Raw genomic sequence first — 45,969 nt, forward strand, 5'->3', positions numbered from 1 at the left:
GTCGCGTTTGTTGATCGCGGTGTCCTGGATTTCGCGGTTGTCGAGGACGATCTTGCCGCCCGACGCGGTCTCCAGCCCTAGCAGCACCTTGGCGAACGTCGACTTGCCGCAGCCGCTCTCGCCGACGATGGCGAGCGTCTCGCTCTCGCGCGCCTCGAAGCCGATGTCCTCGTTCGCCTTCACCACCTTCGTCTCGCCCGAGCCGAAGAGGGCGTTGGCGGCCGTCTCGTAGTACTTGCGCAAGGACTCGATCCGCAGCACCGGCTCGCCCGGCCGCGTCTTGCCCTTGGCGGTGATACCCTGCGGTTCGGCCGCCCAGTCGATCTCGTCGAACCTGATGCACCGGCTCTCGTGCCGCTCGTCGCCCTCCACCGGCAGCATCGGGATGTCGCGGGCGTCGCAGCGGCCCTTGACGAAGTAGTCGCAGCGCGGCCCGAAATTGCAGCCCGGCGGGCGCTCGTGGGGCAGGGGGAAGTTGCCGGGGATCGCGACCAGAGGTTTCGCGGTCTTGTCCGCGCCGGGCAGCGGGATCGAGCGGAACAGGGCCTGCGTGTAGGGGTGGCGCATCCGGTCGAACACGTCCTCGATGGAGCCCCGCTCCACCGCCTCGCCGGAATACATCACGCAGATCCGGTCGCAGGTCTCGAGCACCAGCCCGAGGTTGTGGCTGATGAACAGCATCGAGGTGCCGTACTTCTTGCCGAGATCCTTCACCAGATCGACCACCGCCGCCTCGACGGTCACGTCGAGCGCCGTCGTCGGCTCGTCGAGGATCAGGAGCGCGGGCTTGGACATCAGCGCCATCGCGATGACGATCCGCTGCTGCTGGCCGCCGGACAGCTGGTGCGGGTAGGAGCGCAGGATGCGTTCGGGGTCGGGCAGGCGGACGTCGGACACGACCTCCAGCGCGCGGGCCCACGCCTCCGTCTCGCTGACCCCCTCGTGGATCATCGGCACCTCGACCAGCTGCCTGCCGATCCGCATCGCGGGGTTCAGCGAGGCCATCGGCTCCTGATAGATCATCGCGATCTGGCTGCCGCGGATCTGGCGCAGTTCGGCCTGGCTCATCTGCCCGAGGTCGCGGCCCTTGAAGCGGATCGAGCCGCCGACGATCCGCCCGTTGGTGCCGAGGTCCTGCATCACGCCGAGCGCGACCGTGGACTTGCCGCACCCGCTCTCGCCGACGAGGCCGAGCGCCTCGCCGGGGAAGACCTTGGCCGAGAAGTCCATGACGGCCGGGATCTCCCGCAGGCGGGTGAAGAAGCTGATCGAGAGCTTGTCGATCTCGAGGATCGGCCGGGTCGCGTCATCCATGGGTCGGTCCTGGCTGCGGCTGCGGGACCGGGGGTTTCACACCCCCGGACCCCCGTGGAGGTATTTGAAGCAAGATAGGGGACAGGGGGTCAGTCCTTGAGGCTTTCCTCGCGCAGGCCGTCGGCGAGGAGGTTCAGGCCGAGGACGAGGGAGAGGAGGGCGAGCGCGGGGACGATCGCGGCGTGCGGGTAGATGGAGAGGAAGCGGCGGCCGTCGTTGATCGTGGTGCCCCAGTCCGGGCTCTCGGGCGGCAGGCCAAGGCCGAAGAAGCCGAGCGTGCCGAGGAGGATCGTGGTGTAGCCGATGCGCAGGCAGAAATCGACGATGAGGGGGCCGCGCGCGTTCGGCAGCATCTCCCACAGCATGATGTACCAGGGCCGCTCGCCCCGCGTCTGCGCCGCCGCCACGTAGTCGCGCGTGGCAAGGTCCAGCGCGAGGCCGCGGCCGATGCGGAAGACGGTGGGCGAGTTCACGAAGACGACGGAGACGAAGACGATGAGGATGCCGCCGGGGATGTTGAAGAGGTCGACGTCCGGATGGAGGAAGTTCACCGGCGTGCCGGGCTGGCTGACGAGCGAGAGGTAGAGCCAGCCGGTGACGGCAAGCGTGACGGCGAGGATCGGCCAGCGCTTGCGGCGGTCCGTGCGGTAGCGGGAATCGAGGAGGACGGCGAGGAAGAGGATCGGAAAGACGAAGAGGACCATCGCCATGAAAGAGGGGATGCCGGTCTGCACGATCTCGGGCGTGACCAGCAGGTAGAACAGCAGGATCACCGGAAAGGCGAGGACGAGGTTGGCGAGGAACGACAGGATCTGGTCGAGGCGGCCGCCGAAATAGGCCGCCGGCAGGCCGAGCGTGATCCCCACCATGAAGGCGAAGAGCGTGGCCAGCGGCGCGATCAGCACCACGATGGCCGACCCCGCGACCATCCGGCTGAAGACGTCGCGGGCGAGATTGTCGCCGCCGAGCAGGTAGTGCGGCCAGGCGCCCTCGGGCGCCATCGCGACCGGCTCTCCGGGCAGGACGTTCTTCATACCGGACAGCTGCGACAGCGGGTCGTGGGTCGCGATCCAGCCGAAGGCGGTGAAGTAGAGCGCGGTGAAGACCCAGAACAGGACGAGGCCGAAGCCGATCATGCCGATGGTGGAGTCGAAGAGCCGGCCGAACAGGCCGAGCCGGCGGCGGAAGTGGATGGAGAGCGCGAAGACGAGGGCGAGCGAGATCCAGACCGGCGCGAAGCGGCGCGCCACCGCGCCGACGATGCCGGCGGACCCGTAGGGCATGAGCGCGCCCGCCACGATGTAGGCCAGCAGCACGGCGAGGAGCGCGAGCAGGGCGAAGCGGCCGGCCGTGTCGGCGAGGCCCCGCAGGCCCGTCGTCGCGACGAGCGTTCCGTCCGGACGGGGCCGCATCTGCGGCGCGGGCAGGAGCGAGGCGAGGACCTGGCCCGCCACGGCGAGGAGGAGCAGCGCCACCGAGACCCACAGGAGCGGGTTGAGCACGGTGCCGAGCGATCCGGTCCAGGTGAGCGCGTCCATGGAGCTTCCCTCAGCTGATGCGGATGCGGGGGTTGAGGTAGACGTAGCCGATGTCCGAGATCAGCTGCGTCACCAAGACGACGAAGACGGACACGACCGACACGCCGAGCAGCAGCTCGATGTCGTTGTTGCCGGCGGCCTGCACCAGCGTCCAGCCGAAGCCCTTGTAGTTGAACAGGGTCTCCACGATGACGACGCCGTTCAGCAGCCACGGGAACTGCAGCATGATGACCGTGAAGGGCGCGATCAGGGCGTTCCTCAGCGCGTGCCGCAGGACGATGTCGCGGAAGCGCACGCCCTTGAGCCGGGCGGTGCGGATGTACTGGGCCGTCATGACCTCGGCCATCGACGCGCGGGTCATCCGGGCGATGTAGCCCATGCCGTAGAGCGCGATCGTCATCACCGGCAGGGTGAAGTTGACGAAGGTGATGTCCTCCATCGCCGAGGTGGCCGAGCCGTTGAACCAGCGCAGGCCGACGGCGGTCGAGGCGAAGACGGCGATGAAGACGACGCCCGAGACGTATTCCGGCGTCGCCGTCGTGGTGATCGCGAAGGTCGAGAGCGAGCGGTCGAGGCGCGAGCCCTCGCGCATGCCCGCCAGAACGCCGAGGAGGAGGGCGCCGGGCACCATCACCGCCATCACCCAGAACATGAGCTTGCCCGTCAGGGCGAGCGAGCGGGCGATGATCTCGCTCACCGGGGCGCGGAAGACGGTGGAATAGCCCCAGTCTCCCTGCAGGATGCCGCAGAAGCGGTCGGCCTCCTCCAGCGACTGGTCCTGCGCCACGCAGCGACCCGTGGGCGTTCCGTCCGCCGCCTCGCCGGTCCAGCCGGGCAGCACGCCGAGCCACTCGCCGTAGCGGACGAGGACCGGCTGGGCGTAGCCGTTGCGGGCCAGCCAGCTCTCGACCTCGGCGTCCGAGATCCGCACGCCGATCTCGGACTTGGCCACCTTCTCGAGGTTGGGGCCGAGGTTCGTCAGGAAGAACACGACGAAGGTCAGGCACAAGGCCGTCAGCAGCATCGTCAGGATGCGGCCGGCGATGAATCGCAGCATTCCCGTGCCCCTGTTGCCGGCCGTCCGGCCCCGGTGTTCCCGTCGTTCGGCGCCCCGCCGGACCGCGACGACGCGGCCCGGCGGGGCTCAGGCGATCAGGCCTGGATCGCCCACTTGTAGTGGTGGTGCTCGAAGGTGGGATGCATCTCGGCGCCCATCACCTCCGCCCGGTAGTGACGGTAGAGCGAGCGCCAGTAGGGCTGGATCACCACGCCGTCCGCGCGCAGCATCTCCTCCATCCGCGCCATCACCTCGCGCCGGGCGTCGGCGTCGGCGATGGAGCCGGCCTCGGCCAGCGCCGCGTCGAAGTCGGGGTTGCTGTAGGCGGTCTCGTTCCAGGCCACGCCGGACTTGTAGGCGAGGTTCATGATCTGCACGCCGAGCGGGCGCATGTTCCACTCGGTCGCCGAGAACGGGTAGGTCAGCCAGTCGTTCCAGAAGGTGGAGCCAGGCAGCACTGTGCGGGTGATGTTCACCCCCGCGTCGCGCAGTTGGGCCGCCACAGCGTCGCAGCTGGTCGCCTGCCAGGCATCGTCGATCGAGATCAGCTCGAACTCGGTCTCGGCGTGGCCGGCCGAGGTCAGCAGCTCCAGCGCCGCTTCGGGATCGTACTCCGCCGGGCCGATGTCCGCGTATTCGGGGTGGATCGGGCAGACGTGGTGGTTCTCGGCGACGACCCCGCGGTCATTGTAGCCGAGCTCGAGGACGATGTCGTTCGAGACCGCCATCTGCAGCGCGCGGCGCACGTCGACGTTGTCGTAGGGCGCGTTCGCCTGGTTGAAGCGGACGGTGATCGTAGAGGCGGTCACCACCTCGGACTCGGTCCAGCCGAGGGCGTTGAAGATCTCGATGAAGTCGCCGACCGACTGGTAGGTGATGTCGATCTCGCCGGATTCCACGGCCGAGACGACGGCGGCGGGATCGGTGCCGTAGTCGATGTACTCGATCCGGTCGAGGTACGGGCCGCCGAACACCTCGGTCCCCCACCATTGGTGGTCGGGGTTCTTCACCAGCGTGACGCGCACGCCGATCTCGACCTCCTCGGGGATGTAGGGGCCGGTGCCGACCGGATTTTCGGAGGGGTCGCCCCCGGAATAGGACGGGTGCACCAGCGCCGCCGGGTAGTCGGCGGTGTTGACGATGATCGCGATGTCCGGCGCGCTGAGGTTCAGGACGATCGTGTGGTCGTCGACCGTCTCGATCGCCCCTTCGCGCAGCTGGTTGGTATCGGGATCGACCAGCGCGGCCATGCGGCCCGCCATCGAGTTGCCCTCGACCGTGCCGTCGCACCAGCGGGTAATGTTGTAAACGACGTCCTCGGCCGTGAAGGGGTCGCCGTTGTTCCAGGTGACGCCCTGCCGGACGTTCAGGGTGAACTGCGTCGCGTCCTCGTTCGCCTCCCAGCTTTCCAGCAGCATCGGGGTGAGGGAGCCGTCGCGCTCGTACTGGACGAGGTATTCCAGCCAGCCGCGATAGACGTTGGCGATCTGGCTCCAGTCGGCGACGCGGGGATCCTTGAGCGCCCGGGTCTCCATCTCCATCCGGAGGGTGCCGCCCATCGGCTTGTCCTCCTGGGCGCGTGCCGGGGTCGGTACGCCGATCAGGCCGTAGGCCATCGGCGCGGCGAGGCCGAGGGCGGTGGCGCGGGTGAGGAACTCGCGCCGGCTGAGGCGGCCGGACTTCTCCTCTTCGGCGTACATGAGCGCGGCGGGATGCACGTCGGCGCGCACCTTGTCCTGATAGGTCATCGAATACTCCCTGTCGTCTTGTTCGGATTGCGTGCGGTCCTGCGCCCGGACCGTTGCCCGTCGGCGGTCAGGTCCCGTCATGGCGGCGTCGTCTGCGCGACGTCCGTGAACCCTTTTCGTCTCCCTCTCCGGGCACATTCCGCAATTTTTGGGCCGCGAGGTCAAACGAAAGGTTGATAACGGCCCTCTGGTTCAAGAGCGCCGGCCCGCATCCTCGCGGCGGAAACCTGTCGGCGTCTGGCCCGTGGCCTTCTGGAACGAGCGGGTGAAATAGGCGGCCGAGCCGTAGCCGAGGTCGGCGGCGATCTTCTGGACCGGCGTGCGGGTCTCGCGCAGCAGCGTGCGCGCCTCGAACAGGATCCGGTCGTTGAGCAGCGCGTGGGCCGAGCGGCCGCAGGTCTGCCGGCAGGCGCGGCTGAGATGGGTGGGCGTCACGCCGAGGGATCGGGCGAGGCCGGCGATGGCCGGCTGGCGGCGGAAGTCGCGCTCGATCAGGTCGGAATAGGCCGCGACGAGGCGGGCGGCCGCGCTCTGCTCGCGGGCGTCGGTGGCGGTCTCGGGATGTTCCTCCAGCTGGCGCTGGTAGAACACCGCGAGGAGGCCGAGGTGGTAGTGCGCGGCGCGGGCCGCGCCCGGACGGGGCGAGCGCAGCTCGCGCTCCATCTGGTCGATGATCTGCGCCGCTTCCTTCTGGGTGGCGACGTCGCGCAGGCGCAGGTGCACCGCCTCCTCCGGCCATTCGCGCGCCATGGCGTCGGGGATCGTCACCATAACCCCGTGCGACGTCGGCCCCAGCTCGTAGCCGTACATCGTGCGGGCCGGGATGAAGATCATGTTGTTGGGGCCGTAGCCGCGGGTGAGGCCGTTCACGGTGATCCGGCCCTGTCCCTTGTGGAACAGCATCAGCCGCGGGGTGGCGTGGGCGCGCATCGCCTCGGTCCGCCAGCGGCCCTGGGACGCGTTCATCGAGAGCGGCTGGAGGCCCAGCCGGTCGGTGGTGTGCATGTCTGTCCCCCCGGACGGCTGCGTCTCGTTCGATAAGTGCAAGTGTCGCGGGGCATCTGCCCGTGTGACAATGGCCAAAATCGGGACGAAACGCGAAAAGCTGGGGATCAGGCTGTGGATAAGTCGACGCGGCGCCAGTCGCCCATGCGGGCGCGGAACCACGTCCGCTGCCGCTTGGCATAGCGGCGGGTCTGGATCAGCGCGGACTCGCGGGCGTCCTCGAGGGTCGTCTCGCCGCCCAGGAAAGCGATCAGCTCGCGCGCGCCGATGGCTTTCGACGACAGGAGTGCAGGGTCCCATCGCGGCCGCATCGCCCGCGCCTCGTCCAGCGCGCCGCCGGACAGCATCGCGTCGAACCGGCGGACGAGCCGCGGCTCCAGCCAGTCCTTTGGCGCGCCGAGTACCAGCCGCTCGGCCGCCTCCGGTGGCAGCAGCGGCGGCGGCGTCTCGGCCTGCCACTCGGCAAGACCGCGGCCGGTGGCGCGGCGCACCTCCCACGCCCGCTGCACGCGGGCGCGATTGGCCAGGTCGATCCCGCCCGCGGTGCGGGCATCGAGACCGGCGACGAGGGCGGGCAGGGGCAGGGCGTCCGCCTCGGCCCGGACCTCCGCGGGGACGGGCGGGATCTCGGCAAGGCCCTCGGTCAGAGCCGAGAGGTAGAGGCCGGTGCCGCCGACCACGATGGGCCGGCTGCCGCCGTCCAGAAGAGGGCGCACTTCGCGCAGCCAGTGGCCGACGGAGTAGGGCGCGTCATGGGGCAGGTGGCCGTACAGCGCATGGGGCGCGCGTGCGCGGTCCGCCGCGGAGGGCTGGGCCGTCAGCACCTCCCATCCGGCGAAGACCTGCAGCGCGTCGGCGTTCACCACCGTGCCGCCGGCCCGTTCGGCGATCCTGAGCGCAAGCGCCGACTTGCCGCTCGCCGTCGGCCCGGCGATCAGCACCGGCCGCCCCTCCGGCAGCCCGTCGATCCAGCGGTCGATTTCCGCCGCTTCCATGCGCCCCCCGCATTGAACCCCCCGGCCTTTTCCGACATTTTCCGCGCCGGGCAAACAGGGGGACGCGATGAACGACGCACAGACGAGGTTCCGGCGGGTCCTGCTGAAGATCTCGGGCGAGGCGCTGATGGGCGACCAGGGCTACGGCCTGCATCCGCCCACCGTCCAGCGCATCGCCCGCGAGGTGAAGAGCGTGCACGACCTCGGCGTCGAGATCTGCATGGTGATCGGCGGCGGCAACATCTTTCGCGGGCTGGCCGGCAGCGCGCAGGGGATGGAGCGCACGACGGCCGATTACATGGGGATGCTGGCGACGGTGATGAACGCGCTCGCCATGCAATCCTCGCTGGAGGACCTGGGCGTCTACACCCGCGTCATCAGCGCGATCCCGATGGATCAGGTGTGCGAGCCCTACATCCGCCGCCGCGCCGTCCGGCACCTCGAGAAGAAGCGGGTCTGCATCTTCGCCGCCGGCACCGGCAACCCGTACTTCACCACCGACACCGCCGCGACGCTGCGCGCCAACGAGATGAGCTGCGAGGCGATCTTCAAGGGCACCAAGGTCGACGGCGTCTACGACAAGGATCCCAAGAAGTTCCCGGACGCCCGGCGCTACGATCGGGTCACCTACAACGAGGTTTTGACGAAGAACCTCGGCGTGATGGACGCCAGCGCCATCGCGCTCGCCCGCGACAACGACCTGCCGATCATCGTCTTCTCGCTGGACGAGCCGGGCGGGTTCAAGGGAATCCTCGCGGGCGAAGGCACTTTCACCACCGTCCACGGATAGGGCACCGGCCGCCGATTTTTGACCAACTGGTCGAAATCCGCCGATCCGAACCTGCTGACCTCGGGTCAACAGGACCTGACGTCGCGTGCGCGTTACGCAAGCCATGTTCCAGAACAAGGCGACGCGAGACAGGCAGCAGGGAGATCACACCATGCCGGCGACCGATCTGATCATCTCGGAATACATCGAGGGATCCGGCCTCAACAAGGCCATCGAAATCTTCAACGGGACCGGCGCGACGATCGACCTGTCGCTCTACACCCTCGAGCTCTATTCGAACGGCAGTTCCTCGGTCAGCCAGTCGGTGCAGCTGGAGGGCACGCTCGCCGACGGCGAAGTCCACGTCCTGGCCCATTCCGGCGCCTCGGCCGAGATCCTCGCCCAAGCGGATCAGATCAGCGGGTCCGTCATAAACTTCAACGGCGACGATGCGGTCGTGCTCCGGCGGGGCACTACGGTGATCGACGCGTTCGGTCAGGTCGGCGTCGATCCCGGCTCTGAGTGGCCGGACGGCAACTCGGCAAACCAGACGCTCATCCGCAGCGAGATCGTGGCGTCGGGCGACAGCGACCCCTCCGATCCGTTCGACACCTCGGCCGAGTGGATCGTCCTGCCGCAGGACGACATCTCGGATCTCGGCCGTCACACGTTCACCGGCGGCAGCGGACCGGCGCCGGAGCCGCAGATCGTCATCACCGAGATCCTGCAGAATCCCAGCGCCGTGTCCGACGACAACGGCGAGTGGTTCGAGATCCACAACGCCGGCAGCGCCTCGGTGAACCTCTCGGGCTGGACCATCTCGGACAACGGCAGCGATTCCCACGTGATCGCCGGCGATCTCGTCGTGGCGCCCGGCGCGTACGCCGTGCTCGGCCGCAACGGCGATACCGCGACCAATGGCGGCGTCGCCGTGGACTACGTCTACGGTTCGATCGCGCTCGCAAATTCCGATGACGAGATCGTGCTGACCGACGCCGAGGGGATCGAACGCGACCGGGTCGAGTACGACGGCGGTCCGGCCTTCCCCGACCCGGCAGGCGCCTCGATGGCGCTGGACGATCCCGCGCTCGACAATTCCGACGCCGCGAACTGGTCGGTTTCGACCGCGATGTTCGGAGACGGCGACAAGGGCACGCCCGGCGCCGCCAACGTGACGCCGCCGCCGCCGGTGGAGCCGGTGCTGGCGATGATCCACGAGGTCCAGGGCGACGTCGGAACCGGCGACGGCGCGGTGACCGGGATCGACGACGTCAGCCCCCTGTTCGGTGAGCGGGTGACGGTGACGGCCATCGTGACCGCCGACTTCCAGCACGGGCTGCTGGGCTCGATGGGCGATTTCGACGGCTTCTACCTGCAGGAAGAGGACAGCGACGCGGACGACTCGGTCGCGACATCCGAGGGCATCTTCGTCTACGACGGCACCTCGACGAGCCGGGTCGACGTGGCGGTGGGCGATCAGGTCCGCGTGACCGGCACCGTGGGCGAGAACTTCGGCCAGACGCAGATCAGCGACGTCGTGGTCGAGGTGCTTTCCAGCGGCAACGCGCTGCCGACCTCGGTCGCCGTCGAGTTTCCGGTCGCGAACGTCATGATCGACGACGGCGGGAATTATGTCGCGAACCTCGAAGCTTACGAGGGGATGCTCATCGACGTGCCGCAGTCGATGGTGGTGACCGAGCTGTTCGACCTCGACCGCTACGGCAACTACGTCGTCGCCGACCAGCGCTACGAGCAGTTCACGCAGAACAACGCCCCCTCCGTCGAGGGCTACGACGCGCATCTCCGGGACGTCGCGAGGGGCTCTCTCTGGATCGACGACGGGCAGTCCGTGCAGAATCCCGAGACGTTGCGGGTCGTCGACGGGAACGACTACGCCCTCAGCTCGGACGACACGTTCCGGATGGGCGACACGCAGACCGCGCTGACCGGCGTGCTGGGCTACCAGTTCGACGAGTTCCGCATCCAGGTGCCCACGGGCGAGTACGGCGACGCCAACCCCCGCCCCGAGACGCCCGAAGAGCTGGGCGGCAACTTCCGCGCCGCCAGCATCAACGTGCTGAACTTCTTCACCACGCTCGACGTCTTTCCCGACACGCCGGATGACGACGTCGGTCCCGACGGACAGCAGCAGGAACCGCGGGGTGCCGACACCAACCCGCAGAACGCCGTCGAGGGCGTCGGTCCGACGGACGAGTACGACCGCCAGCTGGCCAAGCTCGCCTCCGCCATCCACGAGATGGACGTCGACGTGATGGGTCTTCTGGAGATCGAGAACGACTTCCTCGACGGAGGCGTCGCGCCGGGCGATCAGTCGGCGCAGGGCGACCGCGGGATCGCGGCCGCGGCCCTCGTCGAGGCGCTCAACGACCTGGCCGGGGCCGAGGTGTACGCCTTCGCCGATCCGGGGCAGGAGTTCGTCGGCACCGATGCCATCGCCACCGCGCTGCTCTTTCGCACCGACCGGGTGGTGCCGGTGGGCGACATGGCGATCCTCGACAGCGCCGCCTTCCTCGACCCGCTGAACACCGGGCAGGACCGCAACCGCGCCGCCATCACCCAGACCTTCGAGGACATCGAGACCGGGCAGATGCTGAACGTGTCGGTCAATCACCTCAAGTCCAAGGGCTCCGACGCGGGCGGCGAGGGCGACGCCGACATCAGCGACGGGGCGGGGGCGTCCAACGCGACCCGGACCGCCGCGGCCGAGGCCCTGACCGAGTGGCTCGCCTCCGACCCGACGGGGCAGGGCGCCGAGCGCACGCTCGTCCTCGGCGACTTCAACGCCTACGCCCGGGAGCAGCCGATCGAGGTGATCGAGGATGCGGGCTACGCGAACCTTGGCCTGCTGGACGATCCGGACGCCTATTCCTACGTCTTCGACGGCCAGACGGGCACGCTCGACTACGCGTTCGCGAACGATGCGCTGGCCGACGATTTCGTCGGCGCCACCGAGTGGCACATCAACGCGGACGAGGCCGACGCCCTCGACTACAACCTCGAATTCGGGCGCGATCCGGACCTCTACGACGGCGGTTCGTCGTCGCGCTACTCGGACCACGACCCGATCCTCGTCGCCTTCGATCTGGAGTCGGTGTTCAACATGATCGCCGGCACCGGAGGCCGCGACAGGCTGTACGGGACCGGAGACCGCGACCGGATCGAGGGCCGCGGCGGCAACGACATCATCCTCGGACTGGGCGGCGCCGACAGGATCGGCGGCGGCCGAGGCAACGACGACATCTTCGGCGGGTCCGGCAACGACGTCATCGCCGATGGCATCGGCAACGACCTCGTGTTCGGCGGTTTCGGGGACGACACCATCGTCGCCTCGGGCGGGCGCAACGACAAGGTCTCGGGCGGGTTCGGGGACGACACGTTCGTGTTCTCGGCGGCGCTGGCGGAGGACGGCCAGAAGGACCGGCTGACGATCCTGGACTACGGGCTCGGCGACGACGTCATCGACCTCGGCGGGGCCGAGATCGGGCGGGTCCGTGAAAGCCGGCTGAAGGTCGAGCTGACGCTGGAAGGGGACGGCGACAGGATCGTCGTGTGGGGGGTCGACGACCTCTCCGACATCACCTTCGCCGGCGATCCGCTCCTCGTGTGAGGCATCGGCGCGCGGGCGGCCGCACTGCACGCGCCCGCATCCTGCACACCCGCTGCACGCGGCCCGGCCTATACAGCCGGGCCGGTCGGCGATATAGGGATGCGACCCCCGGCCGGGCCTCTGGCCGGCAAGAGACACGACCGAACGGGCAGACATGGCAGACGACTTCGAGCTGGACACCGACGACCTCACGCGCCGGATGGACGGCGCCATCGCGAACCTCAGGACCGAACTGGCGTCCCTGCGGACCGGCCGCGCCTCGGCCTCGATGCTCGAGCCGATCCAGGTGGAGGCCTACGGCAGCATGACGCCGATCAACCAGGTCGGCACCGTGAACGTCCCCGAGCCGCGGATGGTCACGATCAACGTCTGGGACAAGGGCCTCGTCGGCAAGGTCGAGAAGGCCATCCGCGAGAGCGGGCTCGGCATCAACCCGCAGCTCAACGGCACCATCATCATGCTGCCGATCCCCGAGTTGAACGAGGAGCGGCGCCGCGATCTGACCAAAGTCGCCGGCGATTATGCGGAACGGGCCCGGGTCGCGATCCGCAACCTGCGCCGCGACGGCATGGACCAGATCAAGAAGGCGAAGTCCGACGGCTCCGTCAGCGAGGACGACCAGAAATTCTGGGAATCCGAGGTGCAGGAGCTGACCGACAGCTACATCAAGAAGGTGGATGCGCAGCTGGAGACCAAGCAGGCGGAGATCATGCAGGTCTGAGGACGCGCCGGGGCGGCCGCCGCGTACAGGGCGGCCCGAGCAGGAACGAGTGAGGAGGCCTCATGGCCCGGGACGAACGGATCGAGACACGCCACGGGCCCGAGCACGTGGCGATCATCATGGACGGCAACGGCCGCTGGGCGCAGCGCCGCGGCCGGCCCCGACTGTTCGGCCACCAGGCCGGCGCCAAGCGCGTCCGCGACATCGTCGAGGCCTGCCCCGATCTCGGCGTCAAGTACCTGACGATCTTCGCCTTCTCGACCGAGAACTGGAAGCGCACCCAGGCCGAGGTGGCGGGCCTGATGAGCCTCTTCCGCCGCTACATCGAGCGCGAGGCGCGGGCCCTGTTCGACTCCGGCGTCCGCGTCCGCTTCATCGGCGACCGGCTCAAGCTGGAGCCGAAACTCGTCACGTTGATGGACGAGCTGGAGCTGCTGACCTCCGGCAACGACCTCGTCCACCTGACCATCGCGATCAACTACGGCGGCCGCGACGAGGTGACCCGCGCCGCCCAGCGCCTCGCCTACGAGATCGAACAGGGGCGCCTGACCCCCAAGGACGTCGACGCCGAGACGCTGGCCCGCTTCCTCGACACCCGCGTGCTGCCCGATCCGGACCTCGTCATCCGGACCAGCGGCGAGGCGCGGATCAGCAACTTCCTGCTTTGGCAGTCGGCCTACGCCGAGTACGAGTTCATCGACACGCTGTGGCCCGACTTCACCCGGGACGAGTTTGCCCGCGTCCTGGCGGGGTTCGCCGCGCGCGACCGCCGCTTCGGGGCGGTGAAGGCCTGATCCGGTGACGGCCGCGCCCGACCCGGGCCGCTGGTCCGACCTGTCTCCCCGCCTGATCTCGGGCGCGATCCTCGGTGCCGTCGGCCTCGCCGCCATCGTCATGGGCGGCGCCTGGTTCCAGATGCTCGCCGTGTTCGCCGCGGCGGTCATGGTCTGGGAACTGTGGATGATGATCGAGCCGGGGCGCCCGACCTCCGGCATGCTGATGGCCGCGCTCGTCGCGTCGGTCATGTCGGGGATGATGACGTTCGACGATCCCTCGGCGCTGCTGTTCTTCCTCGTCGCGCCGGTGATCGGCACCATCGCGATCCGGCGAGAGCGGCTGACCTTCTTCGTCTTCGCCCTCGGCATCCAGATCGCGGGTTGGGGCCTCGTAATGTTCCGCGACGGCTTCGGCTTCACCTGGCTGGTCTGGATGGTCCTCATCATCATGGTGACCGACGTGTTCGGATACTTCGCCGGTCGCACCTTCGGCGGGCCGAAATTCTGGCCGCGGGTCAGCCCCAAGAAGACGTGGTCCGGCACCGTCGCCGGCTGGGTCGCGGCGGCGATCGTGGGGGCGCTGTTCGACTGGTACTACGTCCGCACCGGGCCGGCGATCATCCCGCTGTCGGTGCTGCTGTCGTTTTCGGGCCAGATGGGCGATATCGCCGAGAGCGCACTGAAGCGACGCATGGGCGTCAAGGACAGCTCCACGCTGATCCCGGGCCACGGCGGCCTGTTCGACCGGTTCGACGCGCTGCTCGGCGCATCGCTGTTCCTCCTCTTCGTGACTGCGCTGATCGACGTGCCCGGGGTGTCGTTCTGATGCGGGTGACGGTTCTCGGCGCGACCGGATCGGTCGGGCAGAGCACGCTGGACCTGATCGGACGCGAGCCCGGGCGTTTCGAGGTCGTGGCCCTGACCGGCGGGCGGAACGTGGAGCGGCTGGCGGCGGACGCCCGGCGGCTGCGGGCGCAGGTGGCGGTGACCTGCCACGACGGCCTGCTGGGCGAGCTGCGGGACGCGCTGGCCGGGTCGGGCGTCGAGGCGCGGGCCGGGGCGGCGGCGTTGGCCGAGGCGGCGGAGGAGCCCGCGGATCGGGTGGTCAGCGCCATCGTCGGCAGCGCGGGTCTCGTGCCGGGCCTCGCGGCGCTGCGGCAGGGGACCACGGTCGCGCTCGCCAACAAGGAGACGCTGGTCTGCGCCGGGCCGCTCGTCATGGCCGAGGCGAAGGTGCACGGCGCGACGATCCTGCCGGTGGACAGCGAACATTCGGCGGTGTTCCAGGCGCTGACGGGCGAGGACCCGGCGGCGGTGGAGCGGGTCGTCATTACCGCCTCGGGCGGCGCCTTCCGCGACTGGCCGCTGGAGCGGCTGGCCCGTGCGACGCCGGAGGAGGCGGCCACGCACCCGAACTGGGACATGGGCCAGCGGATCACCATCGATTCCGCCTCGATGTTCAACAAGGCCCTCGAACTCATCGAGACGAAGGAGTTCTTCGGCATCGCGCCCGAGCGGATCGAGGCCGTGATCCATCCCGAGAGCCTGGTTCACGCGCTCGTGGGCTTCCGCGACGGGGCGCTGATGGCGCATCTTGGCGCCCCCGACATGCGCCACGCGATCGGCTACGCGCTGAACTGGCCGGACCGGCGCGACCTGCCTGTCGCGCGGCTCGACCTCGCGAAGGTCGGGCAGCTGACCTTCGCCGCGCCCGATCCTGCGCGCTGGCCGGCGCTCGGGCTGGCGCGCGAGGTGATGGCGATGGGCGGCGCGGCCGGGGCGGCCTTCAACGCGGCCAAGGAGGCGGCGCTCGACCTGTTCCTCGCGCGGCGCGTGCGCTTCACCGACATGGCCTCCATCGTCGCCGAGGTGCTGACCACGATGTCATCGCGGGACGGGCTGCAAAATGCCGCTCTGTCCCTAGATACGGTTCTTGAAACGGACGCGCTGGCCAGGGCCCGCGCCAACGAGGCCGCGGCGGCCCTGGCCGCCGGCTGAAACGACCTAGGAGCGACGCCCGACCGTGGACCTGATCCAGTTCCTGCCGTCCTTCGGCAACCTCGCCTTCACGCTCATCGCGTTCATCGTCGCGATCTCGATCATCGTCGCGGTGCACGAATACGGGCACTACATCGTCGGCCGCTGGTCGGGAATCGACGCCGAGGTGTTCAGCCTCGGCTTCGGGCCGGTGCTGTTCAGCCGGGTGGACCGGCGCGGGACCCGCTGGCAGTTCGCCGCGCTGCCGTTCGGCGGCTACGTGAAGTTCCTCGGCGACGCCAACCCGGCGAGCGTCGGCGGGGCGCGGGGCGGGGCGCGGAACACGATGCTGGGGGCGCCGCTCTGGGCGCGGGCGGCCACCGTCGCGGCAGGACCGGTCTTCAACTTCCTGTTCTCGTTCCTGATCTTCGCCGCGCTGCTGATGAGCGCGGGCCGCCCCACGGTGCCGATGACGGTCGCCGAGATCCGCGCGCTGCCGGAGCGGTACGAGGTCGGCCTGCAGCCGGGGGACGAGATCCTCGCCGTCGGCGGGGTGGAGCTGGAGGACGGCCTCCTGCCCGAGGATCTGCCCCATAGCGAGGTGCTGGACTACCGCGTGCGCCGCGACGGAGCGGAGACGGTTGTCGAGGCGCCCTATCCGGTCCTGCCGATCCTCGCCTCGATCACCCCCAATTCGGCCGCGATGGATGCAGGCCTCCGCTCCGGGGACATCGTCACCGCGATCGACGGCCGCGAGATCTGGTCGTTCCAGCAGATCTACGACGCCGTCGTCGCCTCGGAGGGGCGCACGCTCGACCTCGCGATCTGGCGGGACGGCGAAACGTTCGACGTTTCGGTCGCGCCGCGGCGGGCGGACCTGCCGCTGCCAGAAGGGGGCTTCGAGACGCGCTGGCTCCTCGGCGCGACCTCGGACCTGTTCTTCACCCCCGCGACTGAAAGCCCAAGCCTCCTGCAGGCGCTGTGGGGCGGGGTGGCGCAGGTGTGGTTCATCATCACCTCGTCGCTGTCCGGCCTGTGGCACGTGGTGACGGGCGCGATCTCGACCTGCAACCTCAGCGGCCCTGTCGGCATCGCCGAAACCTCCGGCGCGATGGCGAGCCAGGGAACCGTCAGCTTCCTGTGGTTCCTCGCCGTCATCTCCACCGCCGTCGGATTCCTGAACCTCTTTCCGATCCCGGTTCTCGATGGCGGGCACCTGATGTTCCACCTGTGGGAGGGGATCACGGGGCGGATGCCGTCGGACGGTGCGCTGCGGGTGCTGATGGCGGCGGGCCTCGCCGTGGTGCTGACGCTGATGGTGTTCGCACTGGCGAACGACCTGTTCCTGTGTCCCTGAGGCCCTGGATCCGGCAAGGGCAGCGCGCCCAAGAATCGCCAGAATTTCCGGACATGCTAGCGGCCATTCCGACCACCTGACCGCGGATCCGGCAATGCAGACGCTCGCAGAGAACAGCAAAGGCCTGACGCTCCTGATGCGTCTGAACTGGGATCGTTTCGTGGCGCTCGCGGTGCTGTTCGGATCGCTCGCCTTCTCGGCCTGGGTCGGCGGCTGAAAGCGCCCGCCGTCCGGGCGGCGTCGCCGGACCGGTCCGGCGCTTTGACAAGGCCCCCCAATCCCGGTACTCGAAAAGCAACGGGGTTGTCTTGGACGGGCAGTGAAAATGGCACAGGACGACGGGCGGGGCCGCGGCCTCGCGCAGCGGGTGGCGCGAAGCGCCATCGTGGTCGCCGCGACGATCTGGGCGGGGGCCGCCGCGGCGCAGTCCTACAGCTTTTCCAGCGTCCGGATCGAGGGCAACCAGCTGATCGAGGACGGCACGATTCTGACCTACCTCGGCATCGGCCGGGGCGAGGCGGTGTCGGGCGGACAGATCAACGCCGCCGCGCAGCGCCTGCGCGAGACCGGCCTCTTCGCCGAGGTCGACGTGATCCCGCAGGGCGGCACGCTCGTCGTGCAGGTGGCCGAATACCCCACGATCGCGCGCATCAACTTCGAAGGGAACGCCCGGCTCGGGGACGAGCAGCTGGCCGCCGCCATTTCGTCGATCGAGCGGCGGGTCTACAGCCCCACCCGCGCCGAGGCCGACGCCGCCGCGATCACCGAGGCCTATGCCGTGCAGGGCCGCATCAACGCGACCGTCCGTCCGGTCATCATCCCGCGCGACGGCAACCAGGTCGACCTGGTCTTCGAGATCTTCGAGGGCGCGGTCTCCGAGATCGAACGGGTCAGCTTCGTCGGCAACCGGGCCTTCTCGGACGGGCGCCTGCGCGGCGTGCTCGAGACCAAGCAGGCGGGCCTGCTGCGGGCGCTGATCCAGCGCGACACGTTCGACCCCCAGCGGCTCGACTTCGATCAGCAGGTGCTGACCGACTTCTACCGCAGCCGCGGCTACGCCGACATGGAGGTGCAGAGCGTCGACGTCCAGCTGACGCGCGAGCGCGACGCCTACCTCATCACCTTCAACGTGAACGAGGGCCAGCAGTACCGGATCGGCAGGGTCGACGTGGCGACCGAGGTGCCCGAGGCGAACATCGCCGACTACGCCGCCGAGCTGCGGCCGCAGGAGGGCGCCGTCTACTCGCCCGACATCGTCGACAACAACGTGGAGCGGCTGGAGCGGCTGGCGGTCCGGCAGGGCATCGATTTCGTGCGCGTCGATCCGCGGATCACCCGCAACCCGGCGAGCGGCACGCTCGACATCACCTACACGCTGGTCCGGGGCGAGCGGATCTTCGTCGAGCGGATCGACATCGAGGGCAACAACACCACGCTCGACCGCGTCATCCGGGCGCAGTTCCGCACGGTTGAGGGCGACCCCCTGAACCCGCGGGCGATCCGCGAGAGCGCGAACCGGATCCGGGCCCTCGGCTACTTCGCCGACGTGCAGGTGGACACCCGACCGGGGTCGTCCGAGGACCAGGTCGTGGTGGACGTCGACGTCGAGGAGCGGCCGACCGGCAGCCTGTCCTTCGGGGCGAACTACAACAGCGACAACGGCGTCTCCCTCGTCGCCAGCTTTTCCGAGCGAAACTTCCTCGGCCGCGGCCAGAGCCTGGACTTCCGGCTGAACGCCGGCCGCCGCAGCCAGGTCTTCAGCTTCGGCTTCGGCGAGCCGAACTTCCTCGGCCGCGACCTGAACTTCGGCTTCGACCTGGCGTACCGGCGGACCGACAACGACAGCGCGCTCTACGACACCGACAGCTTCCGCATCGCGCCGTCGCTGCAGTTCCCGATCAGCGAGCGCGGCTCGCTGCAGGTCTTCTACGCGACCGAGTACACGGACATCACCGACGTCTCCGAAGAGGCGTCGCCGCTGATCCAGGCCGAGGCCGCGGAAGGCGGGATCTGGACCCAGGCGCTCGGCTATTCCTACTCGTGGGACAGCCGCCGCGACGGGCTGGACGAGAGCACGCGGTTCCTGCTGCGCTTCGGCCAGGAATTCGGCGTCGGCGACGTGCAGTACATCCGCACCACCGCGCTCGCCACCGCCGAGACGCGGGTCTTCCGCGAGGACGTGGTCCTGCGGGCGACGATCGAGGGCGGTCTTCTGGACTACAACGACGGCGCGAGCCGGGTGACCGACCGCTACTTCCTCGGCAGCCGGTACCTGCGCGGCTTCGACACGCGCGGGATCGGCCCGCGCGACGCGAACACGCTCGACGCGCTCGGCGGCAACAAGTACGCCGTCGCCCGTCTCGAGGCAGAGTTCCCGCTGGGCCTGCCCGAGGAATACGGCATCTCGGGCGGCGTCTTCGTCGATTACGGCTCGGTCTGGGACGTGGGCGACCTGCGCGGCCTGGACGAGGGCGACGTGCTCTACAACGACTTCACGCCGCGTGCGGTGGTCGGGGCGTCGCTGTTCTGGACCACGCCGCTCGGCCCGCTGCGCTTCAACTTCACGGAGGCGCTGCAGTCGGAAGAGTTCGACGAGACCCGGAACTTCGACATCACCATCGCGACGCAGTTCTGATGCGGCGGGCCGTCCGGTCCGCCCTCGCCCTCGCCGCGCTGTTGGCGGGGGCGCCCGGCCTGCCGGCGCGGGCGCAGGACCAGACGACGATGAGCGTGACGGACAGCCTGCCGCTGCAGGGCCCGGTGCGCAGCCCCGTGCTGACGATCGACCTCGAGCGGCTCTATGCCGGCAGCGACTTCGGCGAGCGGGTGGCGGCGGACATCCGCGCGGCCACCGAAGCGCTCGCCGCCGAGAACCGGCAGATCGAGGCCGAGCTGACCGCCGAGGAGCAGTCGCTCACCGACCGCCGGCCCACGATGGAGCCCGAGGCGTTCCGCGCCGAGGCCGAGGCCTTCGCCGAGCGGGTCCAGACGATCCGCCGCGAGCAGGATGCCAAGGAACGGGCCTTGCAGGACCGGCTGGTGGCCGGGCGCGACGCGTTCTTCGCCGCGGCGACGCCCGTGCTCGGGCGGATGATGCTGGACGCCGGGGCCGCGGTGATCCTCGACCGGCGGAACGTGTTCCTCGGCGTGGGGCTGGTGGACATCACCGACAGCGCGATCCAGCGCATCGACGCCGAGGTGGGCGATGGCGCCTCGGAGGCGCCTGCGCCGGACACCGGGTCCGATCCTGCGCCCGGACCCGCCGCACCTGCGGAGCAGGACAGCGCACCGCCGGACGGCGCCGAGGCAGCCGACGACTGACCGCCCTGCGCTTGCCCGCCGGGGGGCGAGTTGCTATGCCGCCGCGACACCGCGAAAGGACCGCCGCCATGAGCTCTGACGCCCCGACGCCGACCGTGGCGGACATCCAGGCGATCCAGCACATCCTGCCGCACCGCTACCCGTTCCTTCTGGTCGACCGGGTGGAGGACATCGACGGCACCGCCTCGGCCGTCGGGATCAAGAACGTCACGATGAACGAGCCGCACTTCCAGGGGCATTTCCCCGGCGCGCCGATCATGCCGGGCGTCACCATCGTCGAGGCGATGGCGCAGACTGCGGGAGTGATGATCGGCACCTCGCTCGGCCTCGGCGGCGGCAATCTGCTGATCTACTTCATGGCGATCGACGCATGCAAGTTCCGCCGCAAGGTGATCCCGGGCGACCAGCTGCGGATGGAGATCACGACCGTGCGCGGGCGCGCCGGGGGCAAGGTCTGGCGGTTCAGGGGCGTGGCGACGGTGGGCGGTGAGCTCGCCGCCGAGGCGGAGTTCACCGCGATGCTGGACGCCAGCGCCAAATGAGCCGCGAGGGGGTCCACCCCGAGGCGCTCGTCCACCCGTCCGCGGTCGTCGAGGAGGGCGCGCGGGTCGGCGCAGGCACCCGCGTCGGCGCCTTTGCCTATGTCGGCCCGCACGTCGAACTCGCCGAAGGGGTCGAGCTGCGGCCCCACGCCTACGTTGTCGGCCGGACGCGCCTCGGCGAGGGCGCGATGGTGTTCCCGTTCGCCGTCGTGGGCGAGGTGCCGCAGGACCTGAAATATGCCGGCGAGCCGACGCGGCTGACGATCGGCCCGCGCACGATCATCCGCGAGCACGCTCAGGTCCACATCGGCACCGAGGGCGGCGGCGGGCTGACCGAGATCGGCGCCGACTGCCTCATCATGGGCGGCGTCCACGTCGCGCACGACTGCCGGATCGGAAACCGGGTCATCCTCGTGAACAACGCCGGCCTCGCCGGGCATGTGCAGGTTGGCGACGGCGCCATCGTCGGCGGCCTGGCCGGCGTGCATCAGTGGGTGCGCATCGGGCAGGGCGCTATGGTCGGCGGCCTCGCCAAGGTGACGCGGGACGTCATTCCCTACGGCCTCGTCGACGGGCCCGGCGCGACGCTGCACGGGCTGAACCTCGTCGGGCTCAAGCGGCGGGGCCTGTCGCGGGACGAGATCGGCGCGATGCGCAGCGCCTACGACGTGCTGAAGGACGGCGAGGGCAGTTTCGCCGACCGCGCCGCGCGCCTTCCATCGGGCGAGAGCGTCCTGGTGGACGAGCTGCGCGCCTTCGTCTCGGCCGCGAGCGACCGCCACTTCCTGACGCCCCGCGAATGATCGCGCTCGTGGCCGGCGAGGGCGCCCTGCCGGCCGAACTCGCCCGGCGGCTGGCCGAGCGCGGCACGCCCCCGGTGATCTGCGAACTGGCGGGCCACGCGCCCGACGTGCCACCGGGCCTGCCGCGGGTGCGCTTCCGGGTGGAGCGGATGGGCGGCACGATCCGGCGCCTGCGCGAGATGGGCGTCGACCGGATGTGCCTCGCCGGTGCGGTGCGGCGGCCGAAGGTGAACCCGCTTCGCCTCGACCGTGCGACCCTGCCGCTGCTGCCGCGGGTGATGCGGGCGATCCGGCAGGGCGACGACGGCGCGCTGCGCGAGGTGATCGCGATCCTCGAGGAGCGGGGCATCGCCGTGGTGGGCGCGCACGAGATCCTGCCCGACCTGCTGCCCCCGCCCGGGGTCCCGACGCGCGCCGCGCCGGGCGCGGAGGCCGGGGCGGCGGCCTTGGCCGGCGAGGCGGCGGTGGCCGAGATGGGCGCGCGGGACCAGGGCCAGGCCTGCGTCGTCGCGGGTGGCCGGGTGGTGGCGCGCGAAGGGCCGGACGGCACGGACGCGATGCTGCGCACGCTGGGCCCCGAGGCGGCGGGCGGCCTCCTCTTCAAGGCGCCGAAGCCCCGGCAGGAGCGGCGGGCGGACCTGCCGGTGATCGGCCCCGGGACCGCCGAGGCGGCGGCGCTGGCGGGACTGTCGGGCGTGGTGATCGAGGCGGAGGGCGTGATGGTGCTGGACCTCGGGACGACGCTCGCCGCGCTCGACGCCGCGGGACTGTTCCTCTGGGTGCGGGAGCGGTTGGCGTGAAGGTGTTCGTGATCGCGGGCGAGCCTTCGGGCGACCGCCTCGGCGCCGCGGCGATGGCGGGGCTGCAGGCGCTGGCGCCGGGCGTGCGCTTCCACGGCGTCGGCGGGCCCGAGATGGAGAAACGCGGTCTCGAGAGCCTGTTCCCGATGTCGGACCTGTCCGTCATGGGCGTGGCCGAGGTGCTGCCGCGTCTGCCTCTGCTGTTCCAGCGGATCGACCAGGCCGTGCGGGCGGTGCTGGACGAGCGGCCGGACGTCCTGCTGACCATCGACGCGCCGGATTTCTGCCTGCGGGTGGCGAAGCGGGTGAAGGCCGCGCAGCCGGACCTGCGGACCGTCCACTACGTCGCGCCCACCGTCTGGGCGTGGCGTCCGGGACGGGCCGCCAAGATGGCCCGCCACATCGACCATGTCCTCGCGCTCTTTCCGTTCGAGCCGCCGCTGATGCAGGCGGCGGGAATGGACAGCGACTTCGTCGGCCACCCCGTCGTCTCGGATCCGCAGGCGACGGAGGAGGAGGCGGCGGCCCTGCGCGCCGAGCTGGGCCTCGGCGAGGCGCCGCTGGTGCTCGCCCTGCCGGGCAGCCGGGCGGGCGAGGTCAGCCGCCTCGCGCCCCGGTTCGGCGCGGCGCTGGCCGAGGCCGCGCGGGCGCATCCGGGGCTGCGCGTGGTCCTGCCGGTCGCGGCGCCGGTCGAGGGACTGGTGCGGGCGGCGGTGGCGGACTGGACACCCGCGCCGGTGCTGATCCTGCCGCAGGACGACCCGGACGGCGCGCGCAAGCGGGCGGCGTTCCGCGCGGCGGACGTGGCGCTCGCCGCATCGGGGACCGTCGCGCTGGAGCTGGCGGCGGCTGGCACGCCGATGGCGATCGGCTGGGACACGTCGCGCCTCAGCCGGTTCATCCTGCGCCGCCTCGTCACCTCGCGCCGGGCCTGCCTCGTCAACATCGTCGACGACAGCGACACCGTGCCCGAACTGATCGGCGAGGCCTGCACCGCGCCGGCACTGGCGCGGGCGCTGCTGGACGTTCTGACCGACCCCGGACCTCAGCGGGCCGCGATGGCGCGGACGATGACGGCGCTGGGGCAGGGCGGGGAGCCGCCGGGCCGGCGCGCGGCGAAAGCGATCCTGAGAGGGCTGGGAACCTAGCCGTTGTCCACCACCAGCCGGAGGTGACCGCGGCCGGGCCGGTCGGCCACGCGGCGGACGCGGGGCATCTCGAAGGGCGCGGGCTCTTCCGCCGCCTCGAACACCGGCGCGGGCGCGATCGGCCGCAGCGGTCCGTCGACCGCGTCCGAGCGGATCTCGGCCCCCGCGGGAATCGTGAACCGTCGCCCGCCGCGCCCGATCCCGCCCTCGGTGATCATCGCGCCCATTGCGCGGGTGACGCGCCCCTCGCGGTCGAGGAGGGGCAGGACGAGGAGGCGGCCCGCCATCAGCGGCCGGCCGATGCCGCGGGGCGAGTGGATCGGGAACTCCATGATCCGCGGCCCGTCGAACACCTCGTCGATCCGCGCCGCCAGGACGTCGCGCCCCTCGGGCAGGAACAGCGCGGACAGCGGCATGCCTCGGACCTCCATTCCCAGCGCGTCGGACAGGCGGGCGCCGGCGACGCGCAGGCGCAGGACGCCCGGCGCCACGCGCTCCACGATGAAGGAGTGGGGCAGGCAGGCGTCGATCTGCGCGGGGTCGACGTCGGTGCGGGCGGGCAGGCGGCCCGAGCGGCGGATCTGCTGCCAATACCGTTCGAGCTCGTCGAGGAGGTGTCGGATGGCGGCGCTGTCACCGCTGGGGTCGGGCGGGTCGCCGAGGGGGCCGCTGTTGTCCATCATCTCTCTCACCTCGCCGGCACTGGACACGATTCACGTTCCGTTAAGCTAGCGCCATCTTTCCGCCATGTGTTTGACAAAGTTGCCGGCCGGTTAACGCGGCGGGCCGCGTCCGCCTTGAACCGCGGCGCGTAATCGCCTTTCCTGCGCCCCCGGGGCCGGCAAGGGAGGGCCGCCAGATGATCCGTTCGATGACCGCCTTCGCCGCCCGCGCGGGCCAGACGCTCGAGGCGACCTGGACGTGGGAGCTGCGCTCGGTCAATGGCCGCGGGCTCGACCTGCGGCTGCGGCTGCCCGACGGTCTTCCGGGGCTCGAGGCCGCGGTGCGCGAGAGGCTGGGTGCGGCGGTGGCGCGGGGCAACGTCACGCTGTCGCTGCGATTGGAGACGAAGAGCGGCCCCACGCGGCCGGTGGTGGACGAGGCGGCGCTGGACGCCGCCCTCGCCGCGCTGGCGCAGGTGGGCGAGCGGGCGCGGGCTCAAGGGGTGGAGGTGGCGCCGCCGGGGGCGGCCGAGGTGCTGTCGCTGCGCGGGGTCGCGCAGTGGACGCAGAACGCCGAGGCGGAGGACGCCGGGGCGCTGGTGGCGGAGCTGCTCGCCGATTTCGACGTGCTGCTGGCCGAGTTCCGCGCCATGGGCGACCGCGAGGGTCGGGCGCTGGAGGGCGTGCTGACCGACCTTCTGGACCGGATCGCCGCGATGACCGAGGACGCCGCCGCCCGGGCGGAGGAGCGCTTGCCCGAGACGCGGGCGGCGCTGGTGGCGGCGCTGGCGCGGGTGACGGCCGAGGTGCGCGAGGTGGACGAGGGCCGGATCGCGCAGGAGCTGGCGCTGATCGCGGTGAAGGCGGACGTGACGGAAGAGATCGAGCGCCTGCGCGCCCACATCGCGGCGGCGCGCGAGATCGTGGCGGACGACGCGCCCTCGGGGCGGCGGTTGGACTTCCTGGCGCAGGAGTTCAACCGCGAGGCCAACACCCTGTGCTCGAAATCCGGCTCGGTCGCGCTCACCCGGGTCGGCCTTGACCTCAAGGCCGCCATCGACCAGATGCGCGAGCAGATCCAGAACGCGGAGTGACGGCGTGGAGCGGCGGGGCCTTCTGATCATCCTCTCCTCGCCCTCGGGCGCGGGCAAGTCGACGCTCGCACGCAGCTTGCGCGACTGGGATCCGACGATCCGCTTTTCCGTCTCGGCCACCACGCGCGCCCCGCGCGTCGGAGAGCAGGACGGGCGGGAATACTACTTCGTCACCGAGGAGGAATTCCGCCGGATGGTGAAGGACGGCGAGATGCTGGAGCATGCGCGCGTCTTCGGAAACTACTACGGCAGCCCGCACGAGCCGGTGGAGAAGTCGATCTCCATCGGGCAGGACGTGCTCTTCGACATCGACTGGCAGGGGGCCGACCAGATCGCCCGCTCCAGCCTGCGCGACAACGTCCTGTCCATCTTTATCCTGCCGCCCTCGATCCGCGAGCTGCGCCGCCGGCTGATCCAGCGCGGGCAGGACAGCGACGACGTGATCGAGACCCGCATGGCCAAGAGCTGGGACGAGATCAGCCACTGGAAGGGCTACGACTACGTCCTCGTGAACGACGACGTGACCGAGACGCAGGAGCGCCTCCGCGCCATCGTCACGGCCGAGCGGCTGCGCCTGACGCGCCAGCCGGGCGTCGGCCTGCACGTGACCAAGCTGCAGCAGGAATTCGAGGAGGTGGGCTGATGCTCTACTCGCTGGACGGCGACGCGCCCCGCATCGACCCCACGGCCTGGGTCGCGCCGGGCAGCCACCTCATCGGCAAGGTGATCCTGGAGGCGGGCGCCTCGGTCTGGTTCAACGTCACGATCCGAGGCGACAACGAGCCGATCGTGATCGGCGAGGGGTCGAACGTGCAGGAGAACTGCGTGCTGCACACCGACATGGGCTATCCGCTGACGGTCGGCGCCGGCTGCACCGTCGGCCACAAGGCGATGCTGCACGGCTGCAAGATCGGGGAGAACACGTTGATCGGGATGGGCGCCACGGTGCTGAACGGCGCGGTGATCGGGCGGGACTGCCTGATCGGCGCAGGGGCGCTGGTGACCGAGGGCAAGCAGATCCCGGACGGCAGCCTGGTGATGGGCGCGCCGGGCAAGGTGGTGCGGCAGCTGGACGAGGACGCCATCGCGCGGCTGCGCGCCTCGGCGCTGCACTACCAGGAGAATGCGCGTCGTTACCGCGACGGGCTGGCAGGCGAATGAAGCCGCCCCGCTCGCTGATCCGCCGGACGCCCTGGCCGACATCGACCTCGCGGCCGGTGGTGACGCCGCTATCGCCCTCCGTCGTCTATGCCTCGCCCGACCCGGACGCGCTCGACGCCCAGTACGCCGGCGGGACCGGCTATACCTACGCCCGCGAGGGGCATCCGAACGCCGAGGTGCTGGCGGCGAAGATCGACCACCTGGAGGGCGCGCCGGATCTCTTCGAGGCGCCGGGCCTCGTCGTCGGGTCGGGCATGGCGGCGGTGGGGGCGGTGTTCCTGGGCCTGCTGAAGGCCGGCGATCACGTCCTCGGCGGCGACCAGCTGTATGGCCGCACCCTGCGGATGATGAACGAGGATCTGCCGCGGCTCGGCATCGCGACCTCGCTCGCCGATCCGTCGGACATCGCGGCGATGCGCGCGGCGCTGCGGCCCGAAACGCGGATGATCGTGGTCGAGGTGCTGTCGAACCCGACCCTCCGTGTCGCCGACATGGAGGGGCTGGCCGCGCTCGCCGCGGAGGCAGGCGTGCTGCTGGTGGTGGACAACACCTTCACCACGCCCGCGCTGTACCGGCCCTTCGCCCACGGGGCGCACATCGTCATCCACTCCGTCACCAAACTGCTCGCGGGCCACTCCGACGCGACGCTGGGCTGGGTGGCGGCGAAGGATCCGGCGCTGGCCGAGAAGATGCGGGTGGCGGCGGTCACCTGGGGCCTCACGCCGTCGCCCTTCGACTGCTGGCTGGCGGAGCGGGGCCTGCACTCGTTCCACCTGCGGATGGAGGCGGCCGAGGCGCGCGCGGCGGAGCTGGCCGGTGCGCTGGCCGGGATGCCGGGCGTGCGGCGCGTCCTCTACCCGACGCGGCCGGACCATCCGGACCACAACCGCGCGGTGGCGCTGTTCGGCGGGCGCGGCGGCAACATGGTATCGTTCGAGCTGGAGGGCGGGCGCGCCGCCGCCAACGCCTTCACCCGCGCCGCGCCCGAGATCGCCTTCGCGCCGACGCTGGGGGACGTGGGCACGACGCTGTCGCACCCCGCCTCGTCCTCGCACCGGGCGCTGACGCCCGAAGCGCGCGAAAGGCTCGGCATCTCGGAAGGATTCTTCCGCGTGTCGGTGGGCATCGAGGAGACGGGGCTGCTGGTCGGCGAGATCCGCGCGGCCGTCGAGGCCGCGGCCGCGGTCAGTCGCTGAGCTCCAGCACCTCGAACGGCAGTCCCGGCGCAACCTGCCGGACCTCGGCCTTGATGACGGCCGGGTTCGGGACCCGCCGCCAGATCGCGACGTAGGAGCCGGCATAGCCCAGCTCGTTCAACCGCCGCGCCACCTCGATCACGTCGTACTCCGCGCTGAGGAGGTGCGAGACGACGAGGTCGGGGTTCCATTCGTCCAGCGTGCATGTGTCGAGATCGGCGAAGGGGCACAGCGCCAGCCAGTTGCGGTCCGCGTCCGCGATGTCGGCAGCGGCCCACTGGTCCGGCGTGCCGACGACCAGAAGGCGGGGCCGCCGGGAGACCTGCCCGAACCTGTCCACGATCGTCGCCAGCTGCATCGTACCGACCCTTGCCGTCGCCCGGGCACTACACCTCAATCGCCTTCGGCCGACAACCCGCAGCGCAGGAGCGGACCCTTGCCCTGCGCCTGACGGTTGCACCCCGCCGCGCCCCTCGCTTGCTCGGCCGGGAGCGCCGTGCCAAGGCTTCCCCGATGCATTCCGTCGACCCCGAGCACCTTCTGGCCGCGCTGCCACAGCCGATCCTCCTGATCGGGCCGGACGAGCGGATCGTCGCGATGAACCGCGCGGCGCAGCGCCTGTTCGGCGGCGGCGGCGTCGGGCGGCACTACATCACCGCGATCCGCCAGCCCGCGGTCCTCGACGCCGTCGAGGCGGCGCTCCGGGGCGAGGAGCCGGCCCCCGCGCGCTACCTCGCCGGGGACGGCGGTGGCGACGCGACGTGGCGGGCGGTGGCCGCTCCGCTCCCGATGGGGCCGCGGCGGGGCGTGGCGCTGACCTTCGAGGACATCACCGATTTCGAGTCGGCCGGCAGGATGCGCCGCGACTTCGTCGCGAACGTCAGCCACGAGCTGCGGACGCCGCTGACCGCCGTCCTCGGGTTCGTGGAGACGCTCAAGGGTCCCGCGCGAAGCGACCCGGCGGCGAGCGGGCGATTCCTGGAGCTTCTGGAGCGCGAGGCGGGGCGGATGGCGCGGCTGGTGGCGGACCTGCTGTCCCTCAGCCGGGTGGAAGAGAACGAGAGGCTGCGCCCGCGGACCCCGGTCGGCATGGCTGCGCTCATCCAAGGCGTGGCCGAGACGCTCGCCTCGGTTGCGTCGGCGGACGAGGTGACGCTGTCCCTCGACCTGCCGGAGGGCGAGGTGCTCGTGCCGGGGGACGAGGGCCAGTTGCGGCAGGTGGTCACGAACCTTGTCGAGAACGCGATCAAGTACGGAGGCCGCGGCCGGACCGTGACCGTGACGCTGGGCCTGCCCGGGCCCGAAAGCGCGCTGCGCGGCGACGGCGTACGCGTCACCGTCAGCGACGAGGGCGAGGGGATCGCCGCGCACCACATCCCGCGCCTGACCGAGCGGTTCTACCGCGTCGACGGGCATCGCGGCCGCGAGGTCGGCGGCACCGGCCTCGGCCTCGCCATCGTGAAGCACATCGTGAACCGCCACCGCGGACGCCTGCGGATCGAGAGCAAGCCGGGGCAGGGGAGCCGGTTCACGGTGATCCTTCCGGCAATGGTCGAGGGTTGAGGCACGGGATCGTGCGGGCGGCATTGCCGCACGATTCGCGCGCGCGGCCCGACAGGGAGCGCCGCCTCCACCGCCTGCCGCCTCCCGCAGCGTCACCCGATCTTGCGGCCAGCCGTCAGCCGCGCCTCAAGATGCTGATATCGCGAACCCGCTGACCCGACGCCGACTTTTCCACAGCGGCTGTCATAAAAGACTTACAAATCCGTCACAAAAGCTTGGCTGCGCACCCGTAGAGCGGCGCCAGCGACCGGCCAGGGGGGCCGGTCCGTCAAAGCAGACAACGGAGACATCCATGTCCCTTACCCGACTGGCCCTTGCCACGTCCGCGCTGGCGCTCGCCACCGCCGCCGCCGCGCAGACCCGCGACAACGTCCAGATCGCCGGCTCCTCGACGGTCCTGCCCTACGCCTCGATCGTGGCCGAAGCCTTCGGCGAGAACTTCGACTTCCCGACCCCCGTCGTGGAATCGGGCGGCTCGTCCGCCGGCCTCGCCCGCTTCTGCGAAGGCGTCGGGCCGAACCAGATCGACATCGCGAACGCCTCGCGCCCGATCCGCGAGAACGAGATCGAGACCTGCGCCGCGAACGGCGTGACCGAGATCATCGAGGTGCGCATCGGCTATGACGGCATCGTCTTCGCCAGCCAGATCGACGGCCCCGAGTTCACCGCGTTCGAGCCCTCCGACTGGTTCACCGCGCTGGCCGCCGAGCTGCCGGTCGACGGCGAGATCGTCGCCAACCCGCACACCACTTGGGCGGACGTGAACGCCGAGCTGCCCGACGCCGAGATCATGGCCTTCATCCCGGGCACCAAGCACGGCACCCGCGAGGTGTTCGAGGAGAACGTCCTGCTGCAGGGCTGCGAGAATACCGGCGCGCTGCAGGCCTTCATCGACAGCGGCATGTCCGAGGACGACGCCGAGGGCGCGTGCATGGCGGTCCGCACCGACGGCGCGTCGGTCGACATCGACGGCGACTACACCGAGACGCTGGCCCGCATCGACGCCAACCCGAACGGCGTCGGCGTGTTCGGCCTCGCCTTCTACGAGAACAACACCGACCGCCTGAAGGTCGCCACGATGGGCGGCGTCGAGCCGACGACCGAGACCATCGCCTCCGGAGAGTACCCGGTGTCGCGGCCGCTGTTCTTCTACATCAAGAAGGCGCACATCGGCGTCATCCCGGGCCTGCAGGAATACGCCGACTTCTTCGTCAGCGACGTGATGGCCGGCCCGAACGGCCCGCTCGCCAACTACGGCCTCGTCTCCGACCCCGAGCTGGCGGCGACGCAGGAGGCCGTGGCGAACGGCACGACGATGGGGTCGATGTAATCGACGTCTGAAGACCGGCCGGCGGGGGCGCGTATCCCCGCCGGTTCACCTGCGGGAGCTGCCATGCCGACCCTCTGGCTCATCGTGATCGTCCTGATCCTCGCCGCCGTCGGCTACGTCGCCGGGCGGCAACGCTCGCTGTCGAGCGTGGACGGGGACGTGCGGCGGCTTCACTCGCTGCCCTCGTTCTACGGCTGGAACGCGGCGCTCTGGGCGCTGCTGCCCGCGCTGCTGGCGCTCGTCGCGTGGCAGGTGATGCAGCCGGTCGTCCTGAACCTGTCCACCCAGCCGATGCTGGAGCTGGACGCCGCGCAACCCGGCGCGCTCGGCCTCGCGATGGCGGACGTGCGGCGGGTGGCGGATGGACTGGACCTTGCGGTGCAGACCGGGCTGATGAGCGCCGAGGGGGCGCGCGGGATCGCGCCGGAGGAGGTGCGGGCGCAGCTGGGCGGCATGGGCATCGCGCTCGGCTCCGACGTGACGCCGCAGACGCTGGCGGCGGCGCAGCATTACCGCGGCTGGGCCGATGTCGGGCAGTGGCTGGAGACGGCGCTTGTGCTGCTGCTCTCGGTCGGTGGCCTGGCGCTGGCTTGGCGGGCGACGAATGCCGAATTCCGGGCCCGCAACAGCGTGGAGCGGGTGGCCCGGTGGGCTCTGATCGCCGCGGCTTGCATCGCGATCCTGACGACGGTGGGCATCGTCCTGTCGCTGATCTTCAACACCATCAAGTTCTTCGGCCTGTATCCGGCCTCGGAGTTCTTCTTCGGCACGACGTGGTCGCCGTCCTTCGGCGGCAGCTCGTCCCTCGGCATCCTGCCGCTCCTCTGGGGGACGCTCTACATCTCCTTCGTGGCGCTCGTCGTGGCGGTGCCGATCGGCCTGTTCTCGGCGGTCTACCTGTCGGAGTACGCCTCGCCACGGATGCGCGCGCTGGTGAAGCCGGCGCTGGAAATCCTCGCCGGCATCCCGACGATCGTCTACGGCCTGTTCGCCCTGCTGACCGTCGGCCCGGTGCTGATGAGCGTGTTCGGCCAGGGCGGCGTCCTCGGCGTGACCTGGATGGGCGGCGGCACGGCGGTGATGACCGCGGGCCTCGTCATGGGGATCATGCTGATCCCGTTCGTGTCGTCCCTCAGCGATGACATCATCAACGCGGTGCCGCAGTCCATGCGCGACGGTTCCCTCGGCCTCGGCGCCACCCCGTCCGAGACGGTGCGCCAGGTCGTGCTGCCCGCCGCGCTGCCGGGCATCGTGGGGGCGATCCTGCTGGCCGCCTCCCGCGCCATCGGCGAGACGATGATCGTCGTCCTCGGCGCCGGCGCGGCGGCGAACCTGTCGCTGAACCCGCTCGAGGCGATGACCACCGTCACCGCGAAGATCGTCAGCCAACTCACCGGCGACGCTGACTTTTCCTCGCCAGAGGCGCTGGTCGCCTTCGCCCTCGGCATGACGCTGTTCGTCATCACGCTGGGGCTGAACGTGTTCGCGCTGTGGATCGTGCGCCGCTACCGGGAGCAGTACGAATGACCGATTTCACGTCCGCCGGCGGCGAGGCGGTGGAGCTGCGCCGCGGCCAGTCGCTGCTGACCGTCGACCGCAAGACCCGGCGCCGCAACGCCGCCGAGGGGCGGTTCAAGGTCTACGGCCTGATCGCGATCTCCATCGCGCTCGTCATGCTGGTGATCCTGCTGGTCACCATCGTCGTGCGCGGCATCCCGGCCTTCACCCAGACGTTTGTGAGCCTCGACGTGCCGCTGCGGGCCGAGGTGCTGGACCCCGACGGGACCGGCGATCCGGAGGTGATCCGCGGCGTCATGACCTTCGGCTACGCGCCTCTGATCGAGGAGGCGCTGGCCGACGCAGTGGCGGAGACGGGCGTGCAGACCGAGATCGACGCCGCCGCGCTGGTGCAGATGCTGTCCTCCGGCGTCGCCGCGGACATCCGTGACCGGGTGCAGGAGAACCCCGAGCTGGTGGGCGAGACGGTGACGATCGAGGTCCTCGCCTCGTCCCGCGCCGACGGCTACTTCAAGGGCCGCGTCACCCGCGAGAGCCTGGAGCGGGACCGCAACCTGTCGCCCGCGCACCTCGACGTGCTGGACGCGATGCGCGATGCCGGCATCGTCTCGATCCACTTCAACTGGGACTTCGTCTGGGGCGCCGACGCCTCCGAGAGCCGGCCGGAGGAGGCGGGGATCGGGGTCGCGATGATCGGCTCGTTCTTCATGATGCTGGTGGTGCTGGTCCTGTCGCTGCCCATCGGCGTCGCCGCGTCGATCTACCTGGAAGAGTTCGCGCCGAAGAACCGGTTCACCGACCTGATCGAGGTGAACATCTCCAACCTCGCGGCCGTGCCGTCCATCGTGTTCGGCATCCTCGGCCTCGCCGCCTTCATCCAGTTCGCGGGCCTGCCGCAGTCGGCGCCGCTGGTGGGCGGCCTCGTCCTGACGCTGATGACGCTGCCGACGATCATCATCTCGACCCGCGCGTCGCTCAAGGCGGTGCCGCCGTCGATCCGCGACGCCGCCCTCGGCGTCGGCGCGTCCAAGATGCAGTCGGTGTTCCACCACGTCCTGCCGCTTGCCATGCCGGGCATCCTGACGGGCACGATCATCGGCCTCGCCCAGGCGCTGGGAGAGACGGCGCCGCTGCTGCTGATCGGCATGGTCGGCTTCATCGCCTCGAACCGGCCCGACGGGCTGGCCGAAGGGCTGCTGTCGCCGAACTCCGCCATGCCGGCGCAGATCTACGAATGGGCAAAGCGGGCCGATCCGGCCTATTACGAGCGCGCCTGGGGCGGGATCATCGTCCTTCTGCTGTTCCTCCTGGCGATGAACCTGATCGCCATTCTTCTGCGGCGCCGCTTCGAACGGCGCTGGTAAGGGGCTATCATGTACGACGCCAAGCTCGACGAAAGAGTGACCACGATGGACGACATCAAGATCTCGGCCCGCGGCGTGCAGGTCTGGTACGGCGACACCCACGCCATCAAGGATGTGGACGTCGACATCGCCGACCGGACGGTGACGGCCTTCATCGGCCCCTCGGGCTGCGGCAAGTCGACGTTCCTGCGGTGCCTCAACCGGATGAACGACACCATCGACAGCGCCCGGGTCGAGGGGACGATCCTGCTCGACGACGAGAACATCTACGACAAGCGGGTCGATCCGGTGCAGCTGCGCGCCAAAGTCGGCATGGTCTTCCAGAAGCCGAACCCGTTCCCCAAGTCGATCTACGACAACGTCGCCTACGGGCCCCGCATCCACGGCCTCGCCCGCAACAAGGCCGAGCTGGACGACATCGTCGAGAAGGCTCTGCGCCGCGCCGCCCTCTGGAACGAGGCCAAGGACCGCCTGCAGGCGCCGGGCACCGGCCTGTCGGGCGGCCAGCAGCAGCGCCTGTGCATCGCCCGCGCGGTGGCGACCGAGCCCGAGGTGCTGCTGATGGACGAGCCGTGCAGCGCGCTCGACCCCATCGCGACGGCGCAGGTCGAGGAGCTGATCGACGAGCTGCGCGAGAACTTCTCGGTCGTGATCGTCACCCACTCGATGCAGCAGGCGGCGCGGGTCAGCCAGCGGACCGCCTTCTTCCACCTCGGCAACCTCGTGGAATACGACGTGACCGACAGGATCTTCACCAATCCGTCCGACCCCCGGACGGAAAGCTACATCTCCGGCCGGATCGGCTGAGGAGGGGACCCATGCAGGACCAGCACATCGCGTCGGCCTACGACCGCGACCTCGAGGCGCTGCAGGCGCTGATCATCAAGATGGGCGGCATGGTCGAGGCCGCGATCCGCGACGCGGCCGAGGCGCTCACCAACCGCGACACCGAGTTGGCGGACAAGGTGCGCAAGGGCGACAAGGCGATCGATGCCCTCGACGACAAGGTCAACGAGGAGGCGGCGCGGGTGATCGCCCTGCGCGCGCCGGTCAGCAAGGACCTGCGGATGATCCTCGCCATCATCCGCTTCGCCGCGGCGATGGAGCGGATCGGCGACTACGCCAAGAACCTGGCCAAGCGGGTCGGCACGCTGTCCGAGCTGCGGCCCGTGGACGGCACCGACGCCACGCTGCGGCGGATGGCGCGGGACGTCGAGATCATGCTGCGCGACCTGATCGACGCCTTCATCCGGCGCGATGCGGCCCTCGCCGCCGACGTGATCGCGCGGGACGCGGACATCGACCAGACCTACAACTCGCTGTTCCGCGAGTTCCTGACCCACATGATGGAAGATCCGCGCAACATCACGCCCTGCATGCACCTGCACTTCATCGCCAAGAACACAGAGCGGATGGGCGACCTGGTGACCAACATGGCCGAGCAGGTGATCTACCTCGCCACCGGTCAGCGGCCCGAGGAGGATCGCGTGAAGAAGGACCAGACGCCCTACATGACTGCGCCGGAGTGAGGCCATGCACGTGGTCCGCCCGCACGTCCTGATCGTCGAGGACGAGCCTGCGCAGCGCGAGGTGCTGTCCTACAACCTCGAGGCCGAGGGCTTCCGCACGACCCGTGCCGCGACCGGGGACGAGGCGCTGCTGATGGTGGCCGAGGAGACGCCCGACGTCATCGTGCTCGACTGGATGCTGCCCGAGCTGTCGGGCATCGAGGTCTGCCGCCGGCTGAAGAGCCGGCCGGAGACGAAGTCCGTGCCGATCATCATGCTGTCGGCCCGGTCGGAGGAAGTGGACCGGGTCCGCGGGCTTGAGACCGGGGCGGACGATTACGTGGTGAAGCCCTATTCCGTGGCCGAACTGATGGCACGTGTGAAGGGACAGCTCCGCCGTTCTCGTCCCGCGGCGGTGGGCGAGGTTCTGACCTACGAAGACATCACGCTCGACGCCGAGACGCACCGGGTGCGGCGCGGGACGCGCGAGATCAAGGTCGGCCCGACCGAGTTCCGGCTCCTGTCCACCTTCATGGAACGGCCGGGCCGGGTGTGGAGCCGCGAGCAGTTGCTCGACCGGGTGTGGGGCCGCGATATCTATGTCGACAGCCGGACGGTGGACGTCCATGTCGGCCGGCTGCGCAAGGCGCTGACGGTGCATGGCGACGGCGATCCGGTGCGGACGGTCCGCGGAGCGGGCTACGCCCTCGGCTGACGCCGAGTCAGAAAAACATGGAACCTTCGCGATGTTGGGTCCCTTTGATCTTCAGACACAGAAGATTGAAGGACCTCTCATGACCCTCCTGCGCATCATCCCCGTCGCCTCCATCCTCGCCCTGGCCGCCTGCGAGGGCATGAGCCCGGCGCCCGGCCCCTATGTGGGCGATCCGACCGCCGTCGCCGGCGCCGGCGTCACCGACCAGCTGTGCGATCGGTCGGACGAGCCGACGGGCGAGATCGTGAACACCGGCGCGGGCGCGACCGCCGTGATCGACACTGGCGCGGGCCCGGGCAACAACGTCACCAACCCGCAGTGCTGAACGCGTGGCCCCGGCTCCGGCCGGGGCGCCGCGGATCGGATCAGACGCGGCCCGCCCTCCGGCGCGGCCGCGTTTTCCTTGTGACGGCCTTGCGTCAGGCGCGGCCGCGGGTCGGGAGCGGAATGGCACCCTCGGCCGGCAGGGCGCCGCGATCCTGCGGGTAGACGAGGCCGGCAGAGATCACGAGCTTGGCGGCGTCCTCGACGGACATGTCCAGTATCAGCACCTCTGACTTCGGCACGAAGAGCAGGAAGCCCGAGGTCGGATTCGGGGTCGTCGGCAGGAACACGGTCAGAAGGTCCGGCGCGTTCACCTGGCGCTTCACCTCGCCCTTGGCAGCGGTGGAGATGAAGGCGATCGCCCACATGCCCTGACGCGGGTACTCGACGAGACAGGCCTTGTCGAAGCTCGTCTCCTGCTGGGCGAAGACCGTCTCGGCGATCTGCTTGACGCCGTTGTAGATCGACCGGACCACCGGCATCCGGCCGACGATGCTCTCGCCGTAGCGCAGCAGGCTGCGGCCGAAGAGGCCCTTGGCCATCCAGCCGATGATCACGGTGAAGATCAGGAACAGGACGACGCCGACGCCGCGGATGTCGATCTCGAACCACTCTTCCCGGGGGCGGCCGAGGGCGCGGTTGATCAGCGCGTCGGGGTGGTAGGCGGACGGCACGAACGGCATGACGAAGCCGTCGACCCAGCCGACGAGCGTCCAGATCAGCCAGACCGTGAGGCCGATTGGCGCGATGACCACCACGCCGGCGAAGAAGTTGTTGCGCAGGGCTCCGATCAGTCGGACGGGCAGCAGCCGGAACCGCCGGCGGCGCGGCGACGGAGGAAGGGGCTCGTCGGGGCGGGTCACGATGGAACTGTCCGGGGGCGGCGGCTGACCCCTCGAATGTAGGGTCCGGCCGAGCGATCCACAACGTCCCGCGCGGGGTCAGGTCGGCGCGCGCCCGCCGGTGCCCAATTCCGCGGCGATGGCGGCGGCGAGCCGCGCGTTCGAGCGCACCAGCGCGATGTTCGCGGTCAGCGAACGCCCGTCGGTCAGGTGGAAGATGCGGTCGAGCAGGAACGGCGTGACCGCCTTGGCCGAGATGCCCTGCGCGCTCGCCTCGGCCAGCGCCGACTCGATCACCGGCAGCATCTCGTCCCGCGGGATCTCGTCTGCCGGGTCGATGGGGTTGGCGACCAGCTGGCCGCCGGGCAGGCCGAGTGCAGTGCGCATCGCGTGGGCGGCCGCGATCTCGGCGGCGCTGTCCATCCGCAGGGGCGCGGGCAGGCCGGAGGCGCGGGACCAGAAGGCCGGCATCTCGTCCTGGCCGTAGGCGATGACGGGCACGCCCAGCGTCTCCAGCACCTCGAAGGTGGCGGGCAGGTCCAGGATCGCCTTGGCGCCGGCGGCGACGACCGTCACCGGCGTCTGCGCCAGCTCCTGCAGGTCGGCCGAGATGTCGAGCGTCGTCTCCCAGCCGCGGTGCACGCCGCCGATGCCGCCGGTGGCGAAGACGGCGATGCCGGCGGCGCGGGCGGCGATCATCGTGGCGGCGACGGTGGTGGAGCCGGTGCCGCGCCTGGCGAGGCAGGCGGCCAGGTCGGCGCGGGAGAGCTTGGCGACGTCCCGGGCCTCGGCGAGGCGGTGCAGCTCGTCCTCCGTCAGGCCGATGTGGAGCGTGCCGTCCATCACCGCGATGGTCGCTGGCACGGCTCCGGCGGCGCGGATGTCGGCCTCGACCGCCTGAGCCGTCTCCACGTTCTGCGGCGACGGCATGCCGTGGGTGACGATGGTGGTCTCCAGCGCGACGAGAGGGCGGCCGTCGGCGCGGGCGTCGGCGACCTCGGGCGAGAAGGCGAGGGGCAGGGTGGGGGGCAGGATACTCATGTCGGCGTGTCTCCCGAGACGTAGGCGGCGGCGGCGGTCAGGGCGCGCTCCAGCGCCTCCTGCGGCGCGCGGCCAGCGAGTTCGCTGGCGACGTGGGCCGCCATGAAGGTGTCGCCCGCGCCGGTGACGCGGGTCACGAGCACCTCGGGCGGGTGGGCGGTGAGGCAGCGGTCGGCCGTCGCTTCTGACGCGGTGCGCCCGCCGTCGGTGACGAGGGCGCGGGCGGCGCCGCGCTCCACCAGCGCGCGGGCGGCGGTGGCGGCGTCCTCGAACCGGTCGTGGCACAGCAGCCCCGCCTCCTCGAGGTTGACGTAGAGCGTGGCCCGGGGATGGCCGAGGAGGGCGAGCAGGCGCTCGGCCTTGCCGGGGCTGGCGGGCGCGACGCGCAGATCCGCGGCGGCGAAGAGCGGCGAGGCGGCAATTTCGGCCAGCAGCTGCTCGGTCAGGTTGCCGTCCAGGGCGACGGGGCCGGCCCAGGGCGCCGCCTCGGTCGCAAGCCGCCCGTCCGACAGCGGCGCGAGGATGCGCCCGCCCGCCTGCTCCAGCGAATGGGCATCGGCGATGGCGGCGACGAGGCCGCCCGCGCCCTCGATCGCCATGTAGCGGTCGGTCGGCAGATCCTCGGAGCGATAGGCGAAGTCGGTGCCGCAGCCCAGGGCGGCGGCGCGGGCGAGCAGCTCCTCCCCCTCGGGGTCGCGGCCGACGACGGTCAATAGTTCCGGCCGCAGGCCGAACCGGGCCAGCGTCATCGCGATGTTCATCGCGACGCCGCCCGGCAGGCGCACGATCCGGCCCGGCACGTCCGAGCCGAGGCGGAGGTGCAGCGGCGTGCGGCCGATCACGTCCCAGAGGACGGCGCCGATGCACAGGACGACGGGGCGGTCTGTCATGCCGCCGGTGTTGCCCCGGCGCGAGGGCAGGGTCAATCGGCGGGCACGGCGAACGTCAGGTTGGCCCAGAGCGAGTCCCACATCTGGCCGACGTCGCCCTCGGGCACCCGCAGGACGACGCTGTCCAGCATGTATTCGTGCCCCGCCTCGACGGGGACCGTGGCGACGCCTTCCGCGTCGGTGCGGATGTAGGAGATGGCGACCTCCTCGGCTCCGAGAGCGCGGTCGAACACCTCGATCTGCGCGTCGGCCCGGGGGGCGTCCCGGTAGAAGAGCTGCACGTCGAGGCCGTCGGAGAGGTCGTCCGTGTAGGGATTCTCCAGCGCGACCAACTCTGTCTCCATGCCGACGCGCACATCCCGGCCGGCGCCGTCGCCGACGGCGATCAGCGTCTTGACGTGGCGCGAGTAGAGCTCGGTGACGTCCTCCCGGCTCAGCCCCCGCTCGGCCTGCAGCGCCGTCACGGCCTCGGTCCCGCCCAGCAGGTCCTTGTGGGCGACGAACCGCAGGAAGGCGTCCCAGCCGTCGTAGGTCAGGGGCTGCGGCACCGCCTCGTGCACGACCACGTTGAGGCCGGGTCCGAGGGCCGGGACGTCCATCGCCGGGCGGTCGCCGATCCGCATCTCGACCGGCGCCGCGGTGTCGCCCTGCCGCACCTCGAACCGGGAGAAGCGGGGCGGCAGGTAGGGCAGGCGGGTGCCGTCGAACTCCTGTCCGTTGACAATGTCGGCGGTCAGCATACCGTCGGCCGGAACCTGGTAGGCCTGCGGCTGCAGCCAGTATTCGTGGGCCGCGCCTTGCGTGGCGAGCACCATCAGCACCGGCATGATCGTCGGCACGGAAGCGGGAAAGTAATTCATGAAGACACTCCGGTTGGCCGCAAGCCTGTGGCTGGCGCTCGCACTGTCAAGCCTCGCCGTGGCCGCGCGGGCTCACGAGGTGCTGCCCGCGATCGCGGACATGGAGCTGACGGAGGACGGCCTCGTCTTCGACGTGGAGGTGAACGCCGAGGGTATCCTCGCCGGCATCGACCTGTCGGCGGTCGAGGACACCAATGCCGCGCCCGAGGCCGCGACCTACGACGAGCTGCGGGCCCTGCCGGCGGACGAGCTGGAGGCGCGGACCCGGGCGGCGTGGCAGGACCTTGCGGGCGACATCCACGTCCGCGCGGGCGGCGAGGACCTGCCGCTGGAGCTGACCGGCGTCGCGGCGGGCGAGGTCGGCGACGTCTCCGTCCTGCGGCCGACGACCATCTCCTTCCGCGCGGCGCTGCCGCCCGGGGCGGACGCGGTGACGGTCGGCTGGGACCGCCGGCTGGGCGCGCTGGTGATCCGCCAGCAGGGCGTGGAGGAACCCTACGACGGCCTGCTGGAGGCCGGCGAGACCTCTGCGCCGATCGCCCTCGGCGGCGGCAACCAGCTTGGCCCGTGGGAGACGTTCGTCGCCTACATTCCCGTCGGCTTCGACCACATCGTGCCCCTCGGCCTCGACCACATCCTCTTCGTGCTCGGGCTGTTCTTCCTGTCGACGCGCCTCGGCCCGCTGCTCTGGCAGGTCTCGGCCTTCACCGTGGCGCACACGATCACGCTGGCGCTGTCCTCGCTCGGCTACGTCTCCATCCCGGCCTACGTGGTGGAGCCGATCATCGCCGCCTCCATCGTCTTCGTCGCGCTCGAGAACATCTGGTCGCGCGGCCTGTCGGTCTGGCGGCCGCTGGTGGTGTTCCTGTTCGGCCTGCTGCACGGCCTCGGCTTCGCCAGCGTGCTCAGCCAGTTCGGCCTGCCGTCGAACGCCTTCTTGCCGGCGCTGATCGGGTTCAACATCGGGGTGGAGCTGGGGCAGCTCTTCGTCATCCTCGTCGCGTTCCTGATCGTGCGCGAGGCGGTGCGGATCGACGAAGGCCGCGACGAGGTACGCTTCGCCAAGGACCTCTACATCCTGCTGCCGGGCATCGCGATCGGGGCGGCGTTCCTCTGGATGGCGGTCAGCAACCCCGAGGTGCCGCCGCTCTATTTCGGCATCGCCATCGCGGCGCTTTCGGTCCTGTGCTGGATCTCGGTGAAGAACCGCGACCAGCTGGACGCCTACCGCCGGATCGTCGCGGTCCCGGCCTCGGCGGCGATCGCGGTGATCGGGGCGTACTGGGTGATCGAGCGGACGCTGCTGTAAGGACAGCAGCCCGCGGGCAACATCGGGATCGGGCTTCGCCGGTCCCGAGGCGGCCCGCATCCGACGCGCGGGGCAGGGCGCTTGCCATCGGGCGCGGCACCCTGTAAGGGCAGCGGCACTTCACAGGCGGAGGCGGGCCTTCGGGGGAGACATCCCCGGCGGTCCACCGGTTGGGGCGACCCTCATCCTCCGTCCAAGGGCTGAAACCGGAAAGGAAAAAGGCATGGCTCTTCCCGAGTTCTCCATGCGCCAGCTGCTCGAAGCCGGCGTTCACTTCGGCCACCAGACGCAGCGCTGGAACCCTCGCATGGGCGAGTACATCTATGGCGCGCGCAACGGCATCCACATCTTCGACCTGACGCAGACCGTCCCGCTGCTGGACCAGGCGCTGCAGGTGATCCGCGACACCGTCGCCCGCGGCGGCCGGATCCTCTTCGTCGGCACCAAGCGGCAGGCCCAGCGGCCGATCGCCGAGGCCGCCGAGAAGTGCGCCCAGTACTACATGAACCACCGCTGGCTCGGCGGCACGCTGACCAACTGGCAGACCGTCTCGCAGTCGATCAACCGCCTGCGGTCCATCGACGAGGCGTCCGAGCAGGGCTTCGAGGGCCTCACCAAGAAGGAACGCCTCGGGATGGAGCGCGAGCAGGGCAAGCTGACCGCCTCGCTCGGCGGCATCCGCGAGATGGGCGGCGTGCCGGATCTTCTGTTCGTCATCGACGTGAACAAGGAAGACCTCGCCATCAAGGAAGCCAAGAAGCTGGGCATCCCGGTCGTGGCCGTGGTCGACACCAACTGCTCGCCCGACGGCGTGGACTACATCATCCCCGGCAACGATGACGCCGCGCGCGCCATCGCCATGTATTGCGACCTCGTCGCCCGCGCCGCCCTCGACGGGATGAGCGCGCAGCTCGGCGCCGCCGGCGTCGACATGGGCGCGATGGACCAACTCGCCGAGGACACGCTCGCCGGCGAGCGTGCGGCGGCGAGCCGCGAAGGCTCCACCGGCGTCGAGACCGGCCACGCGACCACGACGATTCCCGAGGACGCGCCTGTCAACATGAAGGACGAAAACGCCTGACGGCGCTTTCGTCACCGACATGCCATCGGGCCGGTACATCCTTCCGGCCCGAACCCTGCCCGAATTCGACAAGGAGCACACAAGATGGCGATCACCGCGAGCATGGTGAAAGAGCTGCGCGAGCAGACCGGCGCCGGCATGATGGACGCCAAGAAGGCGCTGACCGAGACCGACGGCGACATGGACGCCGCGGTCGACTGGCTGCGCACCAAGGGCCTTGCCAAGGCCGCCAAGAAATCGGGCCGCACCGCGGCCGAGGGCCTCGTCGCCGTCGCCGTGCGTGACGGCCGCGGCGTCGCGGTCGAGGTGAACTCCGAGACCGACTTCGTCTCGCGCAACGCCGAGTTCCAGGCGCTGGTGTCCAGGATCGCGACCGCTGCGCTGGACGCGCACTCGCTCGAGCAGCTGAAGACCACCGAAGTCGACGGCAAGCCGGCAGAGACGCTGATCACCGACGCCATCGCCAAGATCGGCGAGAACATGACCCTGCGCCGGATGGCCGCGATCGAGGGCGAGCAGGTCGTGACCTACGTCCATAACGCCGCGGCCGAGGGCATGGGCAAGATCGGCGTGCTGGTCGCGATGACCGGCGGCGACGCCAGCTTCGGCAAGCAGGTCGCGATGCACATCGCGGCGGCCAGCCCGTCCGCTCTCGGCGAGGGCGACCTCGACCCGGCGCTGGTCGAGAAGGAGAAGCAGGTCCAGATGGACATCGCCCGCGAGAGCGGCAAGCCGGAAGCGGTCATCGAGAAGATGATCGAGGGCCGGATGAAGAAGTTCATGGCCGAGTCGACGCTGATGGGCCAGGCCTTTGTCATCAACCCCGACGTCACCGTTGCCCAGGCGGCGGCCGATGCCGGCGCCACGATCACCGGATTTGTCCGACTGGTCGTGGGCGAGGGGATCGAGAAGGTCGAAGAGGACTTCGCCGCCGAGGTCGCGAAGGTCGGCAAGGCCTGAGACGTCACTCCGGACGCAGGTTCGACGGGCCGCCGGGAAACCGGCGGCCCGTTTTCCTTTTCCCGCAACCTCTTGCGACCCGCCCCGGCCTTGAGCCGGGGCCCGGCCGAGATCATGCGCCAGGATCGCGGCCTCGGGTCAGGCCCCGGGGCGCGTCCTCGCGGTGGCGGAGCCGGGCTGCTGGAAATGGGCCGGCGGTGCCTCCCGCAGCGCCAGGGAGAAGGGCGCGGGGGACGACACCGCCGGGGGCCGGCATCCGCCATGGGGACAGGGATGCCACTGCTCGATCAACCGGACGACAGGGCGGAACGCCCGTCCCAGTTACCGCCGGGGGACAACCGGCGGGGTCAAAGTGCGGACCGCAGAGCCCTGAAATCGCAGGGATTGTGCGGCCCGCTGTTCCATGGCCTTAGGCCACCACTCACGGAACACGACTAATCTGGCAGCCCATCGACCCTGCCGCCAGTAAGGGAAACCCAACCCTCGGGTCGGAATTTCCTGACTCGCGCCGCGGCGTCAGACGACAGGTTCTGTCGTCGGGGGCCGGGTTACTGGTTGATGACGAACATCTGGTTGTAGAACGCCGCCTTGAGCACCGCCTGCGCCGTCGTCTCGACGTCCAGCGCCTCGCGCGCGAGACGCAGGTGCTTCTCCACCGTGGCCGCGGTCAGCCCGAGGATCGTCGCGATGTCCTGGGTCGTCTTGCCGTCGCCGACCCATTGCAGCACCTCGCGCTGGCGCTGGGTGAGCTTGCGGGCGCCGGAATAGGGCAGGGTATGGATCTTGAGGTGCAGCACGTTGTTCAGCATGACGATCTCGTCGCCATGCTCCGCCCACAGCGCATCGACCGCGTCCTGGCCGAGCCCCGGCCGCGCGGTCAGCGCGACGGCGCCCTTGGTACGATCCGACAATGAACGGAAGCTGATCGTGTAGCCCGCGGTCACGCCCATGCGGCGATTGAAGTCGATGACCTTCAGCTCGCCCTTGGTCAACCCGTCGGTCCGTGCCATTTCCTGCAGCCAGCTCCAGGAACAGGCGCCGTCATTCTCGACCGCCCAGCGGAGCATCGGCGCATGGAAGTACAGGCCGTCGCCGACGAAGGCGTCCATGTACTCGGTGCCGTGGTTCGTCAGCACGACCCAATCCTGCGGATCGCCGAGGCTCTGGCCTGAACGGTATCGGGTGAAGCCGTAGATCAGCCGGTCGAAGCCGTAGGCGGCCATGCGCTCGCAGTGCAGCCGCCATAATTCCTCGTCGGAAACCGCGGCCGTGACCGCGGCGAGGTGCGTAACGATATCGGACATGGATCGCCCGTTTGAGTGACGGAGGGTCAAGAATAGGCGTGGTTTACCAGTTTTAACTGACTGGTCAAAATATATCGCGCAGCTCGAGCCGGCAGGATGCTGTGTTTACATAATACTGATTATGCGATCCAAGTTCGCTACTTGACCAGCAGCCCGCCGGGCGTCGCGCAGAACCGCTCGTGCCCCTTGTCCGTGATCAGGATCGGCTCCGTGATCTCGATCCCCCCGTCGTCCAGCCAGAGCGCCGGCATGAAGTGGAACGCCATGCCCGGCTGCAGCACCGTCCGGTCGCCGGCGCGAAAGCTCATCGTGCGCTCGCCCCAGTCCGGCGGATAGCTGAGGCCGATGGAATAGCCGCAGCGGCTTTCCTTGGTGAAGCCGCGGGCCTGCAGCGCGGCGTTGAAGGCGTTCGCGATCTCCTCGCAGCGGTTGCCCGGCATCGCCTTGTTCAGGGCCGCCACCGTCGCCTCCTCCACCGCCGTCGCGGCGTCAAGGAACTTCTGCGGCGGCCGGCCGAAGAACAGCGTGCGCGACTGCGGGCAATGGTAGCGGCGGTGCGCGCCGGCAATCTCGAAGAACGTCGTCTCACCGGTGCGCAGCGGCGTGTCGTCCCATGTCAGGTGCGGCGCGGTCGCGTCGAGGCCCGATGGCGCCATCGGGACGATCGCCGGATAGTCGCCCCAGTGCCCGCCGGTGCCGCTGATCCCCTGGTGGTAGATCTCGGCCACCAGCTTGTGCTTGGGCATTCCCGGCTCGGCCACCTCGGCGATACGAGCGTGCATCGCCTCCACGATGGCGGCGGCGCGGCGCATGTAGACGATCTCTTGGCTCGACTTGATGGCGCGCTGCCAGTTGGCCAGGCCGGTCGCATCGGTGAAGGTCGCGTTCGGGAGGAACGTGCGAAGCGTCCCGTAAGCTTTGGCGCTGAAATAGTAATTGTCCATCTCGACGCCGATCCGCGCCGCCCCGTGGCCATAGGCATCGAGGAGCCGGGCGAGGTCCTCCATCGGGTGCCGCTCGGGGTTCTGGACGTAGCCGTCCTCGTAGCCGTGACAGGCGTCCTCCTCCATGAACACGGTCCGCAGCGCGCCGGCCACGTCCATGAAACGGCCCCACCAGAGCGGCTCGCCCTCCATCCCCAGGATGGCGGCCTGATGAACGTAGAAGGACCAGCCGTCGTAGCCGGTGAGCCACGCCATGTTGGACGGATCGCTGACGACCAGCACCTCGATCCCCGCCGCCTCCATCGCGGCGCGGGTCTTCTCGATCCGGTCCCAGTATTCGGCATCCGGGAAAGACGGTGAGGTGCGGGTCGACGGCATCGGCGGCTCCTTGGCGGGACGGCGCCAGCCTGCCCCGCAAGTGACGCTGGGGCCAGAGAAAGTTGTCCGGGTCGCCTTGGTCGGAACCGGCCTTCCAGCGATCCGGCTTCCGCTCTGGCCTACCAGCCCCGGCCCTGAGCCGGGGCCTCGCGCGGAAGGAGCGGCCACCCGGTGGATCGAGGTCCCTGTCTAACGAAATCATGTCAATGTGCTGGTGGCGGACGGCATCCCGTGAGGTCCCAGGGCTTGGAGCCCGCGAGCCGGCGCGGGAGCCGTCCGCCTTTGGATCGTCAACCTGAACAGTTGCTTGGGGCTGCGTGACCAGACCCCGCACCGACAGGGACAGGAGAAGATCATGACAGAAGAGTGCATCGGCGTCGACGTTTCGAAGCGGTGGATCGACGTGCATCATCCGCAGACCGGCCC

General features: G+C 70.1%; 43 protein-coding genes (1 of these 43 only partly in view). 29 read left to right on the plus strand and 14 right to left on the minus strand.

Features of this window, described 5'->3' with window-relative positions:
• The 6 genes from A37W_RS0107635 to miaA form a co-directional block, all read right to left on the minus strand.
• Window positions 1–1,314: the 5' portion of a dipeptide ABC transporter ATP-binding protein gene (locus A37W_RS0107635; RefSeq protein ID WP_018302438.1), read on the minus strand. The gene continues 765 nt to the left of window position 1, outside the view; only the first 1,314 of its 2,079 coding nucleotides appear in the window; the start codon lies at window positions 1,312–1,314; its stop codon lies beyond the left edge, outside the window.
• Between the two features lie 89 nt (window positions 1,315–1,403).
• Window positions 1,404–2,852: an ABC transporter permease gene (locus tag A37W_RS0107640; RefSeq protein WP_018302439.1), complete on the minus strand. Its 1,449-nt coding sequence runs from the start codon at window positions 2,850–2,852 to the stop codon at window positions 1,404–1,406.
• Window positions 2,853–2,862: 10 nt separating this feature from the next.
• Window positions 2,863–3,909: an ABC transporter permease gene (locus tag A37W_RS0107645; RefSeq protein WP_018302440.1), complete on the minus strand. Its 1,047-nt coding sequence runs from the start codon at window positions 3,907–3,909 to the stop codon at window positions 2,863–2,865.
• 95 nt (window positions 3,910–4,004) lie between these two features.
• The gene (locus A37W_RS0107650; RefSeq protein WP_018302441.1) at window positions 4,005–5,657 is read right to left on the minus strand and encodes an ABC transporter substrate-binding protein; all 1,653 of its coding nucleotides are present in this window, start codon (window positions 5,655–5,657) and stop codon (window positions 4,005–4,007) included.
• 192 nt (window positions 5,658–5,849) lie between these two features.
• Window positions 5,850–6,662: a helix-turn-helix transcriptional regulator gene (locus tag A37W_RS0107655; RefSeq protein WP_018302442.1), complete on the minus strand. Its 813-nt coding sequence runs from the start codon at window positions 6,660–6,662 to the stop codon at window positions 5,850–5,852.
• Between the two features lie 107 nt (window positions 6,663–6,769).
• Entirely contained in the window at window positions 6,770–7,657 is an 888-nt protein-coding gene (gene miaA / locus A37W_RS0107660) for a tRNA (adenosine(37)-N6)-dimethylallyltransferase MiaA (protein ID WP_018302443.1), read from the minus strand.
• Between the two features lie 67 nt (window positions 7,658–7,724).
• Between miaA and pyrH the strand changes: the two genes are divergently transcribed.
• From pyrH to lpxB, 14 genes are all read left to right on the plus strand, one after another.
• Window positions 7,725–8,447: a UMP kinase gene (gene pyrH, locus A37W_RS0107665; protein ID WP_018302444.1), complete on the plus strand. Its 723-nt coding sequence runs from the start codon at window positions 7,725–7,727 to the stop codon at window positions 8,445–8,447.
• Between the two features lie 151 nt (window positions 8,448–8,598).
• Window positions 8,599–12,054 carry an ExeM/NucH family extracellular endonuclease gene (locus tag A37W_RS22750; RefSeq protein ID WP_169337572.1) on the plus strand — a complete coding sequence of 1,152 codons (3,456 nt, stop codon included), beginning with the start codon at window positions 8,599–8,601 and terminating at the stop codon, window positions 12,052–12,054.
• A gap of 154 nt (window positions 12,055–12,208) precedes the next feature.
• Window positions 12,209–12,775 (plus strand): ribosome recycling factor, encoded by a 567-nt coding sequence (gene frr / locus A37W_RS0107675; RefSeq protein ID WP_018302446.1) that lies wholly within the window; start codon window positions 12,209–12,211, stop codon window positions 12,773–12,775.
• Window positions 12,776–12,837: 62 nt separating this feature from the next.
• Window positions 12,838–13,569 carry a polyprenyl diphosphate synthase gene (uppS, locus tag A37W_RS0107680; RefSeq protein ID WP_018302447.1) on the plus strand — a complete coding sequence of 244 codons (732 nt, stop codon included), beginning with the start codon at window positions 12,838–12,840 and terminating at the stop codon, window positions 13,567–13,569.
• A 4-nt stretch (window positions 13,570–13,573) separates the two neighbouring features.
• The gene (locus tag A37W_RS0107685; RefSeq protein WP_018302448.1) at window positions 13,574–14,377 is read left to right on the plus strand and encodes a phosphatidate cytidylyltransferase; all 804 of its coding nucleotides are present in this window, start codon (window positions 13,574–13,576) and stop codon (window positions 14,375–14,377) included.
• A complete protein-coding gene (dxr, locus tag A37W_RS0107690) occupies window positions 14,377–15,549 on the plus strand; it encodes a 1-deoxy-D-xylulose-5-phosphate reductoisomerase (RefSeq protein WP_018302449.1) in 1,173 nt (390 codons plus the stop codon). The genes A37W_RS0107685 and dxr overlap by 1 nt, the downstream gene beginning before the upstream one ends.
• Before the next feature lie 25 nt (window positions 15,550–15,574).
• Window positions 15,575–16,885, plus strand: coding sequence for an RIP metalloprotease RseP (rseP, locus tag A37W_RS0107695; RefSeq protein ID WP_018302450.1), 1,311 nt, complete (start codon window positions 15,575–15,577; stop codon window positions 16,883–16,885).
• A gap of 94 nt (window positions 16,886–16,979) precedes the next feature.
• Window positions 16,980–17,102, plus strand: coding sequence for a hypothetical protein (locus A37W_RS24525; RefSeq protein WP_018302451.1), 123 nt, complete (start codon window positions 16,980–16,982; stop codon window positions 17,100–17,102).
• A gap of 108 nt (window positions 17,103–17,210) precedes the next feature.
• Complete coding sequence (gene bamA, locus A37W_RS0107705; protein ID WP_018302452.1) at window positions 17,211–19,520, plus strand: outer membrane protein assembly factor BamA; 2,310 nt, start codon at window positions 17,211–17,213, stop codon at window positions 19,518–19,520.
• Window positions 19,520–20,206: an OmpH/Skp family outer membrane protein gene (locus A37W_RS21220; RefSeq protein ID WP_018302453.1), complete on the plus strand. Its 687-nt coding sequence runs from the start codon at window positions 19,520–19,522 to the stop codon at window positions 20,204–20,206. Before bamA ends, A37W_RS21220 begins: the two co-directional genes overlap by 1 nt.
• Window positions 20,207–20,274: 68 nt before the next feature.
• The gene (fabZ, locus tag A37W_RS0107715; RefSeq protein ID WP_018302454.1) at window positions 20,275–20,748 is read left to right on the plus strand and encodes a 3-hydroxyacyl-ACP dehydratase FabZ; all 474 of its coding nucleotides are present in this window, start codon (window positions 20,275–20,277) and stop codon (window positions 20,746–20,748) included.
• Window positions 20,745–21,551: an acyl-ACP--UDP-N-acetylglucosamine O-acyltransferase gene (gene lpxA, locus A37W_RS0107720; RefSeq protein ID WP_018302455.1), complete on the plus strand. Its 807-nt coding sequence runs from the start codon at window positions 20,745–20,747 to the stop codon at window positions 21,549–21,551. The genes fabZ and lpxA overlap by 4 nt, the downstream gene beginning before the upstream one ends.
• Entirely contained in the window at window positions 21,548–22,351 is an 804-nt protein-coding gene (locus tag A37W_RS0107725) for an LpxI family protein (protein ID WP_018302456.1), read from the plus strand. Before lpxA ends, A37W_RS0107725 begins: the two co-directional genes overlap by 4 nt.
• The gene (gene lpxB / locus A37W_RS0107730; protein WP_018302457.1) at window positions 22,348–23,499 is read left to right on the plus strand and encodes a lipid-A-disaccharide synthase; all 1,152 of its coding nucleotides are present in this window, start codon (window positions 22,348–22,350) and stop codon (window positions 23,497–23,499) included. Before A37W_RS0107725 ends, lpxB begins: the two co-directional genes overlap by 4 nt.
• On the opposite strand, the gene A37W_RS21225 is transcribed toward lpxB, so the two are convergent.
• The gene (locus A37W_RS21225) at window positions 23,496–24,182 is read right to left on the minus strand and encodes a PAS domain-containing protein (protein ID WP_053057477.1); all 687 of its coding nucleotides are present in this window, start codon (window positions 24,180–24,182) and stop codon (window positions 23,496–23,498) included. The two genes, lpxB and A37W_RS21225, sit on opposite strands and share 4 nt — an antisense overlap.
• Window positions 24,183–24,358: 176 nt before the next feature.
• On the opposite strand from A37W_RS21225, the gene A37W_RS0107740 reads away from it, so the two are divergent.
• The 4 genes from A37W_RS0107740 to A37W_RS0107755 are packed head-to-tail and all read left to right on the plus strand — an operon-like array spanning window position 24,359 to window position 27,612.
• Window positions 24,359–25,255, plus strand: a complete 897-nt coding sequence (locus A37W_RS0107740) for a YicC/YloC family endoribonuclease (RefSeq protein ID WP_018302459.1) — start codon at window positions 24,359–24,361, stop codon at window positions 25,253–25,255.
• Window positions 25,256–25,259: 4 nt separating this feature from the next.
• Window positions 25,260–25,898, plus strand: a complete 639-nt coding sequence (gmk, locus tag A37W_RS0107745; RefSeq protein WP_018302460.1) for a guanylate kinase — start codon at window positions 25,260–25,262, stop codon at window positions 25,896–25,898.
• Complete coding sequence (locus A37W_RS0107750) at window positions 25,898–26,416, plus strand: gamma carbonic anhydrase family protein (RefSeq protein ID WP_018302461.1); 519 nt, start codon at window positions 25,898–25,900, stop codon at window positions 26,414–26,416. The genes gmk and A37W_RS0107750 overlap by 1 nt, the downstream gene beginning before the upstream one ends.
• A complete protein-coding gene (locus A37W_RS0107755) occupies window positions 26,413–27,612 on the plus strand; it encodes a trans-sulfuration enzyme family protein (protein WP_018302462.1) in 1,200 nt (399 codons plus the stop codon). Before A37W_RS0107750 ends, A37W_RS0107755 begins: the two co-directional genes overlap by 4 nt.
• Here A37W_RS0107755 and A37W_RS0107760 read toward each other — a convergent pair.
• A complete protein-coding gene (locus A37W_RS0107760) occupies window positions 27,602–27,970 on the minus strand; it encodes a hypothetical protein (RefSeq protein WP_018302463.1) in 369 nt (122 codons plus the stop codon). The genes A37W_RS0107755 and A37W_RS0107760 overlap by 11 nt on opposite strands.
• Before the next feature lie 155 nt (window positions 27,971–28,125).
• Here A37W_RS0107760 and A37W_RS0107765 point away from each other — a divergent pair, with 155 nt between their 5' ends.
• From A37W_RS0107765 to A37W_RS0107800, 8 genes are all read left to right on the plus strand, one after another.
• Window positions 28,126–29,175: a sensor histidine kinase gene (locus A37W_RS0107765; RefSeq protein WP_018302464.1), complete on the plus strand. Its 1,050-nt coding sequence runs from the start codon at window positions 28,126–28,128 to the stop codon at window positions 29,173–29,175.
• 292 nt (window positions 29,176–29,467) lie between these two features.
• Window positions 29,468–30,505 (plus strand): substrate-binding domain-containing protein, encoded by a 1,038-nt coding sequence (locus A37W_RS0107770; protein WP_018302465.1) that lies wholly within the window; start codon window positions 29,468–29,470, stop codon window positions 30,503–30,505.
• Window positions 30,506–30,568: 63 nt separating this feature from the next.
• Complete coding sequence (gene pstC / locus A37W_RS0107775) at window positions 30,569–32,032, plus strand: phosphate ABC transporter permease subunit PstC (protein ID WP_018302466.1); 1,464 nt, start codon at window positions 30,569–30,571, stop codon at window positions 32,030–32,032.
• Window positions 32,029–33,387, plus strand: a complete 1,359-nt coding sequence (gene pstA, locus A37W_RS0107780; protein ID WP_018302467.1) for a phosphate ABC transporter permease PstA — start codon at window positions 32,029–32,031, stop codon at window positions 33,385–33,387. Before pstC ends, pstA begins: the two co-directional genes overlap by 4 nt.
• Before the next feature lie 9 nt (window positions 33,388–33,396).
• Window positions 33,397–34,194 (plus strand): phosphate ABC transporter ATP-binding protein PstB, encoded by a 798-nt coding sequence (gene pstB / locus A37W_RS0107785; protein WP_018302468.1) that lies wholly within the window; start codon window positions 33,397–33,399, stop codon window positions 34,192–34,194.
• 11 nt (window positions 34,195–34,205) lie between these two features.
• A complete protein-coding gene (phoU, locus tag A37W_RS0107790; RefSeq protein ID WP_018302469.1) occupies window positions 34,206–34,916 on the plus strand; it encodes a phosphate signaling complex protein PhoU in 711 nt (236 codons plus the stop codon).
• A gap of 4 nt (window positions 34,917–34,920) precedes the next feature.
• Window positions 34,921–35,610, plus strand: a complete 690-nt coding sequence (gene phoB, locus A37W_RS0107795; RefSeq protein WP_018302470.1) for a phosphate regulon transcriptional regulator PhoB — start codon at window positions 34,921–34,923, stop codon at window positions 35,608–35,610.
• A gap of 79 nt (window positions 35,611–35,689) precedes the next feature.
• Window positions 35,690–35,935, plus strand: a complete 246-nt coding sequence (locus tag A37W_RS0107800) for a hypothetical protein (RefSeq protein WP_018302471.1) — start codon at window positions 35,690–35,692, stop codon at window positions 35,933–35,935.
• 94 nt (window positions 35,936–36,029) lie between these two features.
• Here A37W_RS0107800 and A37W_RS0107805 read toward each other — a convergent pair whose 3' ends face one another.
• The 4 genes from A37W_RS0107805 to A37W_RS0107820 form a co-directional block, all read right to left on the minus strand.
• Window positions 36,030–36,797 (minus strand): DUF502 domain-containing protein, encoded by a 768-nt coding sequence (locus A37W_RS0107805; RefSeq protein WP_018302472.1) that lies wholly within the window; start codon window positions 36,795–36,797, stop codon window positions 36,030–36,032.
• Between the two features lie 78 nt (window positions 36,798–36,875).
• Window positions 36,876–37,817: a pseudouridine-5'-phosphate glycosidase gene (locus A37W_RS0107810; RefSeq protein WP_018302473.1), complete on the minus strand. Its 942-nt coding sequence runs from the start codon at window positions 37,815–37,817 to the stop codon at window positions 36,876–36,878.
• The gene (locus A37W_RS0107815) at window positions 37,814–38,707 is read right to left on the minus strand and encodes a PfkB family carbohydrate kinase (protein WP_026198359.1); all 894 of its coding nucleotides are present in this window, start codon (window positions 38,705–38,707) and stop codon (window positions 37,814–37,816) included. Before A37W_RS0107815 ends, A37W_RS0107810 begins: the two co-directional genes overlap by 4 nt.
• Window positions 38,708–38,739: 32 nt before the next feature.
• The gene (locus A37W_RS0107820; RefSeq protein ID WP_018302475.1) at window positions 38,740–39,567 is read right to left on the minus strand and encodes a DUF4198 domain-containing protein; all 828 of its coding nucleotides are present in this window, start codon (window positions 39,565–39,567) and stop codon (window positions 38,740–38,742) included.
• Between A37W_RS0107820 and A37W_RS0107825 the strand changes: the two genes are divergently transcribed.
• From A37W_RS0107825 to tsf, 3 genes are all read left to right on the plus strand, one after another.
• A complete protein-coding gene (locus tag A37W_RS0107825) occupies window positions 39,566–40,876 on the plus strand; it encodes a HupE/UreJ family protein (RefSeq protein ID WP_018302476.1) in 1,311 nt (436 codons plus the stop codon). The genes A37W_RS0107820 and A37W_RS0107825 overlap by 2 nt on opposite strands.
• A gap of 223 nt (window positions 40,877–41,099) precedes the next feature.
• On the plus strand, window positions 41,100–41,957 hold the full coding sequence (rpsB, locus tag A37W_RS0107830) for a 30S ribosomal protein S2 (protein WP_018302477.1): 858 nt from the start codon (window positions 41,100–41,102) through the stop codon (window positions 41,955–41,957).
• 84 nt (window positions 41,958–42,041) lie between these two features.
• On the plus strand, window positions 42,042–42,917 hold the full coding sequence (gene tsf, locus A37W_RS0107835; protein WP_018302478.1) for a translation elongation factor Ts: 876 nt from the start codon (window positions 42,042–42,044) through the stop codon (window positions 42,915–42,917).
• Between the two features lie 548 nt (window positions 42,918–43,465).
• On the opposite strand, the gene A37W_RS0107840 is transcribed toward tsf, so the two are convergent.
• Together A37W_RS0107840 and A37W_RS0107845 are read right to left on the minus strand one after the other, a co-directional pair.
• Complete coding sequence (locus A37W_RS0107840; RefSeq protein ID WP_026198360.1) at window positions 43,466–44,221, minus strand: LuxR family transcriptional regulator; 756 nt, start codon at window positions 44,219–44,221, stop codon at window positions 43,466–43,468.
• 137 nt (window positions 44,222–44,358) lie between these two features.
• Window positions 44,359–45,543, minus strand: coding sequence for a M24 family metallopeptidase (locus tag A37W_RS0107845; protein WP_018302480.1), 1,185 nt, complete (start codon window positions 45,541–45,543; stop codon window positions 44,359–44,361).
• Between the last annotated feature and the right edge of the window lie 426 nt (window positions 45,544–45,969).

The organism is Wenxinia marina DSM 24838 (assembly GCF_000379485.1).
GTDB lineage: Bacteria > Pseudomonadota > Alphaproteobacteria > Rhodobacterales > Rhodobacteraceae > Wenxinia > Wenxinia marina.

What these genes read in the sequence shown, in the direction of transcription:
- A37W_RS0107640 (WP_018302439.1), bottom strand. Translation starts at nt 2,852, where the DNA reads ATGGACGCGCTCACCTGGACCGGATCGCTCGGCACCGTGCTCAACCCG.
- A37W_RS0107645 (WP_018302440.1), bottom strand. Translation starts at nt 3,909, where the DNA reads ATGCTGCGATTCATCGCCGGCCGCATCCTGACGATGCTGCTGACGGCC.
- A37W_RS0107650 (WP_018302441.1), bottom strand. Translation starts at nt 5,657, where the DNA reads ATGACCTATCAGGACAAGGTGCGCGCCGACGTGCATCCCGCCGCGCTC.
- A37W_RS0107655 (WP_018302442.1), bottom strand. Translation starts at nt 6,662, where the DNA reads ATGCACACCACCGACCGGCTGGGCCTCCAGCCGCTCTCGATGAACGCG.
- miaA (WP_018302443.1), bottom strand. Translation starts at nt 7,657, where the DNA reads ATGGAAGCGGCGGAAATCGACCGCTGGATCGACGGGCTGCCGGAGGGG.
- pyrH (WP_018302444.1), top strand. Translation starts at nt 7,725, where the DNA reads ATGAACGACGCACAGACGAGGTTCCGGCGGGTCCTGCTGAAGATCTCG.
- A37W_RS22750 (WP_169337572.1), top strand. Translation starts at nt 8,599, where the DNA reads ATGCCGGCGACCGATCTGATCATCTCGGAATACATCGAGGGATCCGGC.
- frr (WP_018302446.1), top strand. Translation starts at nt 12,209, where the DNA reads ATGGCAGACGACTTCGAGCTGGACACCGACGACCTCACGCGCCGGATG.
- uppS (WP_018302447.1), top strand. Translation starts at nt 12,838, where the DNA reads ATGGCCCGGGACGAACGGATCGAGACACGCCACGGGCCCGAGCACGTG.
- dxr (WP_018302449.1), top strand. Translation starts at nt 14,377, where the DNA reads ATGCGGGTGACGGTTCTCGGCGCGACCGGATCGGTCGGGCAGAGCACG.
- A37W_RS24525 (WP_018302451.1), top strand. Translation starts at nt 16,980, where the DNA reads ATGCAGACGCTCGCAGAGAACAGCAAAGGCCTGACGCTCCTGATGCGT.
- bamA (WP_018302452.1), top strand. Translation starts at nt 17,211, where the DNA reads ATGGCACAGGACGACGGGCGGGGCCGCGGCCTCGCGCAGCGGGTGGCG.
- A37W_RS21220 (WP_018302453.1), top strand. Translation starts at nt 19,520, where the DNA reads ATGCGGCGGGCCGTCCGGTCCGCCCTCGCCCTCGCCGCGCTGTTGGCG.
- fabZ (WP_018302454.1), top strand. Translation starts at nt 20,275, where the DNA reads ATGAGCTCTGACGCCCCGACGCCGACCGTGGCGGACATCCAGGCGATC.
- lpxA (WP_018302455.1), top strand. Translation starts at nt 20,745, where the DNA reads ATGAGCCGCGAGGGGGTCCACCCCGAGGCGCTCGTCCACCCGTCCGCG.
- A37W_RS0107725 (WP_018302456.1), top strand. Translation starts at nt 21,548, where the DNA reads ATGATCGCGCTCGTGGCCGGCGAGGGCGCCCTGCCGGCCGAACTCGCC.
- A37W_RS21225 (WP_053057477.1), bottom strand. Translation starts at nt 24,182, where the DNA reads ATGATGGACAACAGCGGCCCCCTCGGCGACCCGCCCGACCCCAGCGGT.
- A37W_RS0107740 (WP_018302459.1), top strand. Translation starts at nt 24,359, where the DNA reads ATGATCCGTTCGATGACCGCCTTCGCCGCCCGCGCGGGCCAGACGCTC.
- A37W_RS0107750 (WP_018302461.1), top strand. Translation starts at nt 25,898, where the DNA reads ATGCTCTACTCGCTGGACGGCGACGCGCCCCGCATCGACCCCACGGCC.
- A37W_RS0107755 (WP_018302462.1), top strand. Translation starts at nt 26,413, where the DNA reads ATGAAGCCGCCCCGCTCGCTGATCCGCCGGACGCCCTGGCCGACATCG.
- A37W_RS0107760 (WP_018302463.1), bottom strand. Translation starts at nt 27,970, where the DNA reads ATGCAGCTGGCGACGATCGTGGACAGGTTCGGGCAGGTCTCCCGGCGG.
- A37W_RS0107765 (WP_018302464.1), top strand. Translation starts at nt 28,126, where the DNA reads ATGCATTCCGTCGACCCCGAGCACCTTCTGGCCGCGCTGCCACAGCCG.
- A37W_RS0107770 (WP_018302465.1), top strand. Translation starts at nt 29,468, where the DNA reads ATGTCCCTTACCCGACTGGCCCTTGCCACGTCCGCGCTGGCGCTCGCC.
- pstC (WP_018302466.1), top strand. Translation starts at nt 30,569, where the DNA reads ATGCCGACCCTCTGGCTCATCGTGATCGTCCTGATCCTCGCCGCCGTC.
- pstA (WP_018302467.1), top strand. Translation starts at nt 32,029, where the DNA reads ATGACCGATTTCACGTCCGCCGGCGGCGAGGCGGTGGAGCTGCGCCGC.
- pstB (WP_018302468.1), top strand. Translation starts at nt 33,397, where the DNA reads ATGTACGACGCCAAGCTCGACGAAAGAGTGACCACGATGGACGACATC.
- phoU (WP_018302469.1), top strand. Translation starts at nt 34,206, where the DNA reads ATGCAGGACCAGCACATCGCGTCGGCCTACGACCGCGACCTCGAGGCG.
- phoB (WP_018302470.1), top strand. Translation starts at nt 34,921, where the DNA reads ATGCACGTGGTCCGCCCGCACGTCCTGATCGTCGAGGACGAGCCTGCG.
- A37W_RS0107800 (WP_018302471.1), top strand. Translation starts at nt 35,690, where the DNA reads ATGACCCTCCTGCGCATCATCCCCGTCGCCTCCATCCTCGCCCTGGCC.
- A37W_RS0107810 (WP_018302473.1), bottom strand. Translation starts at nt 37,817, where the DNA reads ATGAGTATCCTGCCCCCCACCCTGCCCCTCGCCTTCTCGCCCGAGGTC.
- A37W_RS0107815 (WP_026198359.1), bottom strand. Translation starts at nt 38,707, where the DNA reads ATGACAGACCGCCCCGTCGTCCTGTGCATCGGCGCCGTCCTCTGGGAC.
- A37W_RS0107825 (WP_018302476.1), top strand. Translation starts at nt 39,566, where the DNA reads ATGAAGACACTCCGGTTGGCCGCAAGCCTGTGGCTGGCGCTCGCACTG.
- A37W_RS0107820 (WP_018302475.1), bottom strand. Translation starts at nt 39,567, where the DNA reads ATGAATTACTTTCCCGCTTCCGTGCCGACGATCATGCCGGTGCTGATG.
- rpsB (WP_018302477.1), top strand. Translation starts at nt 41,100, where the DNA reads ATGGCTCTTCCCGAGTTCTCCATGCGCCAGCTGCTCGAAGCCGGCGTT.
- tsf (WP_018302478.1), top strand. Translation starts at nt 42,042, where the DNA reads ATGGCGATCACCGCGAGCATGGTGAAAGAGCTGCGCGAGCAGACCGGC.
- A37W_RS0107840 (WP_026198360.1), bottom strand. Translation starts at nt 44,221, where the DNA reads ATGTCCGATATCGTTACGCACCTCGCCGCGGTCACGGCCGCGGTTTCC.
- A37W_RS0107845 (WP_018302480.1), bottom strand. Translation starts at nt 45,543, where the DNA reads ATGCCGTCGACCCGCACCTCACCGTCTTTCCCGGATGCCGAATACTGG.